We start from the raw sequence: 57671 nt of genomic DNA, 5'->3' as shown, positions 1-57671 counted from the left end.
GCCCATCCGCTGCAGGGTCGCCGCGGTGACCGTGCGGTGCTCGCCCTGCTCGTCGCGGTAGGCGAACCAGCCGTCCTGGACCCACCCGGACCCGACCACCGCGCGGGCGGTGGCGACGAGCGCCCGGATCCGGTGGAGCTCGGCCAGGTGCGCGGCCCGGCGGTCCTCGCCTGCCAGGCGGCGCCGCTCCCGCCGTCGATCCCACCAGCGCAGCCGGCCCGCCGCGGGGCGCGCCTGCGTGGGTCGAGGGACGGTCAGTTCGGGTGTCGGCATCACGACGACTCCTCCCGGGCTGGTTCAGGCCGGGCGTACGACGGTCCCACCCAGGCTACGTCCCGGGCGGGACCGGAGGCACCCGGAACGGGCCGCCCGATACGGACATCGGACGCGGACGTGCGGGCGCGGCGGGTGATCCGTCCGGTTCCTCCGGACGGCCCCGCAGCCCACGCCGGACGGCGCGCCGGACGGGCTAGTCTGGCCTGGTTCTGAACCGGACACCGTTCCGTTGCGAAGAAGCTGACGTGAGGATCCCGCTGGTGGCCGATGCCCCCGACACACGTGAGGGGTCGAGTCTGCCGAAACGCCGGGGAGGCGGGTCGTCGACCGCAGGCGAGCCCGACGTCCCCGACGGCGATCTCGTCCTGTCCGTCACCAACGGGGTCGAGTCTGGGCTGGCCGGCCTGTACGACAGGTACGGGCGGCGGGCCTACTCGCTCGCCCGCCGCATCTGCGCCGACGACGGCCTGGCCGAGGACGTGGTGCAGGAGGTCTTCCTGACGTTCTGGCGCGAACCGCACCGCTTCGACCCCGCCCGCGGCAGCTTCGGAACCTGGATCCTGACCCTCGTGCACCACAAGTCCGTCGACACGGTCCGCCGCGAGAGCGCGATCCGCAGGCGCACCGTGCCCGCGGCCGAGGAGGGGCAGGAGTGGTCGGCCCCACCGGGGCCGGGTGCCGACCACGCCGCGCTGCGCTCGGTGGAGGCCGGGCAGGTCCGCACCGCGCTCGGAGGGCTCCCCACCGACCAGCGGCAGGCGCTCGCTCTGGCGTACTTCGGCGGCTACACCCAGCGGGAGGTTGCTGCGATGACCGGGGTCCCGTTGGGCACGGTGAAGTCGCGGATGTTCAGCGGGATGCAACGGCTGCGGGGTCTCCTCGCCCCGGTGCTCGACCGTGGCTCCGACAACACCCGCACCGACAACACCCGCACCACGGGCGACGGACGATGAGCCCCGACGAGCAGCAGGCCTGCCCGATGAACGAGCACGCCGTCGGCTGGGCGCTGCACGCGCTCGAACCCGACGACGAACTGGCGATGGAAGCCCACCTGCCGGACTGTGGGTCCTGCCGCGAGATGGTGCGCGACACCGAGCTGATCATGGGTGGCCTGGCCGACACCGCGGAGCAGGCCGACCCACCGCCACGGCTGCGCGACAACATCCTCGCTCAGGCCGCCGAGACACCGCAGGTGCGCCCGCCTGCCGCCCCGGAACGCGAACCCGATGACCCGCCCCGGCCCCAGCCCCTCCGACCGGATGTCGTCGTACCGGCCCCGTCCGACCCGGGCCTCCGGCGTCGCCTGCCGTGGGCGGCCATCGGGCGGCGACGTCTCGTCGCCGCCGCCGTGGTGCTGGTGGCCGTGCTGGGCGTGGGTGGCCTGGCCGTCTACACAGCGCAGCTGCAGCAACAGCGCGACGCCGAGATCGCGCAGTCGCAGTCGCTGGCCGACATCGTCACGCAGCTGGACCAGCCCGGCACCACGCATGCCACGCTGACCACCACCGGGGGCGATCCGGTCGCCGCCGTGCTCACCACCGCATCGGACCGCACGGTCGTGACCACCGGCGTCGCCCCGAACAACCGCTCCGACACGATCTACGTCCTGTGGGGGATCGACGGCGGGCCCCCACAGCCCGTGGGCATGTTCGACGTCACCGCACCCGGGCCGGGCGTCCACAGCATCGGGCCCGCCACCGGCGCCCCGGCCTTCACCGCGTACGCGATCTCGCTCGAGCCCGGGCGGGCGATGCCCACCATGCCCACCACCGTGGTCGCCACCGGACCCGTGCAGACCTGACCGCTCGTTCTCGCTCGACACCATGGGCCCGCAGCCGGTGGCCAGCGCCGCTGCCACGAACCCGCTGCTCAGCACCCTGGTCTCCGCCGTGACGGCGGTTCCCGGGCTGGACATTTCCGCGCCACCGCGCACATCTCGCGGCCACCGCACACACGTCATGCCGTGTGTGCGGTGGCCAACCGGTGTGCGCGGTGACTCCCACCTCCGACGTAGCGTCGGGGCATGACGAACACTGCAACCCGTACCCGCGCCGTGGCCTACCTGCGCAGCGGGCCGATCGACGCCTCGGACGCGCTGGTCGACATCGAGCTCGACGTCCCGGCGCCCGGCCCGCACGACCTGCTCGTCGAGGTGCGCGCGGTGTCGGTCAACCCCGTCGACGTCAAGGTGCGTGCCGGCGTCGACCCGGCAGGCGAGCCCAAGGTTCTCGGGTTCGACGCCGCGGGCGTCGTGGTGGGCACCGGTGACGCGGTCACGGCCTTCTCGGTCGGCGACGAGGTCTACTACGCGGGCTCCATCGCGCGCCCCGGCAGCAACGCCGGCCTGCAGCTCGTCGACGAGCGGATCACCGGGCACAAGCCGAGGATCCTGGACTTCGCCGAGGCGGCCGCGCTCCCGCTCACCGCGATCACGGCGTGGGAGGCACTCTTCGACCACCTCCGGCTCGGCCCCGACAGCCAGGGCACCCTCCTCGTCATGGCGGCAGCGGGTGGCGTCGGCTCGATCGCCGTGCAGCTGGCCCGCAAGCTCACCGGGGTGACCGTGATCGGTACCGCGTCGCGGCCGGAGTCGAGAAGGTGGGTGGAGGACATGGGCGCCCACCACGTCGTCAACCACCACCACCTGCGCGACGAGATCCGGGAGGTCGCCCCCGGCGGCGTCGACGCGATCCTCTCCCCCTTCTCGGCGGGCAACGTCGAGACCTACGCCGAGATCCTCCGCCCGCGTGGCGTGGTCGTCGCGATCGACGAGCCCGAGGGCCTCGACCTGCTGCCGCTGAAGTCGAAGAGCCAGTCGTGGCACTGGGAGTTCATGTTCGCCCGGCCTCTGCACGAGCCGGAGAGCACCTACCAGCGTGAGCTGCTCGACACGGTCGCCCGGCTCGTCGACGACAGGGTGCTGCGCACCACCATCTCCGAACGGCTCGGCCCGCTGAACGCCGAGACGCTCCGCGCCGCGCACCGCAGGCTGGAGAGCTCGGCGAGTGTCGGCAAGGTCGTCCTCACGGTGGACTGACATCCGTGCCGCCAGCCGACCGCGCTGCCGGAGACGACCGCGCTGCCAGAATGGGCCTCATGCCCGCCCCGCACCAGGCCGCTCAGCCCATGCGCGGACGCGACGCCGAGCTGGGCACGGTGCTGGCGGCGCTGCGCCACGCACAGGGCGGCCGGTCGGCGCTGGTGGTGGTGCGCGGCGAGCCCGGGATCGGCAAGAGCGCGCTGGTCGATGCGTCGGTCGACCAGGCCACGGCACTCGGGTTCACCACCGCGGTGACGGCCGCGCACGAGACGGACGAGCTGAGCCCCCTGGCGTCGCTCGGTCCGGCTCTGCGCTGCGGCCCGGACCCGGTGCTCGACTCGCAGCAGTTCCTCGACCTGGCACCGCTCGCGGCGCAGCCGCTCTGGCTCGCCGAGCACCTGGCCGTGCTGCTGCAGCGCCGGGCCGGGTCGGCGCCCCTGCTCATCGCGCTCGACGACGCGCAGTGGGCCGACCCGTTGACCACGTTCGTCCTCCGCATCCTCGTCAGGAGGCTGCAGTCCTCGCCGATCGCGTTTCTGGTCGGCACCCGTCCGGCTGCCGGGGGGCCGGCCGACCAGGTCGCAGGCATGGAGCGGAGCCGGTGGGTGCGGTGGATCGACCTGGCACCGCTGCGTGACGACGCCGTCCTCGCCGTGGCCGTCGACCACCTGGGACACGCGGCAGGCCCGGAGCTGGCCCAGCGCCTCCTCGGCACGCGCGGCAACCCGTTCCTGGCGGTTGCCCTGCTCCGTGGCCTGATCGGGCCGGACGGCCGTCGTGACCAGGACGACAACCTGCCCGCCGGGCTGCTCGACGGGGTCCGCAGGCGCACGGCCGGCACGTCCGAGCGATGCCGGGCCCTGCTCCGCGCGGCCGGCGTCCTGGGTGTGCAGTCCCGGCTCGACGACCTCGCGCAGCTGCTGGGCGAGCCGGCCACGCAGCTGACCGGGCCCCTCGAGGAGGCCATCGGGCTCGGGCTGCTGACCGACGACGGCGTCACCATCACCTTCCGGCACGAGCTGTTGCGCCAGGCCGTGTACCAGGACATGCCGCCGTCCGCGCGGGTCGCGATGCACCGGTCCGTGGTGGCGCACCTCATCGGCTCCGGACGCGGACACGCTGCCGCCGCCCCGCACGTCCTCGCGTCGGCGGTTCCCGGCGACGCCACTGCGGTACGGGTCCTGCAACGCGCGGCGAAGGAGCTGCTCGGGACGATGGCCGTCACGGCGGTGACGATCATCCAGCGGGCGTTCGAGCTCGTGGCCGACGACGATCCCGAGCGGGAGCAGGTGGCCCGGGACGTGGTCACGATCCTGGTCACCGCCCGCCACCACGACGAGGCGGCGGCGTTCGTGGACCGGCTGCTGCAGGGTGCGGTGTCGCCCGGGACGGCCGCGGTCGCCCAGCTGAGCCTCGCTCCGCACCTGTGGGCCACCGGGCGGCTCAGCGAGCTCGCCGGGCGCACCCGCGACCCCCGGTTCGCCGAGGCCGCTCCCGCGCTCCGCGCACGACTTGCCGCCTACGCCGCTCTCGCCACCGTCTCGGATGCCGGCGATCTCGCCCCCGATCCGGTCGCCCGGTCGCTGCAGTTGGTCGCCCGCGCCGAGCAGGCCGAACGCGCCGGCGGGTACGGGGCGGCACGCGGGTACTACGAGCAGGCGAGGGCCGCGGCCGAGGAGGGCGCAGGCCAGGCGGGGAGCCTGCACGCCAGTCGGCTGGAACTGCGCGAGCTGCTGGTCCGCGGTCGTCTCGACGACATCGACGGTGCGCTGGCGCGGCTGGCCGATCTCGACGCCCACGGCGCCGACTCCGACTCGTGGCAGGCTCCCGAGGTCGCGGCGGTCCGCGCCGTCCTGGAGCTCGGCGCCGGCCGCCTCGACGCCGCGCAGGCTGCCGCGACCGCCGCCCTGCAGTGGTCGGGCGACCTCGGCGCCGCCGCCGTCGATTGTTGGCTGTGGCACATCCTCACCGTGGTCGCGCTCCACCGCGGCGAGCTGTCCGAGGCGCGGTCCCGGATCGCCGCCGCCGAGCGGCGAGGGGTCCCGGTGCCGGTCGGGCGGGCGCTGCTCGCGCTCGGCGAGGACGAGCCCCACGCCGCTGCCGAGCTCGTGCGGGAAGTCGTCGCGGGGGCGGTGCCGTGGCCGGAGGAGTTCCTCGTCGAGGCGGCGTGCACGGCCCACCACAGCGGTGACGGCGACACCCTGCACGCCGCTGACGACGTGCTGGGCGCGCTCGCGGCCCGCAACCCCGGCGTCGCGAGCACGGCAGGCGCAGCGGCCCTGACGCACGGGCTGGTCGTCGGGAAGCAGGCGGCCGCCGTCGACCTGCTGCGGCAGGCTCCGCGTCCGTTGCTGCTGGCCCGCGCCGAGGAGGAGCACGGGCGGGCGGCGCTGGAGGGCGGCGACCCGTCCGGCGTCGAGTCGCTGCAGCGCGCCCGGGACGGTTTCGCCGCGTGCGGTGCCACGGCCGCAGTGCAGCGGGTCCAGCAACTGCTGCAGCCGGTGGGGGTGCGCCGACCCCGCGGTTCCACCGAGTCGCGGCCGCGGGCCGCGACCGGGTGGGAGTCGTTGACGACGATGGAGCGCCGCGTCGCGGCGCTGATCTCCGACGGTCACACGAACCGGTCCGCCGCGGCCGAGCTCCACCTGTCCCCCAGCACGATCAACACGCACCTGCGCGCGGTGTTCACCAAGCTGGGCGTGCACTCACGGGTGCAGCTGGCGAAGCTCGTCCTGTCCCGGCCGGACGAGTCCGGAACCGGACCGGCCCGTCACCCCTCGTGACGGGCCGGCTGGCGCGACGCGGTCCTACGACCGTGCGGCCTTCTCGATCTCATCGGCGACGACCGCCGGGTGCGAGGCGGTCACGGCGTGCGAACCGGCCACCTCGGTGATCTTGGCGCCCACCCGCTTGGCCATGAAGACCTTCGCGGCGGTGGGGATGGCCTTGTCCTCGGTGGAAATCAGCGCGTACTTGGGGATCGGGCCGGGGAGGGCGGCGGTGACCTTGTCGGCGAATGCGGTGGCCAGGATCGGCCGCTGCTCTGCCGCGGCCACGGCCGCGGTGGCGGCGGGGACGTCGCCCGCGAAGACCTCGCGGAAGCTGTCGGCGTTGACGTACAGCTCCGGGCCCGCCGGGCTGTCCACCGCGTGCCACGTGGTCGGGCCGAGCAGGCTGCCCGGGAACTGCGAGCTCAGCTGCCCCGCGGTCTCCCCCGGCTGCGGGATGAAGGCGTTGACGTACACGAGCGCCTTCACGTCGGGGGTGGTGGCGAGCCCGTTGACGAGCATCCCGCCGTAGGAGTGCGAGACGAGCACCTTCGGGCCCTTGATGGAGTCGATGACGCCCTTGAGCTGGTCGGTGTCCGCCGCGACGCCCCTCAGACCGACGGCGGGGGCGATCACGGGGTAGCCGTCGTGCTGCAGCCGCTGGGTGACCCCGCTCCAGGCCGAAGCGTCCTCGAAGGCGCCGTGCAGCAGGACGACGGTCGGCTTCGGCGTGTCGCGGGCCGGCGCAGCCGCAGCCGCGGTCGACGCCGTGAACAGACCGACGGCGGCGGTCGCCGCCAGCGCCACGGCAATGTTCCTGATCTTCATTACTGCTCCTGGGTCCAGTGGTGATGCAGGAACAGGAAACCCGGACCGACATACGCGGGATATCGCGCGAAGACAGGAGATCAGGAACTCTCGGGACGGGCGCCGGGTAGCACCCGGTCGGGCTACCTAGCCTGTTCGTAGGAGATGTGGCCGCACGACCATGACGCGGGGCACGTCGGCTTGACGCCTCCACCCGCGAGTCGCCCGAATTCGGCTCCCGAGTCGCCCCGGGTTCAGAGGCTCGGCAGGGCGAGACCGGCGGCGGGGATCGCCGACATCACCGCGTCGGGCATCGTGCGGTGGAGGCGTTCGAGCCCGATCTGCGCGCGCCGGACCCGTTCGCGCCCCAGCGCGGTGGTGACCTGGTCCAGGTGCGTGCCGCTCGGGTAGATCACCGGGGTGTTGGCCAGCCCGAACTTCAGGTATACCGGCGCGGCGACCCGCACGATGTCGGCGATCTCGGCGTGCCGGACGAACCCGCCGAGGTCGTTGGGCGACTCGATGTACACGTCCAGCGGGATGTCGACGGCCGCGCGGACCGCGGCGAGCTCACCGAGCGTCATGTCGGTGGGCACGTTGTACGTGTCGGCGCCCAGCCGCTCCGCGAGCCGGATCGCGGCCGGGTTCGACAGCCCCATCTGCACGCTGATCTTGAACTGGAGGTCGGCGGGGAACTCCCCCGCGGCGCGCAGCGACGCCGCGGTCTCCAGCACCCCGAGGTCGGTGACGAGCACGCTGCGCACGCCCGCGTCGACCGCACGCGCGATGTCCTCCAGGACGTGCACCAACTGCTCGGTGCCGCGGGCCTGCGCACCCAGCGCGGCCCCGCCCGACGAGTGGGACGCGGCCGACGCCGCACCCCACCCGGTGAGCGGCCGGGCGAACAGGCTCAGCTCGACCGGACGCCGGGCGGCCGTGGCCGCCATCCGCTCCAGCTCGGCGTCGGTGAGGAGCAGCGACCCGCTGCCTTGTGACACCCGGTGCACGGGCACGCCACGGGCGTCGGCCTCGGCCAGCACCGCGTCGAGGACGTCCGGGCCCTCGGTGCTCGGGATCTCCACCCGGCACTGCGCCCCGTCCGGGAAACGCTTGGTGCTCTCGGGCACGCCGTGGTCGGACCGGGCGAACCCCCGTGCCACCAGTGCATCGCGGAAACGCTGCTCCACTGTTCCTCCGATCGCGTTCAGGACCTGGCTAAGCCGCCGGGCCGAGGCGCAGCACACTCCAGGACACCGGCGGCAGCTCCACCCGCAACCGGCCGTCCACCAGCTCGGCCGTGGTGTTCGGCCGCGGCACCACCCGGTCGGGCTGCTCCGCGGTGTTGCAGGCCGCCCGGTCGTCGTCGGCCAGGGTGAGCGCCTCGAGCACCGCCGACACCGGAAGTGCCCGCACGTCCACCTCCAACGCGAGCGGCTCGCTCTGGTCGCGGTTGACCGCGAGCACGGTCGCCTTCCCCGCATCCTCGTCCCACGTCGCGACGGCGTCGAGCACCGGGACGTCCCCGAAGCGGGCCGTCTCGTACCGCGGCGACGACGGCTCCATCCGCAGCACGTCCCCCCGCGCGAAGCGCGACGTCAGCGCGAACGGGTGGAAGATCGTCTGCCGCCACGCCGGGCCACCGGGTTCGGTCATGATCGGCGCGATGACGTTCACCAGCTGCGCCTGCGCCGCGGACGTGACGCGGTCGCTGTGGCGCAGCAGCGAGATCAGGAGGCTGCCGACGACCACGGCGTCGGTCACGTCGTACCGGTCCTCCAGCTGCCGTGGCGCGACCGGCCAGTCCTCGGGCACCGGCGTGTTCTTGAAGCGGCTCTGGTACCAGACGTTCCACTCGTCGAACGACAGCATGATCTTCTTCGGCGACCGCAGCTTCGCGCCGATGTGGTCGGCGGTGACCACCACCGACTCGATCATCCGGTCCATGTCCACGTTGGACGCGAGGAAGCTGCCGATGTCGCCGTCGATCGGCTCGTAGTAGGCGTGCAGGGAGACGAAGTCGACCTGGTCGTAGGTCTCGGCCAGCACCTCGGCCTCCCACGCGGCGAACGTCGGCATCCGCGAGTTCGAGCTGCCGCAGGCCACCAGCTCCAGGTCGCGGTCCATCATCCGCATCGCGCGGGCGGTCTCGGCGGCGAGCCTGCCGTACTCGGCGGCCGTCTTGTGGCCCACCTGCCACGGGCCGTCCATCTCGTTGCCCAGGCACCACATGCGGATCCCGTGCGGTTCCTTCGAGCCGTTCTCCACCCGCTGGTCGGCCAGCGCCGAGCCGGCGGGGAGGTTCGCGTACTCGAGGATGTCGAGCGCCTCGGCGACGCCCCGGGTGCCGAGGTTGATCGCCAGCATCGGCTCGACGTCGGCCTTGCGCGTCCACCGGACGAACTCGTCGAGGCCCACGGTGTTGGGCTCGGTGGTGTGCCAGGCCAGATCCCGGCGGCGCGGGCGCTGTTCGACCGGCCCGACGCCGTCCTCCCAGCGGTAGCCGGAGACGAAGTTGCCTCCCGGGTACCGGACGGTCGAGACGCCGAGCTCACGCGTCAATGCCAGTACGTCGCCGCGGAAGCCGTCGGCGTCGGCGGTGGGGTGGCCGGGCTCGTGGATACCGGTGTAGACGCACCGTCCCAGGTGCTCGACGAACGAGCCGAAGGTGCGCCGGCTGACCGGCGCGACACGGAAGGCGGGGTCGAGGGTCGCCGAGGCGCGCTGCACGAGGTTCTCTCCCAGTGGTCGACGGATGGCTGGTCGGGCGGAGGAGGTCATTCCTTGAGGCCCGCGCTGCCCACGCCGCGGATCACCTGGCGCTGGAACAGCACGTAGATGATGAGCAGCGGCAGGCCGCCCAGCAGGGCGAGGGCCATGACCTGCGCGTACTGGAGCTGGAACGTGGTCTGCCCGGCGAGCAGGCCGAGCGGCAGCGTCATCAGGTCCGGGTCGGTGGTCACCACGAACGGCAGGAGGAAGTTGTTCCACGTGGTGATGAAGGTGAAGATCCCGACGGCGCTGAGCACCGGCAGCGACATCGGGACGACGATCGTGAGGAACACCCGCAGCCGGCTCGCGCCGTCGATCTCGGCGGCCTCCTCGTACTCGCGCGGGATGGCGTCGAAGAACTTCTTGAGGATGAACACCATTGCGGGCGCCACGAGCTGGGGCAGGATGATCGCCCAGTACGTGTCGACCAGTCCGAGCGCGTCGAGCTCGTCGAACAGCGGGATGATCAGCACCTGCGACGGCACGATGATCGCCGCCACCACCGGCGCGAAGAGCCAGCGACGGCCGCGGAACTCGGTGCGCGAGAAGCCGTAGGCGGCCAGCGAGCACAGCACCAGCACGCCGAGCGTCACCGACACGGACACCAGCGTGCTGTTCAGGAACCAGCGGATGAGCCCGCTGTTGCCGAACGCCTCCCCGTACGCCTCGCCGGTGACCCGGCTGGCGAACCACTCGGGCGGGATCGCCCTCGTCTCCTCCTCCGGCTTGACCGATGTGGACAACGCCCACAGCAGCGGCACGAGCCACGCCGCCGCCATCAGCAGCGCGAGCGCGGTGAGCACCACGCCACCGGCGGTGGGACGCGGGCCGCGCCTGCGGGGGGTGGATGCTTCGGCGGGCCGCTCGCGAACGGGGCCCGCAGTGGCCGTTGCGGTCATGCTTCGCTCCTGTTCCTGACGGTGAGCCGCAGCTGGAACACGGCCAGCAGCAGGATGATGACGAACAGCAGGTAGGAGATCGCGGAGGCGTAGCCGAGCCGGAACGACGTGAAGCCGGTCTCGTAGATGTACTGCAGCACCGGGCGGGTCGTGCTGTTCGGGCCGCCCTCGGTCATGAGGTAGATCTGGTCGAACACCCGCAGCGACGCCAGCACCTGCAGCACGACGATCAGCCCGGTGGTGCGCCGCAGCTGCGGCAGCGTGATGTGGAACAGCTGCTGCCGTGGGCTCGCGCCGTCGAGGGCGCTGGCCTCGTAGAGGTCGCCGGGGATCTGCTGGAGCGCGGCGAGGTAGAGCAGGAAGTTGAACCCGACGGTCCACCAGGTCGTGGCCACCACTACCGATGCCATCGCGACGCCCTCGGTGGTGAGCCACGGCACCGCGGTGCCCCCGAGCGCTTCGATCCAGCTGTTGAACAGGCCGAACTCGGGTTGGTAGAGCCACACCCAGATCAGCGAGACGACGGTGGCCGGGAGCACGAACGGGGCGAAGTACGAAAAGCGCAGCAGCCAGCCCAGCCGGCGCGAGCGGTGCGCCAGCAACGCCATCACCAGCCCCACGATCACCAGCAGCGGCGTGCTGAGCACCGTGAACAGCGCGGTGTTGCCGAGCGACTTCCACACGGCGGGGTCGCCGAAGAGCTCGCGCCAGTTGGCCAGGCCGAGGAACTCCGACGGCGTGCCGGCGAGGCTCTTGTTGAAGAAGCTGTTGACGAGGCCGGCGAGTACCGGCCAGACCATGAAGACCGCGAACACGATCATGAACGGCAGGACGAAGAGCAGCCCCGAGGTCTCCCCGGGACGGCGGCGGCGCGTGCTGCGCTCCGCCGCTACTGGTCGGACGGTCGGTGCGGGTGGTGCGGAGCTGGTGGTGGCCATGTCGACTCCGATGTCGTGGCGGGTCGGGGTGCGGGCGGCTTCAGACCGGTGAGGGGATCGAGACGAGTCGCTGCAGCCCGGCGTTCAGCTGCGCGGCGGCCTCCGGCGGGCGCTGTGCCCCGGTCATGACGCTGCCGAGCGCGTCGTTGGCCACGGTCTGCAGGGTCGACCCGGAGCCGCTGAACCAGCCGGGTGGGTCGAAGGCCACGGCGTCCGCCGCTGCGGCGTACTCCGACTGCGGCTCCAGCGCCGCGTACTCGGCGCTCGTCACCACGGGCTGGAAGGCCGGGACGTGTCCGCCCTCGGCCCAGTCCAGACTGGACGCGAGCATGAAGCTCACGTACTCCACGGTGGCCCGGGTGGTCTCCGGGTCCCGGCCCGGCCGCTTGGGCAGCACGTAGGTGTGGCAGTCGCCCAGAGCGAGCCTGCTGCCGTAGACGTTCGGCATCTGGGCCATCCCGAACGGGAGACCCGCGTCCAGGTAGGTGGACACCTCCCACTCGCCGTTGAACGACATCCCCGCAGCGCCGCTGCCGAACAGCGCCACCGTGGCCGGGTAGTCGGAGCTGCCGGGCATGAGCTTCTCGTCGATCGAGAGCCTGCGCAGGAACTCCAGCACCTCGGTGGCCCGGTCGAGGTCGAGCACCACGCGGGAGCCGCTCGGGTCGAGCATCTCGCCGCCGGACTGCGCGTAGAGGCTCGCGAAGAACCGCCACGGCTGTTCGGCCTCGATGGACGCGCCGTAGTTGCTGGTGACGCCCTTGATCGCGCGGAGCTGTTCGACGAGCTCGTCGGGGCCCTCCGGGGAGAGGAGCTTGCCGTCGGGACCGATCAGGCCGGCCTGCGCGCAGATGTCGGTGTTGTAGTAGTGCACCACCATGTGCGTGTCGAGCGGCACCGCGTAGACCTGGCCGTCGATCACGCAGCGGTCCCACACCTCCGGCAGGAACTTGTCCGGTGTGATGCCGTACTCGGCTAGCAGGTCGGCCGGGAACGGGTCGAGCAGCGTGGTCGGGCTGAACCCGGGCAGCCTGCTCAGGTGCATGGTCGCGATGTCGGGGCCGCGCCCGCCCGCCGCCGCCATGGCCAGCTTCGTGTAGAAGGGCGGGCCCCACGGCAGGACGGTGGCGTTCAGGGCCGTGCCCGGGGTGCGCTCGCGGAACGTGCCCTGGAGGGCGACGTAGCGCTCCCCGTCGCCGCCGGAGAACAGGTTCCACTCGCGCACGAGCGTGGCACCCGGCGGAGCGGCGGTGCCGCAGCCCGAGAGCAGGGCCGTGCCCGCCACCGCGGCGCCCGCCGCGGCGAGGAAGTGGCGGCGCGACAGGCGCGCCGGTGGTCGGAAGTGCTGGTCCATGCGGTGATTTCCTCGGCGGTGAGGTCGGTCACGGGGCGGTGGGCCTGACTGGCTTACTAGAGCGCTCCGGCCAGGCGGTAGTACGCCTGGTTCCACCGCAGCTCGCGGGCGAAGCGGCGCGGCGTGGTGTCCGCGTCGATCACCACGAGCTCGGTGCGGGCCAGCTCGGAGAGGTCGTCGAGCTCCTCGACGCCGAGCGCGGTGGACAGGACGGTGTGGTGCGGACCACCGGCCATGATCCAGGTCTCCGCCGACGTGCGGAGGTCCGGCGCGGGCTCCCAGACCGCCCGCGCGACGGGCAGGTTGGGCAGCGGCTCGTCGGCGGGGACGACCTCGATCTCGTTGGCCACCAGCCGGAACCGGTCGCCCATGTCCGACATGCCGACGACGACCCCGGGGCCGGGGGCGGCGTCGAAGACCATCCGCACCGGGTCTTCTCGGCCCCCGATGCCGAGCGGGTGGACCTCCACCCGCGGCGTGGCGGCGGCGACGGTCGGGCAGACCTCCAGCATGTGCGCGCCGAGCACCCGAGGGCGCCCCGGGCCCAGGTGGTAGGTGTAGTCCTCCATGAACGAGGTGCCGCCGGGCAGCCCGGACGCGGCCACCTTCAGCGTGCGCAGCAGCATCGCGGTCTTCCAGTCGCCCTCCCCCGCGAAGCCGTAGCCGTCGGCCATCAGCCGCTGCACGGCGAGCCCGGGGAGCTGACGCAGGGCGCCGAGATCCTCGAAGTTGGTGGTGAACGCCATCGAGCCGGACGCCGCGAGCAGCTCGCGCAGCCCCAGCTCGATCCGGGCCGCGTAGCGCAGCGAGTCGTGCCGGTCGCCGCCCGCGCGCAGCTCCGGGGCGACGTCGTAGCGGTCCTCGTACTCCGCCACGAGCTTGTCGACGTCGGCGTCGAGGCTCGCGTGCACGGCCTCGGCGAGGTCGGTGACGGCGTAGCCGTTGACCGTGACGCCCCAGCGCCACTGTGCCTCGGTGCGGTCCCCTTCGGTGACGGCGACGTCCCGCATCGTGTCGCCGAAGCGGGCCAGCCGCAGCGACCGGACCTCGGCCCAGCCCAGCGCCGCCCGCGCCCACGCCCCGACCCGCCGCTGCACCTCGGGGTCGTCCACGTGACCCGCGACGATCTTGCGGACGACCCCGAGCCGCGCCTGGATGTAGCCGAACTCCCGGTCGCCGTGCGCGGCCTGGTTGAGGTTCATGAAGTCCATGTCGATCGTCGCCCACGGCAGCGACCGGTTGGCCTGGGTGTGCAGGTGCAGCAGCGGCTTGCGCAGCGCGTCCAGCCCGGCGATCCACATCCGGGCCGGGGAGAACGTGTGCATCCAGGCGGTGACCCCGACGCAGCGCGGGTCGGCGTTGGCGTCCAGGGCCATCCGGTGGATGCCGTCGGAGCTGGTCAGCACCGGCTTCCAGACGATCCGCACCGGCGCGGCGCCCGAAGCGTCGAGCGCACGGGCGATCTCCTGCGACTGGGCGGCGACCTGCGCCAGCGTCTCCTCGCCGTAGAGCCCCTGGCTCCCGGTGAGGAACCAGATCTCGCGGTCCCCGCTCGCCGACGCCGTCACAGCTTCGCTCCCGTCTGGCCGTACACGTTCTGGTAGCGGTCGAACAACGCGTCCACGTCGTCGGGTGGGATCGGGACGAGCGGCCCGAGCTGACGCGCGATGTGCGTGGAACGGGCCACGTCCTCGCACATCACCGCCGCCTTCACCGCGGCCTTCGCGTCGGGGCCGATCGAGAACACGCCGTGGTTCTGCATGAGCACGGCGCGGGAGCGGTGGCCCGACAGCGTCTCGACGATGCCGCGGCCGATCGAGTCGTCGCCGATGCGGGCGAACGGGCCGAGCGGGATCGGGCCGCCGAACTCGTCGGCCATCGCCGTCAACGCGCACGGGATCGGCTCGGCGCGCGCCGACCACGCGCTCGCGTACGTCGAGTGGGTGTGCACCACTCCCCCGACCGCGGGCATGTGCCGGTACACGTACGCGTGCGCCGCGGTGTCGCTGGACGGGGAGAGCTCACCGTCCACGAGCGCACCGTCGAGGTCGCACACGACGATGGCGTCGGCGGTGAGGTCGTCGTAGGACACCCCGCTGGGCTTGATCACGAACAGGTCGTGCCCGGGCACCCGGGCCGAGACGTTGCCCGCCGTCCACACGACGAGTTGGTAGCGCACCAGCTCGGCGTGCAGTGCCGCGACCTGCTCGCGCAGCTCGTCGACGACATCCTTTGCGGACTCGGGGATCACCGTGCGTTCTCCTGTTCCTGGTCCTGACGGAGGGCCCGCGCGCGCAGGGCACGCAGGCGGTGCATCACGTCGTTGCCGCCGCCTGTGCCGCGGCGGCCGAAGTGCTCGTGGAGGCGGACGTACTCCGCGTAGAGGTCGTCGTAGGCGCGCGCCCGCGCGGGGTCGGGGCGGTAGACGGCCTTGTTGACCTTGCCCATCGCCGCCGACGCGGCGTGGACGTCCGGGTGCGCACCTGCGGCGACGGCGGCGTGGATGGCCGAGCCGAGCGCGGGGCCCTGGTCGGAGCCGATCGTGGAGAGCGGGCGGTCGCAGACATCGGCGTAGATCTGCATGAGCAGCGCGTTCTTCAGCAGCCCGCCCGCCACCACGAGCTCCGCGACCGGCACGCCCGAGCGTTCGAACGCCTCGATGATCGTGCGGGTGCCGAAGGCGGTGGCCTCGAGCAGCGCGCGGTAGGTGTCCTCCGGCCGGGTGGCCAGCGTCTGCCCCACCACCAGCCCGGACAGCTCGTGGTCGACGAGCACCGAGCGGTTGCCGGAGTGCCAGTCGAGCGCGATCAGGCCGTGCTCGCCCACGGCCTGCCCGGCCGCCAGCTCGGAGAGCAGGCCGTGCACGTCGAGGCCGCGCTCGGCCGCGCGCTCGTGGTAGCTCGGCGGCACGCTCGTGTCGACGAACCAGCCGAAGATGTCACCGACCCCGCTCTGCCCGGCCTCGTAGCCCCAGAGCCCCGGCAGGATGCCGCCGTCGACCACGCCGCACATCCCCGGCACCTCGCCGAGCCGGTCGGACACCATCACGTGGCACGTCGAGGTACCCATGATCGCCACCATCTGGCCGGGCTCGACGGCCTGCGCCGCAGGCACCGTCACGTGTGCGTCCACGTTGCCGACGGCGACCGCGATGCCCTCGGGCAGCCCGGTCCACGCGGCCGCCTGCGCCGTGAGCCCGCCCGCGCGGTCACCGAGCCGGCCGATCGGGTGCTCCAGCTTCGCCTCGACGAAGTCGGCGAATGCGGGGTTCAGCGCGGCGAGGTAGTCCCGGCCCGGGTAGCGCCCGTCCTGGTGGATGCCCTTGTAGCCCGCGGTGCAGGCGTTGCGCAGGTACGTCCCGCACAGCTGCCACACGATCCAGTCGGCCGCCTCCACCCAGCGCTGCGTGCTGGCGTAGACCTCCGGGTCCTCCTCCAGCAGCTGCAGCGCCTTGGCGAACTCCCACTCCGAGGAGATCCGGCCGCCGTACCGGGCGAGCCACGGTTCACCGCGTTCCTCGGCGAGGGCGGTGATCCGGTCGGCCTGGGCCTGCGCGGCGTGGTGCTTCCACAGCTTCGGGTAGGCGTGCGGACGGCCGGCCAACTCCGGCAGCTCGCACAGCGGCGTGCCGTCGGCGAGGGTCGGCAGCACCGTGCACGCCGTGAAGTCGGTGCCGATGCCGACGACGTCACGCGGGTCCACCCCGGACGCCGCCACGGCCTTCGGCACGGCGGTCCGGAGCACCTCCACCCAGTCGGCTGGCACCTGCAGCGCCCAGTCGGGCGGGAGGACGGCGCCGGTGGCGGGCAGGGTCCGCTCCACCGACCCGTGCGGGTACGGATGGACGGCGTCGGCGAGCTCCTCCCCGTCCGCCACACGGACCACCACGGCCCGGCCGGACAAGGTGCCGAAGTCGATGCCCACGACCACGGCACGGCGCGGGTCAACGGCGCGCTCCCCGGGACTGCTCACGAAGCCCACTCCTTCTCACGACGGTGTGAACGCTCACATTGTTAGCGCTAACACGGTTTGTCAAGAGTTGCCTGCTCCGCTGATCAGGTCTCGCCCACCTGCGTCACCCGGCCGGGGGCACCGTGATCGACGCCGCTCACTCGACGGCCCGGTTTGGGGCAGCATGCACGCATGCACGACTCGGCGCCCGCCCCCGTCATGACGGACGTGGCGCGGCTGGCGGGGGTCTCCCACCAGACCGTGTCACGCGTCGTCAACGGGTCCCCGCACGTCAGCACGCCCACCCGGACCAAGGTGCTGGCGGCGATGGAGCAACTCGGCTACCGGCGCAACGCGGTGGCGCGGGCACTGGCTACGCGCCGGTCCGGCACACTCGGCGTGATCACCTTCGACACGGTGCTGCACGGCCCGGTCACCACGCTGTACGGCGTCGAGCAGGCCGCGGGCGCCCTCGGGCTGGGGGTGAGCATCGCGGTCGTCGACCGGGTGAGCTCCGACGCGGTCATGCGCGCGCTGACCCGCCTGGAGGACCAGTCCGTCGAGGGCGTGATCGCGCTGGCCACCCAGGAGGACGCCGTCCGGGCCCTCACCGCGGGCCTGCGGGCACTGCCCGCGATCTTCGTCGGCGGCCTGGCCGGCGCGGCGGGGGCCGGTGCGACCGCCGTGGGCACCGACCAGCTGGACGGCGCGCAGGCGGCCACCCGGCACCTGCTCGAGTTCGGCCACCGCACCGTGCACCACCTGGCAGGCCCGCAGGACTGGCTCGACAGCCGCTGGCGCGTCGAGGGCTGGCGGGCCGCACTGGAGGCGGCGGAGGCCCCGGAGGCCCCGCTCGTCGAAGGGGACTGGAGCGCCCGGTCCGGTTACGCAGGCATGCGGGCGATGCTCGCCGCCGACCCCGGTCTCACGGCCGTCTTCGCCGCCAACGACCAGATGGCCCTCGGCGCGCTGCGCGCGCTCGACGAGGCCGGCCGCCGCGTTCCCGAGGACGTCAGCGTCGTCGGGTTCGACGACGTGCCGGAGGCCGAGTTCTTCCGGCCGCCCCTCACCACGGTGCGCCAGCACTTCGCCGAGGCCGGGCAGCGGGCGGTACACCTCCTGCTCGACCTGATCCGGCCGGAGGAGTCGCTCGCCGACACGACCCCGCCACCCCTCGTCCCCACGGAACTGGTGGTGCGCCGAAGCTCGGGCCCCGCAGCCCGATAACCGCTGCGAGATCTCCCTTTCCGCCCCCGAGAGGGCGAACACGCAGATCTCGCGGCGATCAGTCGGGCAACGTCGAGCCCCGGACGACCAGCCGGGTGGGCAGCTCCAGCGCGCCGGAGTGCGGGTGGCCCCCCACGGCGTCGAGCAGCATCCGCGCGGCACGCCTGCCCAGCTCCTCCAGCTCCAGGTCCACAGTGGTCAGCGGAGGGCGGCAGGCCAGCGCCATCACGTCCCAGTTGTCGAAGCCGGTGACCGCGACGTCCTCCGGGATGCGGCTGCCCAGCCCGCGGAGCCGGTCGCAGACACCGCGCGCGATCTGGTCGCTCCCGCAGGAGATCGCGTCCAGGTCGGGGTGCGCGCGCAGCAACAGGTCGACCGCCTGGCGGCCCCACCGCTCGCTCCACTCCCCGTAGAGCGGGGGGCCGCGGAACGCCGCACCGGCCGTCTCGGTGGCCGCGGTCGCTCGCTCGACGGCGCTGCGGTGCCGCTCCGGCCCGGTGACGTGCGCGATCGCCGCCCGTCCGGTGCCCGCGAGATGCGCGACGGCGGACGCCGCACCGCCCCTGTCGTCGACGAGGACGGACGCGTCCGCCGGGTCCGTCGACCCGTTGAACGCGTAGACGACGGGGATGGGGACGGCGATCGGCGGCCGCGGCTCGGTGCGGCGGCCGGTGACGATGATGCCGTCGACGCGACGGGCGAGCAGCGTGCGCAGGTAGTGCTGCTCGCGCAGCGGGTCGTCGCGGGTGTCGCACAGCAACAGCGCCATCTCGCCTGCGCTCAGTGCGTCCTCCGCGCCGAGCATGATCGGGATGCTGAATCGCCCGGAGCTGTCGGTGGTGACCAGGCCGACCGTGTAGCTGCGCCCGGACGACAGGGCGCGCGCCCGTCCGTCCGGGGTGAAGCCGAGCTGTTCCGCGGCGCGCCGCACGCGCTCGCGGGTCTCCTGGCGCAGTTGCCCGGTGTCGTTGAGCGCCTTGGACGCCGTGCCCGGCGAGACACCGGCCAGTGCGGCGACGTCGGTGATACGCACGACGTCGGCCTGGCCGGCTGAACTGCTGGTCAGCAGACAGCTCCTTTCCGCTTGTTCCGTGTCGTGCGCAGCCTACCGGCCCGCCGCCGAGAAACCCGAGGCCAAGGGTTGACCCGATCGGGATGAGCGACCTAACGTCTGGCGGAAAAGGAATTCCGGATTTCCGTCCGGCTCGACAGCGCGCACAGGAGCGGCATGACGACGACCTCGCCCCGCACCCTCGGCACCGCACGCGGCCCCGCCCACCCCACCAACACGGCCAGTGTGCGGTTGCAGCCCCTGGGCCTCGGGGAGTCGAGGATCACCGGCGGCTTCTGGGCGCAGCGGCAGCGGGCCAACGGCGCCGCGGCCATCCCGCTGGGCCGCCGGCGGCTCGACGAGGCAGGCAACCTGGAGAACCTGCGGATCGCGGCCGGTGTCTCCTCCGGCGAGGTCGTCGGCCCGATCTTCGCCGACTCCGACGTGTACAAGTGGCTCGAGGCGGCGGCCTGGGAGTACGCCCGTAACCCGTCCGACGAGCTGCTCGCCGTGCAGCGGGAGGTCACCGCGGTCGTCGCGGCCGCCCAGGCAGACGACGGCTATCTCAACTCCGTCGTCCAGGTCCGCCACCGCGACCAGGGCCGCTACGCCGACCTGCCGTGGAGCCACGAGCACTACTGCGCCGGGCACCTCATCCAGGCCGCCGTCGCGCAGGTCCGGTGCACCGGCGACACCGCGCTGCTGGACGTCGCGGTGAAGCTCGCCGACCACCTCGCCGACACGTTCGGCGAGGACCGCCGCCACGACGTCGACGGCCACCCGGTGATCGAGACGGCGCTCGTGGAGCTGTACCGCGAGACGGGCGAGGTCAGCCACCTGGAGCTGGCGCGCTACTTCGTGGAGGCTCGCGGCCACGGCCTGATCGCCGCCTACGGGCAGGAGCCCACCTACTTCTCCGACCGCGTCCCGGTACGCGAGGCCACCACGGTGGAGGGGCATGCGGTGCGCGCGGTCTACCTCGCCGCAGGAGCCGCCGACGTGGCGGCCGAGCTGGGCGACGGCGAGCTGCTGGGTGCGCTGCGCAGGCAGTTCGACCACATGATCGCCACCAAGTCGTACGTCACCGGCGGCCTGGGTTCGCGCTGGGACCGCGAGTCCTTCGGCGACCCGTACGAGCTGCCGACCGACCGCGCCTACGCGGAGACGTGCGCCGCGATCGGCGGCGTGCAGTGGGCGTGGCGCATGCTGCTGGCCACCGGCGACGCGCACTACGCCGACGCCATCGAGCGCATGCTGTTCAACGGGTTCCTCGGCGGGATCTCGCTGACCGGCACCGAGTTCTTCTACGTCAACCCGCTGCAGCTGCGCGGCGACGCCCACGCGGACGAGAACCGCTCCCCCGCCCACGGCCGCCGTGGCTGGTTCGACTGCGCGTGCTGCCCGCCCAACGTGATGCGCACACTCGCCGGCCTCGACAGCTACGTCGCCACGCGCGACGCCAGGGGCGTGCAGCTGCACCAGTACACGCCGGGCACGCTGACCAGCGGCGACATCGAGCTGGCGGTGGAGACCGAGTACCCGTGGGACGGCCTGGTGCGGGTGCGCGTTGTCGCCACGCCGGGCCCCTTCGCACTCTCCCTGCGCGTGCCGCGGTGGGCGGAGGGCGCCACCGTCACCGCAGGCGGTGCGACGCAGGAGGCCCGGCCCGGCTACGCGCGACTGGAGCGCGACTGGAGCGCCGGGGACGTCGTGGAGCTGCGGTTGCCGATGGACGTCCGCACCACCGTCGCGCACCCCCGGGTCGACGCCGTGCGCGGCTGCGTCGCCGTCGAACGAGGGCCGCTGGTCTACGCGGCCGAGCAGGCCGACCACACCGCACCCGTCGACGACCTGCGCATCGACCCCGCCGCAACGGCCACGATCGAGCACCGGCCCGACCTGCTGGGCGGCGTCACCGTCGTCACCGCGCGGGAGCGCACCGACGCCGGCGGCGAGCTCGACCTGACCCTCGTCCCGTACTTCGCGTGGGCCAACCGCGGTGCTGGTCCGATGCGGGTCTGGATTCCCACGATCTGACCCATCCCCCGCGTCGCCGGGCTCACCCCGGGGCGATGACGGGCTGAGCAGCACCGGCGCGTTTCTATCGAGTGGACAGTCCTTCGAGACTTGGATCATGGAGACACCGTCACACGCACCCGACGCCGCACCGGTCCGTTCCAGTGAGCTGCTCGGCTTCCCGTCCGACGCGCGGGTGCTCATCGTCAACTGCGACGACCTCGGGATGTACCACGCGATCAACGTGGCGATCGTCAGTTCCATCCAGGAAGGGATCGCCTCGTCGTGCAGCTTGATGGTGCCGTGTCCGTGGGCATTGCACGCCATGCACCTGCTCCGCCGGCAGCCGGAGATTTCCTTCGGGATCCACCTCACCCTGGTCTGCGACACCACCCACTACCGCTGGGGGCCGGTGAGCGCCCGGGAGAAAGTGCCCTCCCTGCTCGACGAGAGAGCCCGCTTCTTCCCTCCTGGCCGGATCCCCGAACTGCTCGCGCAGGCGCGTATCGGCGAGGTGGAACTCGAGTTCCGTGCGCAGATCGACGCGGTGGTCGACGCCGGGCTGACACCGACCCATCTCGACTGGCACTGCCTCGCCGACGGCGGTCGCGACGACATCCTCGAACTGACCGTGGCGCTGGCCGAGGAGTACCGCCTCGCGGCGCGGGTCTGGCTCGAGCCGGGGCGCAGCACGCTGCGACGGCGCGGGCTGCCCGTCGTCGACCACGGGTTTCTCGACAGCTTCAGCCTCGACCTCCGCGGCAAGCACGCCCGGTACGCCCAGTTGCTCCACGACGTGCCGGTGGGCCTCAGCGAGTGGGCGGTGCATCCCGGACTCGGCAACGAGGAGTCCCAGGCGATCGATCCCGACGGCTGGCGGGTGCGCCGCACCGACCACGAGTTCCTCACCTCGCCGGAAGCGCGTCGAATCGTCGAGCAGGAAGGGATCGTCGTCATCGACTACGGCACCGTCCAACAGGCGTGGGCGGGCCGGCCGTAGCCGGTAGCTCACCGTTGATGACACTCCTGTACCGGATGATGATCGGTCGGCACGATTCGGGCGCGCGACACTTCACACCGGGCAGGTAACGCGCCTACCGTCGCGCCCACGCGGTTCCGATATCCCGGCGAGGTCGTCCTTCAGTTCCGCATGTGATCACTAGTCGGCTGCGGCATCAGAACCGTGGAGGAAACGTACGGATCAGCTGATATCACCATTTCCGGTAACGAGGAGCCCACGATGGATCCGACCTTCTACAGGACCGCAGCCGACGCCGCAGCTGCCCCCGGCGAGGAGCTCGCGTACGTGGCCGCCTTCGACCGCGGCGCCACGACGAGCGATGCGATGACCGTGGTCGGCCTCGACCCGGAGTCGGATGACTACGGCACGGTCATCGGCTGGACCGACATGCCCGCCGTGGGCGACGAGTTGCACCACTTCGGCTGGAACGCCTGCAGCAGCGCGCTCAAGCACGAGGGCCACGACATGGACGGCCTCGCACGCCGTTACCTGCTCGTACCCGGCCTGCGGTCGTCCAACATCTACGTCCTCGACACCGGCCCGGACCCCCGCGAACCGACCCTGGTCAAGACCATCGACGGCAAGGAGCTCGCGGCCAAGGCCGGCTACTCACGTCCGCACACCCTGCACTGCGGCCCCGACGGTGTCTTCCTCACCTGCCTCGGTGGGCCGCCGGGAGACGAGGACGGCCCGGGCGGCATCGCGCTGCTCGACCACGAGACCTTCGACGTCCTGCGCGCCTGGGAGACCGACCGCGGGCCCCAGCATTTCCACTACGACGCGTGGTGGCACCTCAACCAGAACGTGCTGATCTCCAGCGAGTGGGGCAGCCCCTCGATGATCGAGAACGGGCTCGTGCCCGAACTGCTGCTGGGCCAGAAGTACGGCCACCACCTGCACTTCTGGGACCTGGCCACCGGCCGCCACCAGCAGAGCGTCGACCTGGGCGCCCAGCACCAGATGGTGCTGGAGGTCCGCCCCTCCCACGACCCGGAGGCCACCTGGGGATTCGTCGGGGTGGTGGTCTCCACCGAGGACCTGTCGGCCTCGGTGTGGCGCTGGCACCGCGACGGGGAGCACTGGAAGATCGAGAAGGTCATCACCATCCCGGCCGAACCCGCCGACCCCGACCTGTTGCCGCCTGCGCTGAAGCCCTTCGGCGCGGTGCCGCCGCTGGTCACCGACATCGATCTCTCCGTCGACGACCGCTTCCTCTACGTCTCCTGTTGGGGCACCGGCGAGATGAAGCAGTTCGACGTCAGCGACCCCGCCCGGCCGCGGCAGACCGGGTCGGTGCGGCTCGGTGGCATCGTCGGGCGCACCCCCCACCCGGCTCGGCCGGACATGCCGCTCGCGGGCGCCCCGCAGATGGTCGAGGTCAGCCGCGACGGGCGCCGCGTCTACTTCACCAACTCCCTCTACGGCGCATGGGACGACCAGTTCTACCCCGACGGCGTCGGGGCCTGGATGGCCAAACTCGACGCCGACCCGAACGGCGGGCTCAGCATCGACGAGAGCTTCTTCCCCCACGGCGACGACTTCCGTGGCCTGCGCGTGCACCAGATCCGGCTGCAGGGCGGCGACGCGTCGTCGGACTCCTACTGCTACCGCTGACAACCCGGAGCACCTACCGGGTCGACACCCAGATCCGCAGGGGTCCGAGCGGGGCGCAGCCGTGCCGGAGCGCCGCGTCCAGCGCAGGGCCGTGTTCGTAGCCGACCACCGGGAGACCCGGGACGTACCGATCGAGGGCGTCCAAGGTGCCCGTCCAGGCCCGGTCGAGGTCCTCGTCCACGTCGAAGACGTTGGACAGCCCGACCACCTCGGCGCTGCGGTGCGCGACCGCGCCGGAGACGATCCGGGTGCCGAGGTGGCCGGCGAGGACAAGCACGGCGGGGTCGTCGAGCAGCCCGGCGCGGAACACTCCGCTCGGGCCGGAGCCGCCCGCCCATGCGGCCTCCCACGCCTTCAGCATCTCGGTGGTACGCACCAGGACCCACCGGACGGTCTGCGGCACCCCGGCCACCGGGCCGTCCGCGGCGCGGCGCACCCACTGGGCGTCGATGAGCACCTCGAAGCCTGCGGGGGCGAGATCCAGGCACGCGAAGCTGTCCTTGACCGACGCGCCGGGTGACGAGGTGTCGATCCGGGCCAGCGCCTCGGCGGCGGACGCGGTGGCGGTGAGGGTCACCGCGTCCGGGTACAGGGGCGGTGTCCGGCGCGGGTTCGTCCACGCGTCGGCGTGGAACTCACCCGGGACCCCATGTGAGCGGCACACCGCGTCGCACCACTCGGCGTTCTCGCGGGCGGCCTCGCGGACATGGTCGGCGGCCCGTGCCGTCGAGGTCATCTGGGCACGGACCACGAGCCGGCGGGTTCGACCTGCAGGACCTGGGAGAGCCCGGCGTCGTCGAACGCCTCGACGACGCGGTCGAGCCCTTCGCTGAAGTGCGCCCAGCCCTCGTAGTGGGCGGGCACGACAACGGGAGCACCGAGCACGGCGGCCGCCGCCGCGGCCCGCTCGGCGGTCAGCGTGAGCGGGCGCCCGCGTTCCCGCCGCGGGACCCGGGCCGCGCCGGTGAACAGCACCGCCACGTCGACGGACCCCACACGCCGGGCGACCTCCGCGACCACGGCGACCGACGCGTTGTCGCCGCTGACGTACACCGTCGGCAGCCCGTCGCCCGCCAGGACGAAGCCGGTGACCTCGCAGTTGACGTTCCCGTCCTCGTCGCGGTCGCCGTCGGCCGGACCGTGCACGGCAGGCACCACCTGGACGGTCAGGTCCCCCGCGCCGCCGGGGCGGGCGAGGGTGACCGACGCCCAGGGCTCCAGTCCGGTGGCAGGCGCCCCGAGCCGGCGGGCGGCCTGCGGCCCGCACACGACGAGCGGGGCCGCGAGCGCGAAGGCCCGGCCCCGCTCGTCGAGGTTGTCGGGGTGCACGTCGTGGCTGACCAGCACCGCGTCGACGCTGCCCAGGTCGGTTTCCTCGACCGCAGGCCCGCGCAGCTTGGTGAGATATCCCTTGTCGCCCGGCGGGTCGAAGGTCGGGTCGGCCACGAACCGCAGGCCGCCGATGTCGATGACGGTGGTCGGTCCGCCGACCACTCCGATACCGAGATTCCGCCGCTCAGCGGTGATGGCTTCGCTCACGGGGATCCATCATGCTCGGCCGACACGCGTAGGGGGAGGTTCGTGGCCAGCAGGCGCGCCACCGCGAGCGCACGGCCGTCGGTCCGCCCGTCGCCGGCGTCCCACACCTCCGACAGCATCGCGGCGACGAAGCCCCAGCGCGTGATCCGCTCGACGGGCAGGCCGAGCCCGTCGGCCAACTGCTCGACGCGGCGCGGCACCAGCGCCAGCAGGGTGGCGTCGTGGCGGTCGGGATCGGGGTTGTAGAGCAGCGGGCCGGCCTCGAAGCCGGGGTCGCCCACGTAGCCGTGCGGGTCGATGGCGAGCCAGCCCTTCTCGCCGGACCGCAGGATGTTGTCGTGGTGGAGGTCGCCGTGCAGCACGACCCGGCGCGGCGCCGAGGCGCACAGCTCGTCGAACAGGGCCAGTGCGGCGACCACGAACCCCCGCGGCAACGGGTCGTCGCCGGGGTACCGGGCCAGGTAATCGACGAAGGCGCGGCGCAGCGTGTGCAGGTCGGGGAGGCCCGCCTCGGGCACCGGCGCGGCGTGCAGGCGGCGGAGCACCCCGAGCGCCGCGGCCGTCGCGTCCTCGTCGCGGCCGGGGACGAGGTCCCGGGCCATGGTGCCCGGCTCGGCCCGCTCCAGGAGCAGCGCGCCGCGCGCCCGGTCGTGAGCGAGCAGGCGGACCGCACCGTCACCCCCGTACGCCGCAAGGGCCGCCGCCTCCTGGGCCAGGTGCCCCGGCCCGGGCGGTCCGAGCTTGAGCACGGCGGGTGTCCCGTCGGCACGACGGGCGCGCGCGACCCAGTTGAAGCTCAGCCCGTAGATCTCCCCGGCCTCGACGCCCCATTCGCGGGAGACCGCGTCCAGCACAGCGGGCAGTTCGGCGAGCCAGCGGCGGCCCTCGTCGCCCCAGACCTGCACCGCGTTGTCGGCGAGCGCCCGCGGCACGTCGATCATCGGCCCACCCTCCCAGACGTGCACACGACCGTGCCGCGTGTTTTCCGAAGTCGTCGCTCATGCGGCGAGGTGCAGAAGCGGTTTCCGGCGGGGTCTTCGCTGCGGGTCGATCCAGGCCGGTGGGATCAGCTCGGGGAGCCCATCGCGGATACGGACTTCCCACTCGGAGTGGTGCTGCAGGCGGTGACACGCCCGGCAGAGCATCACGCAGTTGTGCAGGGCCGTGTCGCCACCGTCCTGCCAGGCCTTGATGTGGTGGACCTCGCACCACAACGGTGGCCGCCCGCAGCCGGCGCAGCCGCGGTCGCGGGCGGCGATCGCGCGGCGCAGCCCGTCGGGAATGGTGCGGGTGACCCGCCCGACGTCGAGGGGCTGGCCCGTCCCGTTGAGCACGACCGGGACGACCGCGGCATCACAGGCCAGCATCCGCAGCGACTCCGGCGACAGCGTGCCACCGAAGTCCAGGCAGGCGGCGCGGGCCCGGTTCTCCAGGTCCTCCAGCCGGATCAACACGCTCAGGTGCGGGCGGCGCCCGCCGCACTCGGGGACGTCACCGTGGTCGAGCACGTACCCGCACACATCAGCCAGCGCCTCGGCCTGCCGCTGCGCGGCGCTGCGCTGCTCGTCGCCGCGGACCGGCCGGGCGTGGGCGTCGATCACGGTGGCGATGGCGTCGAACATGGCCGCGTCATCGAACCGGCCCTTCAGGGTGCCGCCCGCTTTGCCGCGGTGACGGACCAGGTGCACCTCGTTGACCGCGGCGGGTGGGCGGTCATCGGGTTCGGCGCCGTCGGCGTCGAGGGCTTCGACGAGCGCGATGCCCCAGGTCTGCAGCTCCGAGGGGGTGTAGACGGCGGCTTTCTCCGCAAGTTGGGCTTCGGCGCCGGCCCACACCTGCGGGCTGAGCCGCGCCGCGGCCGGGCTCGCGAGCACCCGCGCGATCACCGCGACGTGCCGCAACCCGGTGTGCCCGGAGGCGAACACCCCGGCGGTGGCAGGCAGCTTCGCGGGCAGTGCGGTGCCGTCGAGGCTCACCCGCGGGCACACCTGCTCGGCGGCGACCACCCGGTGACGGGCCTCGAACCGTTCCCAGCCGAGCAGATCGCCCAGCGCGGCCGGAGTGGACTTGTAGCCCCGCTCCGCGAACGTCCCGCGCCGCTCCAGCGCGGACACGGTGGCGACGGTAAGCCGGTCCAGCCTCCTGCTCGTGCCCTCGCACAGGGTGAGCACCGACAGCAGCTCGTCATCGGTGGCACCGGACTCAGCGGCCGCGGACAGCGCGTCGATCGCCTCGACCAGGAGGCGATGCGCGGTGGTGAGCGGGCTGTCCGACACCCCATCATCATACGCGAACAGATGTTCGAATATATGCGCCTCGTCGCAGGTCAAGGGCCGTTCATCGATCGTGGCCGGCCAGCACGGTAAGCGGGGTGGCCAGCACTTCCTGGATCATCGCCAGCCATGCACAGGACTGCGCGACCGACGATCGACGAGACGCTCATGGATATCGCCCGTGTCTGGTCCCGACGTTCGACCTGTCCGCGGCTGTCGGTGGGCGCAGTGCTGGCTCGCGATGGCCGAGACCTGAGCGGTGGGTACAACGGCTCCCCTCGAGGCCTCCCCCACTGCGTGCACGTGGATGACGAGCCGTGCACCGACAGCCTGCACGCGGAGGAGAATGCGCTGCTCAACGCGGCGTATCACGGGGTGTCGTCGCGTGGGACGACGTTGTACTGCACGCATTCCCCGTGCAAGGCCTGCGCCGGCCTGATCATCAACGCCGGTGTCGTGGCCGTGGTCTACGCGCTGCCGTACCGCTCGGACGCAGGGCTCGCACGTCTGGCTGTCGCCGGGGTGCTGGTCGAGCAGCTGTAAGAAACGCACCCGCCTTTCGGACCGACCATGATCACTCTGCGCAGCGAGGCCTCTACAGGCTGTTTGTAACAGCGGTCCGGATTGTCCCGATGGTCCTCCCGCGCGACCCCGAATCGTGCAGGTTCGTCCCCCGACCGAGTGAGGCCTCAACTCCATGCGCATCCGCAACATCACCGTTGCCGCCGTCCTCGCAGCCGGCGCCACGCTCCCCTTCGCCGGTATCGCGAACGCCCAGCAGCCCGACCGCGACTGCTCCGACTTCGCCACTCAGGCCGAGGCGCAGGCCGCGTTCGACTCCCGCCCCGGCGACCCCGAACGCCTCGACGCCGACAACAACGGCATCGCCTGCGAGAGCGAGTTCGGCGAGTCCACCACCAGCGCCGAACCCGTCCCCTCCACCACCCCCGCGCCGCCCACCACCGCCCCCAGCGACGACAGCGGCCAGGTGCACGGGGTGCCCGAGGGTGCCGTCGACACCGGCGACGGCTCGACCGTCGGCGACCCGATGACCGGCCCCGCCCTCGTCGCCCTCGCGGGTCTGGCCGCGGTCAGCGCCGCGGCCGCGGCCACCACCTGGTCCGGACGCCGGTCCAGCTGAGCCATGGCCGACCGCACGCACCACCACCCCCGCCGGATCGCACACGCCCTGGCGGGGGTGGTGGCGGTGAGCCTGGCGCTGCTGGCCGGGTGCGCCGGCCCTGTCGACACGGGCAGCGCACCGGCCCCCGCACCTGCGCCGGCCGCGCCCGCTCCGGCTCCCGCTCCCGGCTCCGGGGCGGCCGTGCTCCCCGCGTCCCATCCCACGCGGCTGCAGATCCCGGCGATCGACGTCGATGCCCGCGGCGTGATCGACCTCGGGCTCCAGGCCGACCGGACGATGGAGGTTCCCGCCGACGGCACCACGGTCGGCTGGTACACCGGGTCACCGACCCCGGGCGAGCTCGGGCCCGCCGTGCTCGCCGCGCACGTCGACTGGAACCACGAGAAGGGCGTCTTCTACGACATCCACCGCCTCGAGCCCGGTGACCCGATCACCATCGACCGGGCCGACGGGTCCTCCGCGGTCTTCGAGGTGCAGCGGGTGGAGCAGTACCCGAAGGACAAGTTCCCCACCCAGACGGTGTACGGCGACGTCCAGGGCGCCGAGCTGCGCCTGATCACCTGCGGCGGCGAACTGGACCGCGCGGCGCGCAGCTACCGCGACAACATCGTCGTGTACGCGGCGCTCGTCCGATCGACCTGATCCAGAGGTCTCAGCCCAGGCCCGTGGCGGCGGCGTGGAGCAGGTCCAGCTCGTCGACGTCGAGACTCGTCGGTTCCAGGATGAGCGTGACCTCGCGCCCGTCGGCCGCGGCGAACTCGGCGAGGCGGTCGGCGCACTGCTCGGGCGTGCCGTGGATGACCGAGCGTTCGACGTCGACCGCCGGGCCGTAGTAGCGCTGCCAGTGGCGGCGGGCACGCTCCAGGGCCACCCGGCTGTCGCGGTGGACGCTCACGCCCTGCACCTTGGTGATGCCGAGGCGGTCCGGGTCGCGGCCGCTCGCCTCCGCCCGCTTCCGGATCGTCCGGATGCCGGCGAGGAACTCGGCGGTGCCGAAGTGGCCGCTGGCGACCCAGCCGTCGGCCACCAGGGCGAGGCGGTTCAGCATCGCCTCGCTGCGGGCGCCGAAGTACACCGGCAACGAGTCCTGGAGCGGCTTCGGCCGGACGCTCGCACCCGTCAGACGGTGGTAGCGCCCGTCGTGGTCGACGCCGTCCTCGCGCCAGAGCCTGCGGGCGAGCGTGACGTTCTCCAGCAGCCGTCCCAACCGCTGCTGCACGGGCACGCCGAGGCTGGCGAACTCGTCGGGCGTGCCGCCGAGCGACACCCCCAGCACCAGCCGTCCGTCGGAGAGACGGTCGACAGTGGCAGCGCTCTTCGCGAGGTGCACCGGATGGAGGTAGGCGGCCAGCACCACCGCCGTTCCCAGCCGCACCCGGTGCGTCTGGCCTGCGACCCAGCTCAGCAGGTCCAGCGGTTGCAGGACGTCGGTGTGGTGGAAGACGTGGTCGCCGACCCAGATCGACTCGAAGCCGAGCGCTTCGGCGCGCTGCACGAAACCACGCAGCTCCGCCGGATCGGGCGCGTCGGCCGAGGGGATCCGGACGCCGATGTTCACCGTGGCGGTCACCCCCGCACCCGTCGCCGGGCGGACCTCGTCGTTCGCCCCACACGCCCTCCTCGCCGCGGTGAACAGGATGATCATCATGGCGCAGCGGGTGGCGGCAGGGCCACCACAGGAACGCCCTACCGATCCGGGGATCGGCGGGACATCGTTGTCTGCTGATCCGCAGACATCGTGACAACATCCCGGCTTCGACACTGCCCCTCGGAACAGTCCGCCCGACCGAGGGATGCACACATGGAAACGGCATTCGCGCCGCCCGCGTCGACGATTCGCCCGCTGCTCGGTGTCGCGAGCGCCGGACTGCTCTCGGGCGTACTCGGCGCCTTCGCTCGTGACAACGAGACGCTACGGCCGCTGGCCCATCTGATCGGTCCCTGGATCCTGCTGGCCGTGGTGGTCAGCGCGGGGCAGCGCCCGGAACGGGCTGCGGTGCGGAGCGCGCTCGGCCTGGTGGCGGCCGTCGTCGCGTTCTACGTCGGCACCGGCCAGGCGTCCTCGCTGCGCGTAGGTCAGTTGGCACTGTGGAGCGTGCTGGCGATGCTCGGCGGGCCCGTCCTCGGCCTCCTCTTCCACCGGATCGGGGAACGCGGGCCGCTGGCCGCAGTCGGAGCCGCCTGCGCGCTCGGTCTGCTGATCGGCGACGTCCTCAACGAGTTCGACAGGTTCGGGTCGGTCGTGACGCTGTACCTCTTCGCGCTCCTGTCCACCGGCACGGTTCTCGCGATCAGCAGGCCGACCTGGCGCCGGTTCCTGTGCATCCTCGTGCTCTCCGTGCCCGCGTCCGCGATCGGACTGGCGCTGGTCGCCGCGCCCGACGACCTCGAGAAGCTGCTCCTGCCCTTCTGAGCGTCCGGCGAGCCGCGGATCAGGGGCCTTCCGTCGGCTTCTGCCGGGTCGGGGTGTCGGCGGGAGGAACCGACGCCGGTTCACCGATCGGCCGGAAGGGCCCGAAGGGCAGCCGTGGGGCCGTCGTCATGACGTCGCGCCACACCCTGCCCGGCAGCGTGACGCCGGTGATCGAGGTGGCCGACGCCGTGCGCAGGGGCGAGTTGCGGTCCGTCCCGATCCACACCGCCGTGGCCATGGCCGGGGTGAACCCGCCGAACCAGGCGTCGTTGGTCTCACCCGCGATGCGGGACGGCACGGTGCCCGGCGCCGCCGCGACCCGGGTACCGATGCCCAGACCTCGGTACGCCGCCACGTCGAGCATCGTCTCGGCGACGTTGCGCGCCACCTGCTCGCCGAACCGCCGATCGCCAGCCGAGCCGCCGTACGCCGCCGCGTCGTAGAGCAACCGCCCGTCGCCGTCGACCACCCGCGCCACGACGTGCGGCGCGTGCCAGACCCCGCCGTCGGCGATGGTCGCGTAGGCCGACGCCAGCTCGAGCGGGGTCACCTCCTTGTTCCCCAGCGCGATTCGCTCGTCGGGGTGGTCGAGCGGAGAGGTGATCCCGGCGGCGCGCGCCGCGGCCGCGACCTGCTCGGGTCCCAGTTGCAGGGCCAGCTTCAGGAACACGGCGTTGTTGGAGATCGTCATGGCCTGCGTGACGTCACAGCGCGGGCAGTCGGCGCCGTCCGCGCCGGGGCGACCCGACGGTTCGGTGCCGTTGTAGATCCGTCCGATCGCGGCAGGCGGGTCGTGGAGCAGCCCCGCCAGCACCGCGAACGGCTTGAACGTCGACCCCGCCTGCTTGCGGACCTGCGCGTAGTCCAGCCCGACCCCGTCGTCCCCGCCGTAGTAGGCCCGGATCCCGCCGGTCGCCGCGTCGACGGCGACCACCGCGGCGCGTAGCTCGTTCGGCTGGCCGGCGAAAGCCCGCCGCACCGCGGCCACCGCCGCGCCCTGCTGACCCCGGTCGATCGTCGTGGTGATCCGCAGGCCATCCTGGGCGACCTCCCGGTCCGTGATGCCCAACGACTCGAGTTCGGACCTCACGGAGTCGATGATGTGCCCGCGCTCGTCACCGAAGGATCCGCTGGACGGCAGCCGCCGCGGCAGGGTGACTGGGAACCGGCTGCTGCTCCGCTCGGCCGCGGAGAGCCAACCCTGCGCGGCCATCCCGTCCATGACGAACTCCCACCGCTGCGTCGCCTTCTCCAGGTTGAGCGCCGGGTCCCAGCGCGACGGCCCCTGGATCACCCCGGCGAGAAGAGCACCCTCCGCCGCCCCCAGGTCGGTGACGTGCTTGCCGAAGTAGGCCTGGGCGGCGGCCTCGATGCCGTACGCGCCGCGACCGAAGTAGATCGTGTTGAGGTAGTCGGTGAGGATGTCGTCCTTCGACCGCTGCTGCCCGAGCTTCACCGAGACGATCAGCTCCCGGTACTTCCGCCACAGCGAGATGTCGTTGCCCACCAGCGCGTTCTTCACGTACTGCTGGGTGATCGTCGAACCGCCGCCCTCACCACCCCGGAGCTGGTTCCACACCGCACGCAGGATGCCGGTGAGGTCGAAGCCCGGGTTCGAGTAGAACGAACGGTCCTCCGCCGCGAGCACGGCGTTGCGCACCGGCACCGGGATCTGCGCGACCTGGACCTTGGTGCGGTTGCCCGCCTCCGGCACCAGCCGGGTGAGCTCACTGCCGTCGGAGTAGGAGATCAGGGCGACCTGGTTGTTCACCGCCTCGTCCACGTCGGGCACCGGAAACACCAGCCAGCCGACGACGAACGCGAGCAGCGGGGCGAGCAGCACCGCAGCGATCCCGCCCAGCAGCACCCGCCGGATGCAACGCCTGATTCGTTCCGAATGTCCCATGAACCCTCCCCGTGCTGGGCGCGCGCAGCCGGCGTCGACCCGATGACCAGGGAGAGCGCAACAGGGCCGCTGTTGCAGCGATGTCGTCTCGTTTCCACACGTTTTCGCAAATGGGTGCCGACGTTCGTTCCTTCGGACCACTGGACGCCGGCACTGCGGAGTCCCTCGAAGCAGCGATCACGGCTCCCACACCGACCGCTAAGGTCGTCAGGTGTCGACAGGAGATACGGCGCCCGATGCGTCGGAGGAGCGGTTGCGCCGCATAGAGGCGGTCACCGCGGCCGATCTCGCACATCTCGACGTCGAGGATCTCCTCAACGCCCTTCTCCAGCGCGTACGAGCACTCCTCGACGTCGACACCGCCGCTGTACTCCTGCTCGACTCCTCCGGCAGCCAGCTCGTCGCCACGGCCGCTCAGGGCATTGAGGAAGAGGTCCAGCAAGGGGTGCGCATCCCCCTCGGAAAGGGCTTCGCCGGTCGCATCGCGGCCGAGAAACAACCGGTAGTCCTCGACGAGGTCAGCCCCACCAACGTGCACAACCCGCTCCTGCTGAAGCGGGGCATCCGCTCGATGCTCGGAGTGCCGCTGCTCAGCGGGGGCAACGTCCTGGGCGTCCTCCACGTCGGGACCCTGACCCCACGGCAGTTCACCGACGACGACCGCAGCCTGCTGCAGCTCGTCGCCGACCGCGTCGCGCTGGCCACCCGGGCGCGCATCTCGCACGCCGATCGCACCGCTGCCAACGCGCTGCAGCGCAGCCTCCTGCCCGCCGAGCTGCCCAAGGTGCCCGGTCTGGAGTTCGCCGCCCGCTACGTGCCGGGCGACGGCGAGGTCGGCGGCGACTGGTACGACGTCTTCCTGCTCCCGTCCGGCCGCTTGTGCATCGTCATGGGGGACGTCGCAGGCCGGGGACTCCCGGCGGCCGTCACGATGGGCCGGCTGCGCACCGTCGTCCGAACCTGCGCGCTGGATCTCGAGGATCCGGCCGAGCTGCTGTCCAAGGTCGACGAGCACGTCCGGCATTTCGAGCCGACCACGATGACCACGGTTCTCTGCGCGATGCTCGATCCCGACCACCGAACCCTGGTGATCTCCACCGCCGGCCATCCCCCGCCGGTACTGGCGAGGCCCGACGGGGACACCGAGCTCGTCGAGCTCTACCACGACCTCCCGCTCGGCGTCGCCACCGCGCGACCGCGGCACACCACCGAGGTCGACCTGGCCCCGGGGAGCAGCATCTGCTTCTACACCGACGGGCTCGTCGAACGCCGGGACGCGTCGCTCGACGCCGGGTTCGACCGGCTCCGGGAGGCCATGGGTCCCGATCGGGCCGAGACGGCCTGCGCCGCGATCATGCTCCAGATGGTCGGCCGCGAGCAGGTCCACGACGACATCGCCATCCTCACCGTCTCCCGGGAGCACGCTCCGCCGACCTGAACGTCGGACCGAGGGCCAGGGGCGACTCGCCGGACGAAACCGGGCGACTCGCGCAGCACAACCGGGCGACTCGCGCAGCACAACCGGGCGACTCGCGGGGCCCCCGCGAGTCGCCCGTTCCGTGCCCGCGAGTCGCCCGTTCCGTACCCGCGAGTCGCCCGGTTCGCACCCGCGAGTCGCCCGAGGCGGGTGGGCGCTGCTCGTCTCCTATTCGCCTACTACCCACCAGAAGTCGTCGCATTGATGCGGGAATTACCTGTTACGCCGGTATTGCCGGAATGGACTAACCTTTCGCGCGCTTTTCTTGACACCGTCATCCAATGATCGGACTATTTCTCCACAGCACGGTTTCGATGGACACAGGAGTCTGCGATGAGCACCGACACGCCAACGACGCTGTTCAGGTCGCAGCGCCGACGGGCCGTGGTCGCCAGTACGGTCGGCACGTCGATCGAGTGGTACGACTTCTTCCTCTACGGAACCGCCGCGGCACTGGTGTTCCCGCATGTCTTCTTTCCGGGGCAGAGTCCCTATATCGGCATCCTCGCCTCGTTCGGCACCCAGTTCGTCGGTTTTGCGGCCCGGCCGATCGGAGCGGCGATCTTCGGGCACTACGGCGACCGGATCGGCCGCAAGGCCACCCTCGTCACGACATTGATGATCATGGGGGTGTGCACGGCGCTGATCGGGGTGCTGCCCGCGGAGGCGACCATCGGGATCGCCGCGCCGATCCTGCTGACCGTGCTGCGCCTGCTGCAGGGCATCGCGGTCGGCGGCGAGTGGGGCGGGTCCGTGCTGCTGGCCATGGAGTGGGGATCCGAGAAGCGCCGCGGGTTCATGGCGAGCTGGCCGCAGCTCGGCGTCCCGATCGGGCTGCTGCTCTCCACCGCGATGGTGCAGCTGATGTCGGCGACCACGGGCCCGGACTTCCTGACGTGGGGCTGGCGGGTGCCGTTCCTGGTCAGCCTGGTGCTCGTGGCCATCGGGCTCTACGTCCGGCTGCAGGTGCTGGAGAGCCCGGCCTTCACCCGGGTGAAGGAGACCCGCTCGGTGGTGCGGGTACCCGTCGTGGAGGCGTTCCGGCACCAGTGGCGGGAGATCCTGACGTCCGCCTTCGTCCGGATGTCGGAGCAGGCGCCCTTCTACCTCTTCGTGACGTTCGTGCTCACCTACGGCACCCAGCAGCTCCAGCTGTCGCGCGCGGGCCTGCTCACCGACACGCTCATAGCGGCCGCCATCGGGTTCATCAGCGTTCCGCTGTTCGGTTACCTGTCCGACCTCATCGGACGCCGGGTGATGTACGGGATCGGGATCGTGTGCACGGGGGTCTTCGCCTTCCCCTACTTCGGCCTGCTGAACACGCGGGTGGCGGGTCTCGTGCTGCTCGCGATCGTGCTGTCGTTGATCTTCCACGACATGCAGTACGGCCCACAGGGCGCTCTGATCGCCGAGAGCTTCGGCGCCAACATCCGCTACAGCGGCGCCGGCATCGGCTACCAGCTGGCGTCGGTGGTGGCGGGCGGCCCGGCCCCGCTGATCGCGGCGGCCATCCTCCAGAACACCGGATCGAGCACCGGGATCGCCCTCTACATCGTGGGCTGTTGCGTCGTCTCCTTCGTCGCTCTGCTGTTCATGCCCCGCACCGGAGCCACCTCCCAGGCATCCGGAGAGTCGGGCCGGCCGGCGCACGCGCCCGGGGGGTCGGCAGTCGCCTGACCGACGACGGGGTCCCGGCCGGCGCACTTACTCGCAGTAAGGCAGCCGATCAGTGGCTGGACCAAATGGCCGCCGGGACACAGACTCTGAGGTCGGGGGGTCCACTCGCATGGGGAGGATCCGTGGCTCAGTTCGGGATTGATCTCGGAACTGCGAACACCGTGGTGTGCAACGAGTCGCACGGCGTCGTGTTCGACGAGCCGTCAGTGCTCCTGCGGCGCAACGGCGTGAAACGTCGAGGGCGTCCGATCGCGATCGGGCAGGAGGCCTCCGAGCTGCTCGGGCGGGTCCCGGCGGGGATGACCGCACTGCGCCCGCTACAGGACGGCGTCATCACCGACCTGGACACCGCGCGGACGTTTCTGCACGCGGTTGTAAGGCGGGCCGCCCGGCATCCATGGCAGCGCCCCTACGCGCGGGTGGCCATCGGCGTGCCGTCGGGAGCGACGGAACTGGAACGCCTCGCGCTGCTCGAGGCCGCCGACGAGGCCGGGATCAGGGGCGCGATCACCGTCGACGAGCCGATCGCCGGTGCCGTCGGCTGCGGGGTCGACCCCATGGAGCGACGCGTGCACCTGGTGGTGGACGTCGGTGGCGGCACGGCCGAGGTCACGGCGTTCTGCTTCGGCGGCGTGCTCACCTCCCGGTCCTGCCGGGTGGCGGGCGACGAGATGACCGTGGCGGTCTACCGGTACCTGCGCGAGCACCATCACCTCGTCGTGGGCGAGCACACCGCGGAGGACCTCAAGATCCGGATCGGGTACGAGACGGAGCCCAGCGTGGTCGTGCCGGGGCGCGACGCCGCGACGGGGCACGCCAGGCTGGCGACGGTGCCACTCGCCGAGATCGTGAAGGTGATCGAACCCATCACGGACTCGATCGTCGAGACGCTCGCGGCGTGCCTGGACGACCTGCCGCCGGAGGCGTCGCGGGACGTGCTGGCCGACGGCATGCTCCTGATCGGTGGGGCCTCGCTCACGCGCGGGTTCGCCCAGCGGCTCGAACGGGCCTTCGGGTTCCCCGTGAAGCTGGCCGAGAACCCGCTGACCTGCGTGGCCGAGGGTGCGGCGCGGTGCCTGCGCAGCCCGAGCGTGACCGCGGCCTTCGGCTGGAACTGACGCCCGCGGCCCACCCGACTTGCAGCAAAGCCACTTTCACGCAACGTGGTTGCATGAAAGTGGCTTTGCTGCGGCCAGCCGGGGTGCTCGCCGCCGGCTCGGCCGGGATCACCCCCCGGCGGCGGGGTCCTGCACGGGGTCGGTGGCGAGCACCTCGGCCTCGTGGTCGTGGAAGTAGCGCAGTCCCTCGGTGATGAGGCCCTTCACGTTGTTGCCGCCGGTGCCCGGCCCCTGGACGACCGCCGTCATGACCACCCTCGGGTCGGGCATCGGCGCCGCCGCCGACAGCCAGTTGTCGTAGCTGTCATCGGACAGGCTCCCGTCCTGCGCCGTTCCGGTCTTGGCTCCCACCGCGAAGGGCAGGCCGGAGAGGCCGGTGGCGGTACCGCCGGTCACCACGGCGCGCATCCCGTCACGGACGGGGCCGAGCTTGTCGGCGAACGGCACCGCGGTCGGCGCCGGGACGGGCAGCGCCGCGAAGACGCCGCCGCTGGTGCCCGTGGCCATGCCCAGCCGCGGCGTGACCAGTTGGCCGGTGGCCACCCCTGCGGTCCACAGGGCGTTCTGCAGGGGTGTGACCTGCAGGTAGCCCTGTCCGATACCGAGGATCACCGTCGAACCCCCGTACCAGGTGCCGCCGTCGGCGGCCACGCTCTCCGGGGTGCCGATGTAGCCCGGTGACTCGCCGGGCAGGTCGATGCCGGTCCGTTTGCCCACTCCGAGTGCGTGCGCCGCCTCGATGATCGGGCCCGGCCCGAGTGCGTGGGCGAGCTTGTAGAAGTAGACGTCGTTGGACCAGGCGATGGAGTCGACCAGGTTCATGGGGCCCATCGGCTTCCAGTTGCCGAAGGTGTGGTCCCCCAGCGTGAAGCTGCCTCCGGTCGGGATCACGCGCTCGGGCGGGATCACGGGGTTGACCATCGAAGCCGCCGCCACCACCAGCTTGAACGTCGAACCCGGCGGGAGCGCCGCCTGGCTCGAGTGCTCGAGCATGGGGTGGCCGGGGGCGTTCGCCAGCGCCCGCAGCCCGCCCGCGTCGACCGGCGGGCCGTACACGTTGTTGTCGTAGGACGGGACGCTCGCGAGCGCGAGGACCTGCCCGTTGCGCGGGTCCATGGCCAGTGCCGCCCCCACCGCGCGCGGGCTGCGCTGGGCCCGGAGCGCGGCTTCGAGGCCGGTGGTGAGCCGCTGCTGCAGCCCGAGGTCGAGGGAGAGCCGCAGGTCGGCCCCGGGCACGGGCTCCACCCGCTCACCCATCACGACGGGGACGCCGGTCGGCGTCACGTACACGCACTGCCGCCCGTTCACGCCCCGCAGCACCGAGTCGTACTGCTGCTCCAGACCGGCCCGGCCGACGATCTCGCCGGGTGGCAGGTTCGGCCACCGCTGGGTGTCGGTCGGGGTCGCGATGCCGGCGAACCCGATCACGGGGCCGAGGACGGCGCCGGTGGGGTACGTGCGCCTCGCCTCCGGGATCACGAGCACGCCGGTGATCCCGGCCGCCGTGACCGTGTCTCCCACCGGCCGGGGGACCTCCGCCACCGGGAGGGAGAGGGTGGTGTCGGGCGCGGCGTCGAGGGCGGCGCGCACCGCGTCGGTGGGCTGCCCGACGAGGGAGGCGAGGCGGGCGACGTCGTCCGGACGGGACCGCACCAGCGCCGGCACGGCGACGACCTCGACGACGGCGTTCTCCGCGTTCGATGAGCTCACCGCGAGCGGTGCGCCGTGGCGGTCGGTGATGGTCCCCCGCTCTGCGGGGAGCCGGATGCAGCGCGTCATCTGGTCCTGCCCTGCCGCCGCCAACTCGTGGCCGCGCTCGGTCTGCAGGTTCCATCCGTAGAGCCCGAACGACACGAGCAGCGCGGTGGACGCGAGGGCGATCACCCGCATGAGCCGCGGGCGGCGGCGACGCCAGCCCGGCACCGTCCACAGCCGCCGACGTGCTCCTTCGCGACGGATCCCGAGGGCGACGCCGAGCGCGGCGAGGTGCACCAGCAGGGCCGTGCCACCGTAGCTGAGCAGCGGGAACGGCACGCCGGCCAGCGGGAGGAGGCCCAGGTTGCCGCCGACCGACACGATGATCTCGACGCCGAGCAGCACCGCGAGGCCGCCCGCGACGAGGGCGCCGTGCGGCTGGCGCGGCACCCGGCTGGCGAGCGCGAGCCGCCACACCAGCACGATCGCCGCGACGATCACCACCGCGCCCGCGACCAGGCCGAACTGCTCGACGGTGCTGGCCAGCGCGAGGTCGGTCTCCTTCTCGGGCAGGTACTGGGCGAGCAGGCCCGAGAGCGGGTCGCCCGAGCGGCCGAAGAGCGATCCCGAGCCGACGGCGATGTGGGCCTGGCGCACCGCCCACCCGGCGCCCGTCGGTGACTCGTGGGAGCCGACGAGGAAGCTGCCGAGCCGCTCCAGCTGGTAGGGGTGGAGGAACCCGACAGCCAGCGGCGCCACGACGAGGGCAGCCGCGAACAGGGGCAGGATGATCCGGGCGGGGATCCGGCCGATGATCAGCATCGCGACGGTGAGGACGATCAGCAGCATGGTGGTGCTGAGGTCCGGCTGCATCGCCGTGAAGCCGATCGGGACCAGCGCGAGCCCGATCGCGAGGACGAAGCGCTGCCACGCCGACCGCTGCGAACCGAGCACGGCCGCGAGCACGAGCAGCAACCCGAGTTTTGCCAGCTCGGAGGGCTGGAAGGTGAAGCTGCCGATCCCGATCCACCGCGTCGCGCCGTTGAACGTGGAGCCGGCCACCTGCACGGCGGCCAGGAGGGCGACGGCGGCGACGTAGGTCACCCACCCCAGCGCCGTCAGCAGCGTCGAGCGGAACCGCCAGAAGGCCGCCAGCAGGACGACCCCGCCCGCAGCGATGGCTGCCTGCCGCGCGGCCATCTCGAAACCGTCGACGGCGTCGAGGTTGGCCAGCCCGATGCCCACCAGCACGAGCGCCGCGATGATGGCCAGCACGTCCAGCGCGACACCGCCGGTGTCCTTGCGTTTCGCCGGCTCATGACCGTTGGGCTCGCCCGACGCCGGGTGGTCACCATGCTCCACGATCAGCACGACATCGCCTCCTCATCGGTGGTCAGCGCGACGGTTCGGCCGCGGGTGACCCGCAGTCCGCGTCGGCCGGGACGAGCAGGGGAGCGCTGGCCGCGATGGCAGGCAGTTCCGTCACGGCCAGCACGGCGAGGGCGTCGCCGTGGGGCAGCGCGACGGTGACGACCGCATCGGCCCGGTCGCCGTCGGCCGGAACCGTGACGGTGCCACCGGGGACGGTCGACCTCACGTCGGTGCACCGGTCGACCACCTGGAAGGCCCACGTGACCGTCTGGGGTTCGGCCCGCGGCGCCACCACGACCTGCAGCCGGACCCCGCACGTCGCGTCCGGTGCGCATCGGTTGACCGCACGGAGGTCGACTCCCGTGATCGTGCCCGCGGCAGGCGGCTCCGGGGGAACCACGGGTGGAAGGCCCGGCGCGCTGGTCGAGGCCGGCGACCCCGACCGGCCGGCCTCGAGCACGGTCTCGATGTTGCGGGTGATGCCGTCGCGCAGAAAGCTGATCTCGATCATGATCGCCGCGACCAGCACCACGAGGGAGAGCACCCACTTCCAGGTGCGGGCCACCACCGTGCGTACGAGCGACCGGGGCCGGTCCTGCGGCCACGGACGTGGGGTGGCCGGGAGCGGGGGGACGCGCGCCGGCGGCGACGGGGAGAACTCACCGCCACTCACCGCTGAGACCAGCCGGGCCAGCTCGGCCCGCGCGTCGGCGCCGCCCGGCGCATCGGCCTCGCCCAGGATCGCCACGACGGCCCCCATGCCGGCCCCCGGCGCCCGCGCCTCCGCGGCAGCCCGGCCGAGCGCCGCGAGCGGGCCGCCGGCGGGATCGCCCGATGCCGCACCCGGGCGCGACGACGCGGCCGCCAGGTCGCCGAGCAGGCGCGCGGCGGCGTCGAGATCGGCCCTGCTCTCGTCGGGAACCGGGTCGCGTCCTGGCCCGTCGTCGACGAGGAAGCCGCAGCCGTCCCCACCGATGCGCACCGTGTCCAGGCCGAGCCGGACCCGCGACGGGCCGATGCCGGCGCCCCGCTGCTCCTCCAGCCAGGCGAGCACGTCGGCGCCCAGCGCGACGGCCTGGGCGGGGGTCAGGCGCGCGCTGGAGAGCAGCCGGAAGAGGGCGAGCCCGCCCTCTGGGGCGATGCTCCTCCCCGTGGCACGGGCCTCCCCGGGGGCGTGGCGCGACCGCCCCAGGTACCGCCGCAGCAGGGGGTGGAAGCCCCTGTCCGATGCTCGACTCCGACCCGAACCAACTCGCACCATCGATCTGCCACCCTCGGACTCGGGACGTCACAACCGGGGCCTGCCGTGCATGCACGTACCGGCCACTTCGAGGTGAATCGAATACTTCCCGCTGTTCCGGATCAGACCGGCGAGAGGGAGGGTCTTCGTGCCCGGAAATGATGTCCCCGCCCGGCTCGACGGGTCTCGTCTCGTTCGGGTTTTCGGTTCATTCGGCCCCCTGCGCCTCGCACCCCCGTACGTCATCACACCACGTCAGGGCAGTTGCGGGCAGTCCGCGGACGGAAAACCCGCTTACCGGAGGAGCCGCTCCCCGACCGCGCCACAAATCCGTTCGCCGATTCGGACGACGGGGTGGGAAGGAGCACCAATGGCTACACCCGAAAGGGCCCGGCTCACGCTCTGCGATCGGTGCGCATCGACGGATAAGACGCGCGCTCATGGCCGGGACGACGGCGCGACCCGGCCCGGGTTGACGCCATCGGCGGCACCGGCGAGCCTGCTCGGGTGAGCGATCGGTTCCACCTCAGCCGCTTCGTCGACGCGCAGGACGCCGGGGGCACCTACGACCGGGCGCTGCGAGAACTGCGGGCCGGCCGCAAGCGCGGCCACTGGATGTGGTTCGTCTTTCCGCAGATCACCGGGCTCGGCTACAGCGAGACCTCCCGGCACTTCGCCGTCTCCGGCCTCGAGGAGGCACAGGCCTACCTCGCCCACCCGGTGCTCGGGCCACGCCTCGTCGAATCCGCTACGACGCTCGACGGCACCGACGCGGTGGCGGTGTTCGGGCCGGTCGACGCCCAGAAACTGCACTCGTCGATGACGTTGTTCACGCGCGCCGCGCCTGCCGAACAGGTCTTCCGCGATGTGCTCGACCGGTACTTCGGGGGTGGGCCGGACGAGGGCACGACGAGCCGGTTGTAGGCAGCAGCGGGGATCCGGAGCCGAAAGATCCCTGGGCGACCGCCTTTCCCGATCACCGGCGACCATGTTTCGAGCAGCTGATGTTCATCTGTTCGAGCGCATGTCACAACGAGTGATGGCGACACCAATGACATTCCGTTATCGCGATTCTGCGGCATGATGGCGACGTGGAGCCGCACGAAGGATCAATCATCGATCACCCTTCTTCGACGATTGATCCGCCGCGCCCGCCGGGCCGGTCCGGATTCCCGCGCCGGAGCGCAGCAGCGGGGCTGGCCGTGGCGGTCGCACTGGTCGCGGCGGCCTGCGGGGGCGGCAGCAGCGGCGGCCCCGCGAGCACCGGTGGGCCGAGCCCCACTGCGGCGGCCTCCGATCTCGCAACGCGGCTGCGGCCCGTGGTCACCGCGGCGATGGCGGACCTGTCCGTCCCGGGTGCGGTGGTCCTGATCCGTACCCCGACCGGGGAGTACCGGGAGGCGTTCGGCACCCGCCGGGTCCGGGCCGACGACCCGGTCCAGGTCGGCGACTACTTCCGGGTCGGCTCCAACACCAAGACGATGACCGGCACCGTGGTGCTGCAGTTGGTGCAGGAGGGCCGAATCGCCCTGTCGGACCCGGTGTCGAAGTACCGGCCGGAGGTGCCGGGGGGTGCCGGCATCACCATCGAGCAGATGCTCGACATGCGCAGCGGGCTGTTCAACTACACCGAACTCGAGTCGGTCAACCGGACCCTCGACGAGGACCCCACCAAGGCCTGGCGCCCCGAGGAGCTCGTGGCTCTCGGCCTGTCCCGGCCGCCCTACTTCCCACCAGGGCAGGGCTTCCACTACTCGAACACCAACACGGTGCTGCTCGGCCTGATCGTCGAGCAGCTCACCGGGCAGCAGCTCGGGACGGTGTTCCAGCAACGGATCTTCACCCCCCTCGGCCTGAGGAACACGCTGCTGCCCGCCACCACGTCCAACGCCATTCCCGACACCCACCCGCAGGGCTACCTGTTCGGCACGAACGTCTCGACGATGACCGATCCCGCACTCCCGCCCGACCAGCAGGCCGCCGCTCGCAACAGGACCCTGCAGCCCAACGACGTCACCGAGCTCAACCCGTCGTGGGCCTGGGCGGCCGGCGCCGCGATCTCCACCGCCGAGGACCTCGCGACCTACGTCAAGCCGCTCGTGGCCGGAGGGCTGCTCGACCCGGCGGTGCAGAAGCAACGGCTCGACAGCCTGGCCCCCACCAACCCGGCCGACCCGAACAGCGCCTCCTACGGACTGGCACTGGCCCGGTTCGGGCCGATGATCGGCCACGACGGCGCACTGCCCGGCTACCAGTCGTTCATGGGCTACGACCCGGCCGCGGGCAACACCCTCATCGTGCTCACCAACCTGCAGAACGCACCTGACGGCACCCAGGCGGCGAACGACATCGCCAGGCGCCTCATCCCCCTGCTCTGAGCCGCCGCCCGGGTGCCGGTGCCGGAGACCGAAGGATCAGCCCGCGCCGGGTGTGCTCCGGTGACCGGGACCCGCCGGTCCCGCGCCCCCCTCCGTCGACGGCGGCGACGACGGGGCACCGGTGGCTTGCGCGGCAGCCTGCTGGCCCGTGGTGGCGGCGGCGAGCATCTGCTTGGCGAAGATGCGCTGCTGGGCGATGAGGTGCTCGGCGAAGTCGAAGACCGCGTCGAGGACCTCCTCCGGGTTGGCGCCTGCCGGCGCCCCCGCGTGGGTCCGGCCCGTCATCCCCTTCATCAGCTCGGTGCTCTTCTCGGCCCACTGCTGCCACAGGTTCCTGAAGCTCTCCTGGGTACGGCGGGTCAGCTCGGTCAGCTGATCCTGCGAACTGGTCATCGCTCCTCCTCCTGGAAGCTGTCGTGCCCGGCCGGGACGCGGTCGCCGGTGGCCGGCTACCGCCGCCTGTCGGGGCGGGGGGCCGGGCGGGTCCGCCGGGCCGCGGGTTCGGCGGGAGCAGGCCGCTCGCGCTGCTGCGGGCGAGGGCCGGGGCGTCGCCTGCGCTCCCCCGGCTCCCGGTCGCCGTCCCCGGCGGCCCGCTCGTTCCCGTGATCGGCTGCCGGGGCCGGTGGCGGCTCCGCCGGCGCCGTGCGGGGCCTGCGCGTGAGGCGCTGCAGTGTCGCGAGCACCTGTTGGGCCAGGCGCTGCAGGAACCGCAACACCGCGAGGGCGCGCGCGATGACGAGGTTGAACGCGGCGCCCGTACGTACGCGCACCGCCGTCCCGCTCCTGGCGAGGACCCCGGGACCCGTCCGGTCGGACGGCGGCCGGGCGGCCTTGCCGGTCAACGCCTCCCGCAGGCCGGTGCCGCCGCTCTGCACCACCCCGTCGAGCCGGTCGGCGACCCGGTCGACGCGCCCGATGGCCATGTCGACCACGGCCCCCAGCATCACGTTGCCCGCCTCGCTCATCGCCTTGCGGGCGGCTCCGCTCACAGCGCGATCAGGCAACTCCCGGCCGGCACGCAGGGCGCTACCGGTGGCGCGGGTCGCCGTACCCGTCAGGTCGGCCATCTCTCACGTCCCCTCTCGATCCACCCGCCGGGGCTGCCGCTCCGCGGGCATCGGCTGCGGTCGTCAGCGGGCGCGAGGCCGCGATCGTGCGCTGACGTGTGTCGCGCCATGGCGGCGATCGCCGCATGGTCACCGACTCCGCCGACCCGCCGGGAACGACCTCGGCGGCGGCGAAGGACGAGGCGATCGACGCGCGGCAACGACCGTCATCGAACTGCCACCCTGCTCCGGAGGTCCGAAGCTCCGCTCGGGCATCGATGCCCTGCGGGTGGACTCATGGTCCTCGCCGCGCCCCCCTCTCGCAAGACGCGGCGGGCGGGGGGCAGCCGGTCAGCCGCGGGGCGTGGCGTGGGCGACCAGCGTGGCGCCGCCCGCGGCCGTGTTCTCCCAGGATCGGGCGAGGTCCAGCACGGCGATCGCCGACGTCCGCATCTGCGGCGACTCACCGGTCAGCAGGGCGACGAGTTCGGTCACGCCGGGGTTGTGCCCGACCAGTACCGCCTGCCCGGCGCTGTCGGGAAGCTGCGAGACGACGGCGAGCAGCGCGTCGGCCGTCGCCTCGTAGATGCGTTCGTCGAAGACCGGGGCGGGCAGGCCACTGATCACGGCGGCGGCCAGGTTCCAGGTCTGACGGGTGCGGACGGCGGGCGAGCACACGACGACATCGACGTGCTCGCCCCGTTCCCGCAGCCACCGGCCCGCCGCGGGCGCGTCCCGGCGCCCCCGTGCGTTCAGCGGCCGCTCCGCGTCGGGTACGCCGTCCGGCCACGCCGACTTCGCGTGCCGGAGGATCACCAGCCGGCGGGAGCCGTCAGCCATTGCCGTCCCCCTTGCTGATCATGTGCACTCCACCGGCGCATTCTCCCCGAACCGGGCTCATCCGTGGGACTTCCGGCGTTGGGTGCGTTCGAACTCCCACAGGGCCGCGGCGAGCGCCCGGGCCGCGTGGCGTTCCTCCCGGACCCGCGCCGCGGTGCCGTGGTCGTAACCGGCCTTCCACGCGCGGTTCTCGGTGGCCTCGTAGAGGAACCCGAAGGAGTAGGACAGCCCGACCAGCGACCCGCCCACCACGGCCATCAGCCGCACCCACAGCGGTCCCGGGATGAGCACCACCAGCGCGATCCCGACCGGTACCACCTGAACGAGCAACCGCACCAGGTGGCGCAGCGGCCACGTGCGGCAGGTGACGTCGTAGAGCACCCACTGGCGGTACGCCGCGGGCAGCCGACCGCCGACGGCGTACCACAGCCAGCGGACGGGGCCTGGGTGTCGCCGCGCTGTGGAGGCGGCGGAAGAACCCGGTCGCCGGGTGCGGGGTGTCCACCTCATGTCGGGTCCTCCAATCTCCCGGACGAGGAGACGTCCGGCATGGATTCCCTGGGGAGCGACGCGAGCCCGCTCGGCCTGCCCCGGCGCTCTGCGGCGCAAATGCTACGCGTCCTACGCGGCGATTGTCCTGAATCCAGGGGTGAATTCCGGTGGGCCTGCCGGACTCGTTGACGGACGTCGATCACGATGCTGAGAATGACGGGGTGATCGTGCTGACGCGACCTCCGCCCTGACGGCCGATCACCCGGAAGACTCCCCGCGCCCACCCTCAGCGAGGTCGAATTGTCCGGATTCGAAGCGTCCATTCCTCGGTCGGCGTGGCTGCCCCGCGCGCATCCGCTGTCGTGGGTGACGCTCGCGATCACCACCTGCGCGATTCTCATGACGGCGGTCGACGGCGGGATCCTCCCGGCGGTTCTGCCCGCGATCCAGGAGGAGTTCGGGCTCAACTCGACGCAGGCCGGGCTGATCAACTCGGTGTTCTTCGCCGGGCTGATCGTGGGTGCCCTGCTGTTCGGGTGGCTCTCGGACCGGATTGGCACGGGATACCGCCGCACCTGGGCCTGGAACATCGCGATGCTGATCGGCATTCTCGGGGGCGCCCTCACATTCGGCTTCGCGGGCAGCTTCGTGGCGTTCCTCCTGCTGCGCATCCCGATGGGAATCAGCCGGGGTGGCTCCGAGCCGGTGAACGTGGCGCTCGTCAGCGAGTGGTGGCCGAGGGAGCACCGCGGGTTCGCGGTGGGCACGCACCACACCGGCTTCCCGCTCGGGCAGTTCCTCACCGGCGCGCTGATCGCACTCGTCCTCGGGGTGGCGGGCTGGCGGGAGGCCTTCCTGCTCATCCCGCTGCTCGGTATTCCGATCATCGTGGCGCAGACCATCGTCGGCACGCGGCGCAACCAGCAGCGGGTCTACGACTGGATCGACCGCCACGGTCTCACCCGGCCGCTGCCGGAGCTCTCCGTGCGGCACACCGGGTCCGCCCTCGCGCCCGTCAAAGAGGCGTTGAGCAGCGCCAACGTCCGCTGGTCGATCGCCCTGATCTTCCTCTTCCTCTGGGCGGAGGCCGGGGCCGTGACGTTCCTGACCGGGCAGTTGGTGGGCCAGGGCATGAGCCTCCCCACGGCGGCCCTGCTCTCGGGCGCGTCCGGGCTGACGGGCTGGATCGGTCAGGTGGTGTGGGGCGCGTGGTCCGACCACGCCGGGCGCAAGTTCGCCATCCGCTTCCTCGTCATCGGCTGGGCCGTCACCCTGCTCGCCATGATCCTCATCTCGGGCCCGGCGAGTGCCTGGATCGTGCTGTTGGCGTGGGGCCTGTTCCGCAACGCGCCCTTCCCCGTGGTCTACGCGCTGCTCATCGACTCGGTGCCACGGGCGGCGGGCACGGCGATGGGCATCATGATCGGCCTGGCCCTCGGGGTGTCCGGGGTGCTCGCCGCCGCCGTGTCCGGGTGGATCATCGACAGCTTCGGGTTCACCGTGCACTACGTGGTGCTCGCCGCAATCTGCCTGCTGGGCCTGGTCCCGCTGGCCAGGATCACCGAGACGGTCAGCGCCGGGCGAGCCGCCCGGCAGGAGGGATGACGATGACCCGCGCCGACGCCGTCGAGCAGTCCACGTCCTACATCGACTCCGGCGCCTTTCTCGACGACCTGAGCAGGCGGGTGGCGCTGCGCACCGAGAGCCAGGACCCCGGCTCCCTCCCGGTGCTGCACCGCTACCTCGCCGGCGAGATGACCTCCGCTCTCCACCGGCTCGGAGCCGACTGCACCATCGTCGAGAACCCGGTGGCAGGCGGTGGTCCGTTCCTGATCGGGCACCGCCACGAGGGTGCCTCCCTGCCGACCGTGCTGGTCTACGGCCACGGAGACGTCGTGCTCGGCCAGCCCGAGCGGTGGCGCGGCGGGCTCTCCCCCTGGGAGATCCACATCGAGGGAGACCGCTGGTACGGACGGGGAACCGCCGACAACAAGGGCCAGCACACCCTCAACATCGCCGCGCTCGAGCACGTGATGGCGGCCCGGGGTGGCCGGCTCGGGTTCAACCTCACGGTGCTGATCGAGACCGGCGAGGAGGCAGGCTCACCCGGCCTGCGCGAGATGTGCGAGCAACGGGCCGACGACCTCGCCGCCGACCTGCTGCTGGCCTCCGACGGGCCCCGGCTGGCCGCCGACCGGCCCACGGTGTTCCTCGGTTCCCGCGGTTCGGTCGCGTTCACGCTCAGCCTGAACCTGCGCGAGGGCACCCACCACTCCGGCAACTGGGGCGGCCTGCTGCGCAACCCCGCCACCGTGCTCGCCAACGCACTCGCCGGCATGGTCGACGGGCGCGGCGTCATCCTGGTCGACGGCCTACGCGCACCGGAGATCCCGGACGCGGTGCGCCGGGCACTCGCGGACGTCTCCCCCGGTGGCGGGCCGACCGACCCGGACATCGACGACGGCTGGGGCGAGCCGGGGCTGACCCCCGCCGAACGCGTGATGGGCGGCAACGCACTCGAGGTGCTGGCGTTCGTCGCCGGCACGCCGGACGCGCCGGTCAACGCGATCCCGGCGACGGCACGGGCCCACTGCCAGCTGCGGTTCGTGGTGGGCACCCCGTGGCAGGACCTGGGCCGGCTCGTGCGCGAGCACCTCGACGCGCAGGGCTACCCCATGGTCGACGTCCAGGTGGACAGCACCATGGCGGCCACCCGGCTGAGCCCCGACGACCCGTGGGTGCGGTGGGCCGTCGCGTCGATCGAGCGGAGCACGCAGAAGGCCCCCGTCGTGCTGCCCAACCTGGGCGGGTCGCTGCCCAACGACGTCTTCGCCGAGGTCATCGGCATGCCGACGGTCTGGGTGCCGCACTCGTACCCGGCGTGCGCCCAGCACGGGCCCGACGAGCACCTCCTCGGTTCGGTGGCCCGCGAAGGGATCCGGATGATGTCCGGGCTCTTCTGGGATCTGGGCGAGCTGGGCAGCACCCGGCCCGGCTCCGCAGCAGCGACAGCGGAGTAGCCGCCTGAGCTCAGGCCGGCAGCGTCTTCGGCGAGACGAGGATCTTCACGTTCTCCTCCTTGTTGTCGATCAGCTGCCGGAAGCCGCCGCTGACCAGGTCGTCGAGCCCGATCCGGCCGGTGATGAACTGCTCGGCGTCGACCTTCCCGTCGCGGAGCAGGGCGATGACGTCGGGATGGTCGCCGCAGTAGGCGAGCGAGCCGATGAGCGTCACCTCGCTCATCACCAGATCGTTCACCGCGACCCGCGGCACGTGGCCCCAGATCGCGACGTTCACGACGGTTCCGCCCGGCCGGACGGACCCGATCGCCGACGCGAGCACGGCGTCGATCCCGGCGCACTCGAACGCGACGTCCACTCCCGCTCCGCCGGTGACGTCGCGGATGGCCGTCGCCGCGTCGTCGGTGGTCGGGTCGACGACGACGTCCGCGCCCGCACCCGCACCCGCCGCCTTCGCCTTACGGGCGGCCGCGGGCTCGACCACGATCACCGTGGCCGCCCCTGCTGCCCGCAGCGCTGCGGTCGTGACCAGCCCGATCGGCCCGGCGCCGAACACCGCGGCGGTGCCACCCTCCCGCAGGCCGGAGAGCCGCACGGCGTGGTAGCCGACGGCCAGCGGCTCGACCAGCGCGCCGATGCCCGTCGGCAGGTCACCGAGCGGGTGGACCCAGCGGGAGTCGACGACGCACCGCTCGGCGAAGCCGCCCTGGTCCCCGCTCAGCCCGACGAAGCCCAGGCTGCGGCAGATGTTGTAGCGCCCGGCCGCGCAGGCCGCGCACGTCCCGCACACCCAGTACGGCTCGACGGCCACCCGGTCCCCCTCGGAGACGCCCGTGACGCCGGGTCCCACCGCCGAGACCACGCCGGCGAACTCGTGACCGAGGACGACCGGCATCTCGACGCCGGTGATCGGGTGCGGCGCGCCCTTCCCCGGGATGAAGATCGGGCCTTCGAGGAACTCGTGGAGGTCGGTGCCGCAGATGCCGCACCAGTCGACCGACACCTCCACCTGGCCGTCCCGGACCTGCGGATCCGGCACGTCGTCGATGCGGATGTCGCCGGGACCGTGGAACCGTGCAGCGCGCACGTGACCTCCTGTGGTGGAGCCGCGGAACAGGGCGAGCCGTGCGTCGAGTCAACCCACCACGTCGGCGCGGGGCAACGGTTGCAGCGGGGTTGCAGGTCGATCTTCACGGATGGACGCGCGGGGATTGCCACACCAGGACCGCGCGGGAAGTGTGTTCGGCGACCGGCGGCGCCGCCGGGGCGCCACCCCGATCGGAAGGGGGTGGATCGTGTACGCACGCTCCACCACAGTCCGCGCACATCCCGAGTCGATCGACGCGGGAGTCGCACACATCCGCGACGAGGTCATGCCGATGTGTCTGGAGACCGAAGGGTGCATCGGCCTGTCCATGCTGGTCGACCGCACGTCGGGTCACTGCATCATCACGACCGCCTGGCAGGACGAGGCGGCCATGCGCGCCAGCGAGGACCGGCTGCGCCCCGTCCGCGAACACGCCGCCGAGATGCTCGGCGGCAGGCCGCAGGTCGACGAGTGGGAGATCGCCGTCCTGCACCGGGACCACACCTCGGAGCCGGGCGCGTGCGTCCGCGCCACCTGGGTGCGGACGGACCTGCAGGGCACCAACCACCTCGTCGACGTCTACCGGATGGGGCTGCTGCCGGAGATCCAGGCCTTCGGCGGGTTCTGCAGCGCCAGCCTGATGGTCGACCGCACCTCCGGGTATGCCGTCTCCTCGGTGACCTTCGACAGCCGCGACGCCATGATGCGCAACCGCGAAGCGGGCGCCGCGTTGCGGGAACGGGCCTCCGGTGAGACCGGCTCCGAAATCGTCGAGGTCGGTGAGTTCGAACTGGCGCTCGCGCACCTGCGGGTGCCCGAGATGGCCTGACCGGCACCGCGACGACGGGAGCGCCCGCAAACAGGCGGGCGCTCCCCCGTGGCCGGGGCTCAGCCGGGCGTGCCCCGCGCGGGCAGCGCGGCCACGAGCCGGTCGAGCTCGTCCTCGGTGTTGTAGTAGTGCACCGAGGCGCGCACCAGTTCGGTCAGCCCGCGGCGGGGCATGTCCAGCTGGGCCGACCTGGCCCGGGAGACCGTGGTGCGCACCCCGCGCTCGCGCAGCACCTGCTGCACCTGCTCGCAGGGGACGCCCTCGACGGTGAAGCTGACGATGCCGCTGCGCCGGACGCCCAGGTCGTGGACCCGGACCCCGTCCACCGCCCGCAGCCGGTCGCGCAGCATCTCGGCCAGTGCCGTGACGCGGGCCTCGATCGCCTCCAGCCCCCAGTCCAGGGCGTAGTCGACGGCGACGCCCAACCCGATCCGGGCGGCGACGTCGCTCTCCCAGTTCTCGAAGCGCCGGGCGTCGGGCCGCATCTCGTAGCGGTCCGGAGCCGTCAACGTGGCGGCGTGCAGGTCCAGGAACGGCGGGTCCAGGCGCTCGACCAGCGCGCGGCGGACGTACAGGAAACCCGTCCCGCGCGGCCCGCGCAGGAACTTGCGGCCGGTGGCGGAGAGCAGGTCGCACCCGATCCGCTCGACGTCGACACTCAGCTGCCCCACCGACTGGCAGGCGTCGAGCAGGAACGGCACGCCGGCCGCGCGGGCGACAGCGCCGACCTCCTCGGCGGGGTTGACCAGCCCGCCGTGCGTCGGGACGTGCGTCATCGCGATGAGCCCGACGCGCCCCCCGCCGTCCTGCAGGCGCCTGCACAGGTCGGCCACCGACAGCTGACCGTGCTCGTCGTCGTCGACGACCTCCACCACCGCGCCGGTGCGCGCGGCGACCTGCAGGAAGGCGATGACGTTGCTGGCGTACTCCGCGCGAGCGGTCAGGATCCGGTCGCCGGGCCGGAACGGCAGGGCGTAGAAGGCCATGTCCCACGCGCGCGTGGCGTTCTCGACGAGTGCGACCTCGTCCTGCCCGCAGCCCAGGAGCCGCGCCACGGCCGCGTAGGTGCTGTCGATCTGGTCGGCCGCGACGGCGGCCGCCTCGTAACCACCCACCTCCGCCTCCCGGCGAAGGTGGCCGACCACCGCCTCGGTCACCTGCCGCGGCGGAAGCGCCGCCCCGGCGTTGTCCAGATGCGCCACGCCGTGCGCGCCGGGGGTGTCGCGCCGGGCCCGCCCGATGTCGAAGTCCACGTGATCAGAGGTTAGTGCTCCGATCGGGATGTTCATCGGGTTGCCGCTCTTGTCGGCAGGTGTGGGCGGTTGGACCGGGGCGCGGGGGTAGCTACTACGGAGAGTCTTCGGACACCCCTCGGCCCAGCCGGCGGTTCACGGCATCGGCCAGCCGGACTCCGAACAACGCACCGCCGGTACCAGCCAGCGCGGCGGCTACGAACCCCATCACCTGAATCAACACGTCCAGCGTTTTCCTCTTCGTCGTTCCCACTATTGCGGGAATGTCCTGATTGTCGAACCATCCGTATCCGGCGCGACCGGCCCAGCAGCGGCATCACCCGCGTACCAAAAGCGTGGACGCCGTTCTCGAAATCGTCAAACGTGAGCATCATCGCCTTGACACCAGGAATGTCAGCCACTAGATCGACCTGACCGGCACCAGGTCTCCCATTCGCCTGAGTGAGCTGATCGTTACGGACGCGGTCGACGGGCGCCGGGTGCTATCTGCGACGCCGTGGGTCGTGGCCGGAGACCCGGCCCGCAGCACAGTGGACGATGCCGTTCTCCCAGGCCCAGGCTGCGATCCCGACCCGGTTGCGCACCCCGAGCTTGGCCTGGATCCCCGACAGATGGCTCTTCACCGTGCTCAACGAGATGAACAACTCGGCGGCGATCTCCTGGTTGGTACGACCTCCGGCCACCGCACGAACGACCTCGATCTCCCGGTCCGACAGCACCTGGACCGGCCTGCCGGGCGGGTTCACCCCGGCACCCATCAGGTGGCGGAGCAACCGCACGGTGATCGACGGCGAGACCAGCGCGTCCCCGGCACTCGCCGCCCGGACGGCCTCGACGAGCAGCGCGGGGCCTGCGTCCTTCAGGAGGAAGCCGACCGCCCCGCCCCGCAACGCGCGGTACACGTAGTCGTCGAGGTCGAAGGTGGTGACCACGACCACCCGCATCGGGTTGGCGACGCCGGGGCCCGCCAGCGCGCGGGTGACCTCGATGCCGTCGAGGCGCGGCATGCGGATGTCGACGAGGCAGACGTCCGGACGGAGTCGCCGGGCGAGAGCCACCGCCTCGGCGCCGTCCGCGGCCTCCCCCACGACGGTGATGTCGGGCTGGTCCTCGAGTATGAGCCGCAAGCCGCTGCGTACCAGCGCCTGGTCGTCCGCCAGCAGCACCGTGATGCTCATCGGCGCACCCGCTCGGAGACCGGCAGCGTGGCACGTACGGCCCAGCCGGCGCCGGGGCACGGGCCGGCGCACAACGTGCCACCGAGGGCCTCGACGCGCTCACGCATCCCGATCAGGCCGTAGCCGCCGTGGTGGCGGTGCGTCGCCTGCGGCCCGTCGTCGACGACGGCGACGGTGACGCACTGGTGATCCTGATCGACGTCGACCGTGACCGCACGAGCCTGGGACGCGTGGCGTGCGATGTTGGTGAGCGACTCCTGCACCACCCGGTAGACGGTGCCGGCCACCTCGGGTGGCCACGCGGTCCGGTCGTCGGGCACGCGCAGGCACACCGCCGGGCCCTGCTCTTCGAAGCGTTCGACCAGGTCGCTGAGCTGTTCCGGTCCCGACGTGGCAGGGTCCGCGTCCCCCGTGTCACGCAGGAGCCCGACGACGCGACGCATCGCGTCCAACCCTTCGGAGCCGGCGGCCTCGATGCCGGCCAGCGACGCCTGGACGCCGGCCAGCGGCCCGTCGAGGCACCCGGGCTGCTTGCGAGTGACGAGTTGGGCCGCCTGGGCCTGCAGGATGATGCCGGTGAGGTGATGGGCCGCGACGTCGTGCAGTTCCCTGGCCAGTTTCATCCGCTCGTCGCGGCGCACCGACTCGGCGACGGCCCGACGGCGCACGTCGAGCAGCCGCAGGCCCAGCCCGACCGCCAGGGCGGCGGCCCATCCCGCGCCGTTCAGCACCGTCACTCCCGCGACTCCGGAGGTGGGCGGCAGGTCGGCGAGCCAGGTGCCGGCGACCACCGCGAACCCGCAGGCCGCGATCGCGGCAGCCGACGCGGCCGGAAGTGCTCTGATCGACGATCCGACCAGCACGGACAGACCCAGGGCCACGGCGGGACCGGGCTCGGCCGGTAGCTGGGCGCCCCGGGCGACGAGGATGGCGACGGCGGCGACCGCCAGGCCCGCGACCGTCCCCCAGGTCCGGAGGTGCCTGCGCGCCAGGGCGACCGCGCACACCACGACGCCGGCCAGGCAGCCGAACACCCAGTAGCCCCCGCCCCAACTGGTCACCACGGCGGTCGCCTGGACGACGAGCGCAGCGGCGAAGACCACGCCGAGCCCGACGTCGGCCACGGCCCGAGCCGTCCGCGGCAGCCGGTCCCCCATGCTCACGCCGCTCAGACTAGAGAACGTGACGCGGGCCCCGAACCGGTCGAAAGTACGGTCACCACGGACGCGAACCAGCCTTTGCACGGGTGCCGGCACCGACCGCGATGTCGACGCTGAGCCGATGCCTCATGACGCTCCCCATCGCACCCCGGACTCTCCCGGACGGCACGCCGAACCCGGACCGCCCCTCGTCCCCCCTCGAGCGCGCATCGCCGCGCTCGACGTCATCCGCGGGTTCGCGCTGTGCGGGATCGTGCTGGTCAACATCAGACCGATCGCCGCCATGGGCGGCTTCCTGCCGCCGTCACCGGCGGGCGTGGACGACGGGTTCGCCTGGCTGGGGCTGTTCACCGAGCTGCGCTTCTTCCCGATCTTCGCGCTGCTCTTCGGTATCGGGTTCCAGTTGCTGCTGCACTCGGCGTCGAACCGCGCCGCGCGGCCGCGGCTGCTCCTGCTCCGCCGGCTGCTGGCGCTGCTCGTGGTGGGCCTGGCGCACCACGTGCTGCTGTGGCAGGGCGACATCCTGACCATCTACGCCGTCGTCGGCCTGGTGGTGCTGCTGCCGTCGACCTGGTTGCCGCGGTGGACCGTGGCCGCTCTCGCCGCCCTGCTCATCCCGGCATCGGTGATCGTCGCCGGCGGCCAGGTCTCGCTGGTCCCCGGGCTGTTCCTGCTGGGCTCGGCGCTGGTCCGGTACGGGGTGGTCGACCGGCTGGAGAGCTCCACCCGGGTACCGGCCGTGCTGGGCCTGGTCCTCGTGACGGGGGCGGCGCCCGCCCTGTGGTGGCAGACCCGGCAGCTCGGTGACATGGGCAGCTCGGACTTCAGCCGCTCGATGACCCTGGCCGGGGTGCTGATCGCGGGCGTCTACGTCTGCACCCTCCTGGTCGTGCTCAGGACACCGCTGCGACCGGCGCTGCAGGCGGTGTTCGCGCCGCTGGGCCGGATGGCGCTCACCAACTACCTGGCCGCCACGGTCCTCGTGCTGGCGGCCGCCCACACGCTCGGCGGACCTCCGGAGGCCTGGTCGCGGGCGACGGTGTTCATGATCGCCGGCGCCGTCCTCACCGCCGAGTGGCTGTTCTCCACGCTGTGGCTGCGCCGATACCAGCAGGGCCCGCTCGAATGGCTCTGGCGCTGGGCGACGTGGGCACAGCGCCCACCCCTGCGCCGCGCCCCCTGACCGCCGCTAGCTGTAATGCCCAGCCGGGTTGTTGACTCGGCTGATGAGTGGGTGGCCGCCGAGCGGGGTGTGGCCGTGGTGGGCTTTCTCGTCGGGGTGGATCTCGGCGTAGGCCAGGCGGGCGTGGCCGTCGACGGCGGCGTGGACGGAGTTGAACCCGACTCGTGGGCCGGTGCGGGTCTGGCGGGACCGGTCGCTGTCGCGGAGCCGGCCGAGCTTCTTCACATCCACGTGCACCAGCTCGCCCGGGCGGGCGCGTTCGCAGCGGCAGATCACCGTGCCGGTGGGGCGGTCGAGCCAGGCCGGCCGGGCGAGTCCGTGGCGGGTCGGACGGCGTGGAGCGAGGCGAGTCCGGCAGGCCACCGCCACGAGCGCTGAACGGCCCGATGACCTGCGACGACGAGCATCTGTTCGAACATACGTTCGAGTATGATGGAGGGGTGTCGGACAGCCCGCTCACCACCGCGCATCGCCTCCTGGTCGAGGCGATCGACGCGCTGTCCGCGGCCGCTGACGCCGGCGCCACCGATGACGACCTGCTGTCCGTGCTCACCCTGTGCGAAGGCACCAGCAGGCGGCTGGACCGGGTCGTCCTGGCCGCCGTGTCCACGCTGGAGCGGCGCGGGACGTTCGCCGAGCGGGGCTACAAATCCACTCCGGCGGCGTTGGGGGATCTGCTCGGGTGGGAGCGGTTCGAAGCCCGCACCCGGGTGGTCGCCGCCGAACAGGTGTGTCCGCGGGTGAGCCTCGACGGCACCGCGCTACCCGCCCGACTGCCCGCCACCGCCACAGTGTTCGCCGCCGGCGCCACCGGGCTGCGGCATGTCACGGTGATCGCGCGGGTGCTCGCGAGCCCGGCCGCGGCGCGGCTCACGCCGGAGGTGTGGGCCGGCGCTGAGACGCAACTCGCGGAGAAGGCGGCCGTCTACAGCCCGTCGGAGCTGCAGACCTGGGGTATCGCGCTCGTCGAAGCTCTCGATGCGGACGGGCCGGAGCCCGACGACCGGCCTCCTGCCCCGGTGAACGAGTTGCACCTGGTCCGTCACCGCGGGAAGGCGGGCGGCACCCTCAAAGCCCGGTTCGATGACGCGGCCATGTTCGACGCCATCGCCACCGTGATCGACGCCCACGCCCGACCGGTCAGCGGCGACGAGCAGCGCAGCGCCGCTCAACGCCAGGCCGAAGCGCTCGCGGATGTGTGCGGGTATGTGCTCGACCACGGTGAGGTGCCCGAGTGCGGCGGGCGCCGCCCGCACCTGAGCGTGCTGATCCGCCTCGAAGACCTGGAGAACCGGGCCCGCGCCGCCTGCCTCGACTTCGGCGGCACCCTCTCGCCGGAGTCATTGCGGATGCTGGCCTGCGATGCCGCGGTCGTCCCGGTCGTGCTCAACGGGACGGGCCAGCCCCTCGACGTCGGGCGGGCCACCCGCACCATTCCCGACGGGCTGCGCCGGGCGATCGCCGCCCGCGACCGTGGCTGCGCCGGCTGCGGCCGGCCACCATCCTGGTGCGAGGTCCACCACATCACGGCCTGGCACGACGGTGGCGACACCGCCCTGCACAACTGCGTGATGCTCTGCCGGGCGTGTCACCGCCTGCAGCACCACTCCGAATGGGAAGT

At 72.3% G+C, this 57671-nt stretch carries 49 protein-coding genes and 1 pseudogene (1 of these 50 running past the window's edge); 22 read left to right on the top strand and 28 right to left on the bottom strand.

Annotated features, from left to right (window positions below; genetic code table 11):
- Positions 1-273, bottom strand: the beginning of a protein-coding gene (locus tag AC5L35_RS34790; RefSeq protein ID WP_495064004.1) for a DUF6197 family protein. It extends 300 nt beyond the left edge of the window; 273 of the gene's 573 nt are visible here — the first part of the coding sequence; it begins with the start codon at positions 271-273; its stop codon lies off the left edge, out of view.
- A 248-nt stretch (positions 274-521) separates the two neighbouring features.
- Here AC5L35_RS34790 and AC5L35_RS34785 point away from each other — a divergent pair, with 248 nt between their 5' ends.
- The 4 genes from AC5L35_RS34785 to AC5L35_RS34770 all read left to right on the top strand — a co-directional run bounded on the left by AC5L35_RS34785 (position 522) and on the right by AC5L35_RS34770 (position 6099).
- Entirely contained in the window at positions 522-1229 is a 708-nt protein-coding gene (locus tag AC5L35_RS34785; protein ID WP_495064003.1) for an RNA polymerase sigma factor, read from the top strand.
- A complete protein-coding gene (locus AC5L35_RS34780; RefSeq protein WP_495064002.1) occupies positions 1226-2077 on the top strand; it encodes an anti-sigma factor in 852 nt (283 codons plus the stop codon). The genes AC5L35_RS34785 and AC5L35_RS34780 overlap by 4 nt, the downstream gene beginning before the upstream one ends.
- Before the next feature lie 222 nt (positions 2078-2299).
- The gene (locus AC5L35_RS34775; protein WP_495064001.1) at positions 2300-3313 is read left to right on the top strand and encodes a zinc-binding alcohol dehydrogenase family protein; all 1014 of its coding nucleotides are present in this window, start codon (positions 2300-2302) and stop codon (positions 3311-3313) included.
- Positions 3314-3372: 59 nt separating this feature from the next.
- Complete coding sequence (locus tag AC5L35_RS34770) at positions 3373-6099, top strand: ATP-binding protein (protein WP_495064000.1); 2727 nt, start codon at positions 3373-3375, stop codon at positions 6097-6099.
- 24 nt (positions 6100-6123) lie between these two features.
- Here the strand turns inward: AC5L35_RS34770 and AC5L35_RS34765 are convergent, their stop codons facing one another.
- The 9 genes from AC5L35_RS34765 to araB form a co-directional block, all read right to left on the bottom strand.
- The gene (locus tag AC5L35_RS34765; RefSeq protein WP_495063999.1) at positions 6124-6912 is read right to left on the bottom strand and encodes an alpha/beta hydrolase; all 789 of its coding nucleotides are present in this window, start codon (positions 6910-6912) and stop codon (positions 6124-6126) included.
- 233 nt (positions 6913-7145) lie between these two features.
- Positions 7146-8078: a U32 family peptidase gene (locus AC5L35_RS34760; RefSeq protein WP_495063998.1), complete on the bottom strand. Its 933-nt coding sequence runs from the start codon at positions 8076-8078 to the stop codon at positions 7146-7148.
- Between the two features lie 28 nt (positions 8079-8106).
- A complete protein-coding gene (arfA, locus tag AC5L35_RS34755; protein WP_495063997.1) occupies positions 8107-9618 on the bottom strand; it encodes an arabinosylfuranosidase ArfA in 1512 nt (503 codons plus the stop codon).
- Positions 9619-9665: 47 nt separating this feature from the next.
- A complete protein-coding gene (locus AC5L35_RS34750) occupies positions 9666-10559 on the bottom strand; it encodes a carbohydrate ABC transporter permease (protein WP_495063996.1) in 894 nt (297 codons plus the stop codon).
- Positions 10556-11497 carry a carbohydrate ABC transporter permease gene (locus AC5L35_RS34745; protein WP_495063995.1) on the bottom strand — a complete coding sequence of 314 codons (942 nt, stop codon included), beginning with the start codon at positions 11495-11497 and terminating at the stop codon, positions 10556-10558. The genes AC5L35_RS34750 and AC5L35_RS34745 overlap by 4 nt, the downstream gene beginning before the upstream one ends.
- A gap of 40 nt (positions 11498-11537) precedes the next feature.
- Positions 11538-12851: an extracellular solute-binding protein gene (locus AC5L35_RS34740; RefSeq protein WP_495063994.1), complete on the bottom strand. Its 1314-nt coding sequence runs from the start codon at positions 12849-12851 to the stop codon at positions 11538-11540.
- A 56-nt stretch (positions 12852-12907) separates the two neighbouring features.
- Positions 12908-14419 (bottom strand): L-arabinose isomerase, encoded by a 1512-nt coding sequence (araA, locus tag AC5L35_RS34735; RefSeq protein ID WP_495063993.1) that lies wholly within the window; start codon positions 14417-14419, stop codon positions 12908-12910.
- Complete coding sequence (locus tag AC5L35_RS34730) at positions 14416-15102, bottom strand: L-ribulose-5-phosphate 4-epimerase (protein ID WP_495063992.1); 687 nt, start codon at positions 15100-15102, stop codon at positions 14416-14418. The genes araA and AC5L35_RS34730 overlap by 4 nt, the downstream gene beginning before the upstream one ends.
- Entirely contained in the window at positions 15099-16823 is a 1725-nt protein-coding gene (gene araB / locus AC5L35_RS34725; RefSeq protein ID WP_495063991.1) for a ribulokinase, read from the bottom strand. Before araB ends, AC5L35_RS34730 begins: the two co-directional genes overlap by 4 nt.
- A gap of 171 nt (positions 16824-16994) precedes the next feature.
- On the opposite strand from araB, the gene AC5L35_RS34720 reads away from it, so the two are divergent.
- A complete protein-coding gene (locus tag AC5L35_RS34720; RefSeq protein ID WP_495063990.1) occupies positions 16995-18029 on the top strand; it encodes a LacI family DNA-binding transcriptional regulator in 1035 nt (344 codons plus the stop codon).
- A 58-nt stretch (positions 18030-18087) separates the two neighbouring features.
- Here the strand turns inward: AC5L35_RS34720 and AC5L35_RS34715 are convergent, their stop codons facing one another.
- Positions 18088-19062, bottom strand: coding sequence for a LacI family DNA-binding transcriptional regulator (locus tag AC5L35_RS34715; protein ID WP_495063989.1), 975 nt, complete (start codon positions 19060-19062; stop codon positions 18088-18090).
- 195 nt (positions 19063-19257) lie between these two features.
- Here AC5L35_RS34715 and AC5L35_RS34710 point away from each other — a divergent pair, with 195 nt between their 5' ends.
- The 3 genes from AC5L35_RS34710 to AC5L35_RS34700 all read left to right on the top strand — a co-directional run bounded on the left by AC5L35_RS34710 (position 19258) and on the right by AC5L35_RS34700 (position 23731).
- Positions 19258-21117, top strand: a complete 1860-nt coding sequence (locus tag AC5L35_RS34710) for a glycoside hydrolase family 127 protein (protein WP_495063988.1) — start codon at positions 19258-19260, stop codon at positions 21115-21117.
- Positions 21118-21214: 97 nt separating this feature from the next.
- Entirely contained in the window at positions 21215-22096 is an 882-nt protein-coding gene (locus AC5L35_RS34705) for a polysaccharide deacetylase family protein (protein ID WP_495063987.1), read from the top strand.
- A gap of 240 nt (positions 22097-22336) precedes the next feature.
- Positions 22337-23731, top strand: coding sequence for a selenium-binding protein SBP56-related protein (locus AC5L35_RS34700; RefSeq protein WP_495063986.1), 1395 nt, complete (start codon positions 22337-22339; stop codon positions 23729-23731).
- A gap of 13 nt (positions 23732-23744) precedes the next feature.
- Here the strand turns inward: AC5L35_RS34700 and AC5L35_RS34695 are convergent, their stop codons facing one another.
- The 4 genes from AC5L35_RS34695 to AC5L35_RS34680 are packed head-to-tail and all read right to left on the bottom strand — an operon-like array spanning position 23745 to position 27546.
- Entirely contained in the window at positions 23745-24467 is a 723-nt protein-coding gene (locus tag AC5L35_RS34695) for a hypothetical protein (RefSeq protein ID WP_495063985.1), read from the bottom strand.
- Positions 24464-25270, bottom strand: coding sequence for an MBL fold metallo-hydrolase (locus AC5L35_RS34690; protein ID WP_495063984.1), 807 nt, complete (start codon positions 25268-25270; stop codon positions 24464-24466). The genes AC5L35_RS34695 and AC5L35_RS34690 overlap by 4 nt, the downstream gene beginning before the upstream one ends.
- Positions 25267-26211 carry an aminoglycoside phosphotransferase family protein gene (locus AC5L35_RS34685; protein ID WP_495063983.1) on the bottom strand — a complete coding sequence of 315 codons (945 nt, stop codon included), beginning with the start codon at positions 26209-26211 and terminating at the stop codon, positions 25267-25269. Before AC5L35_RS34685 ends, AC5L35_RS34690 begins: the two co-directional genes overlap by 4 nt.
- Before the next feature lie 57 nt (positions 26212-26268).
- Entirely contained in the window at positions 26269-27546 is a 1278-nt protein-coding gene (locus AC5L35_RS34680) for an HNH endonuclease signature motif containing protein (RefSeq protein ID WP_495063982.1), read from the bottom strand.
- 126 nt (positions 27547-27672) lie between these two features.
- Between AC5L35_RS34680 and AC5L35_RS34675 the strand changes: the two genes are divergently transcribed.
- The 3 genes from AC5L35_RS34675 to AC5L35_RS34665 all read left to right on the top strand — a co-directional run bounded on the left by AC5L35_RS34675 (position 27673) and on the right by AC5L35_RS34665 (position 29329).
- Positions 27673-28086 (top strand): deoxycytidylate deaminase, encoded by a 414-nt coding sequence (locus AC5L35_RS34675; protein ID WP_495063981.1) that lies wholly within the window; start codon positions 27673-27675, stop codon positions 28084-28086.
- 154 nt (positions 28087-28240) lie between these two features.
- A complete protein-coding gene (locus AC5L35_RS34670; RefSeq protein WP_495063980.1) occupies positions 28241-28684 on the top strand; it encodes an excalibur calcium-binding domain-containing protein in 444 nt (147 codons plus the stop codon).
- 3 nt (positions 28685-28687) lie between these two features.
- Positions 28688-29329, top strand: a complete 642-nt coding sequence (locus AC5L35_RS34665; RefSeq protein WP_495063979.1) for a class F sortase — start codon at positions 28688-28690, stop codon at positions 29327-29329.
- 10 nt (positions 29330-29339) lie between these two features.
- Here the strand turns inward: AC5L35_RS34665 and AC5L35_RS34660 are convergent, their stop codons facing one another.
- Positions 29340-30335: an LLM class flavin-dependent oxidoreductase gene (locus AC5L35_RS34660; RefSeq protein ID WP_495063978.1), complete on the bottom strand. Its 996-nt coding sequence runs from the start codon at positions 30333-30335 to the stop codon at positions 29340-29342.
- A 153-nt stretch (positions 30336-30488) separates the two neighbouring features.
- Here AC5L35_RS34660 and AC5L35_RS34655 point away from each other — a divergent pair, with 153 nt between their 5' ends.
- Complete coding sequence (locus AC5L35_RS34655) at positions 30489-31100, top strand: DUF6518 family protein (RefSeq protein ID WP_495063977.1); 612 nt, start codon at positions 30489-30491, stop codon at positions 31098-31100.
- A gap of 19 nt (positions 31101-31119) precedes the next feature.
- Here AC5L35_RS34655 and AC5L35_RS34650 read toward each other — a convergent pair whose 3' ends face one another.
- Positions 31120-32967 (bottom strand): transglycosylase domain-containing protein, encoded by a 1848-nt coding sequence (locus tag AC5L35_RS34650; RefSeq protein WP_495063976.1) that lies wholly within the window; start codon positions 32965-32967, stop codon positions 31120-31122.
- A 250-nt stretch (positions 32968-33217) separates the two neighbouring features.
- Between AC5L35_RS34650 and AC5L35_RS34645 the strand changes: the two genes are divergently transcribed.
- The 3 genes from AC5L35_RS34645 to AC5L35_RS34635 all read left to right on the top strand — a co-directional run bounded on the left by AC5L35_RS34645 (position 33218) and on the right by AC5L35_RS34635 (position 37278).
- Positions 33218-34444, top strand: a complete 1227-nt coding sequence (locus tag AC5L35_RS34645; RefSeq protein WP_495063975.1) for a PP2C family protein-serine/threonine phosphatase — start codon at positions 33218-33220, stop codon at positions 34442-34444.
- Positions 34445-34816: 372 nt separating this feature from the next.
- Positions 34817-36160, top strand: coding sequence for an MFS transporter (locus tag AC5L35_RS34640; RefSeq protein ID WP_495063974.1), 1344 nt, complete (start codon positions 34817-34819; stop codon positions 36158-36160).
- A gap of 122 nt (positions 36161-36282) precedes the next feature.
- Entirely contained in the window at positions 36283-37278 is a 996-nt protein-coding gene (locus AC5L35_RS34635) for a rod shape-determining protein (protein WP_495063973.1), read from the top strand.
- Between the two features lie 108 nt (positions 37279-37386).
- Here AC5L35_RS34635 and AC5L35_RS34630 read toward each other — a convergent pair whose 3' ends face one another.
- The gene (locus AC5L35_RS34630) at positions 37387-40344 is read right to left on the bottom strand and encodes an FtsW/RodA/SpoVE family cell cycle protein (RefSeq protein WP_495063972.1); all 2958 of its coding nucleotides are present in this window, start codon (positions 40342-40344) and stop codon (positions 37387-37389) included.
- Positions 40345-40366: 22 nt separating this feature from the next.
- Positions 40367-41605 (bottom strand): hypothetical protein, encoded by a 1239-nt coding sequence (locus AC5L35_RS34625; protein WP_495063971.1) that lies wholly within the window; start codon positions 41603-41605, stop codon positions 40367-40369.
- Between the two features lie 486 nt (positions 41606-42091).
- Here AC5L35_RS34625 and AC5L35_RS34620 point away from each other — a divergent pair, with 486 nt between their 5' ends.
- Positions 42092-42508 (top strand): DUF1810 domain-containing protein, encoded by a 417-nt coding sequence (locus AC5L35_RS34620; protein ID WP_495063970.1) that lies wholly within the window; start codon positions 42092-42094, stop codon positions 42506-42508.
- Between the two features lie 278 nt (positions 42509-42786).
- Positions 42787-43962 (top strand): serine hydrolase domain-containing protein, encoded by a 1176-nt coding sequence (locus tag AC5L35_RS34615; protein ID WP_495063969.1) that lies wholly within the window; start codon positions 42787-42789, stop codon positions 43960-43962.
- Between the two features lie 36 nt (positions 43963-43998).
- Here the strand turns inward: AC5L35_RS34615 and AC5L35_RS34610 are convergent, their stop codons facing one another.
- From AC5L35_RS34610 to AC5L35_RS34595, 4 genes are all read right to left on the bottom strand, one after another.
- A complete protein-coding gene (locus AC5L35_RS34610; RefSeq protein ID WP_495063968.1) occupies positions 43999-44355 on the bottom strand; it encodes a hypothetical protein in 357 nt (118 codons plus the stop codon).
- A 56-nt stretch (positions 44356-44411) separates the two neighbouring features.
- Positions 44412-45029, bottom strand: a complete 618-nt coding sequence (locus tag AC5L35_RS34605; RefSeq protein WP_495063967.1) for a hypothetical protein — start codon at positions 45027-45029, stop codon at positions 44412-44414.
- 330 nt (positions 45030-45359) lie between these two features.
- The gene (locus AC5L35_RS34600) at positions 45360-45848 is read right to left on the bottom strand and encodes a SixA phosphatase family protein (protein WP_495063966.1); all 489 of its coding nucleotides are present in this window, start codon (positions 45846-45848) and stop codon (positions 45360-45362) included.
- Between the two features lie 57 nt (positions 45849-45905).
- Positions 45906-46358 carry a DUF5313 family protein gene (locus tag AC5L35_RS34595; protein WP_495063965.1) on the bottom strand — a complete coding sequence of 151 codons (453 nt, stop codon included), beginning with the start codon at positions 46356-46358 and terminating at the stop codon, positions 45906-45908.
- Positions 46359-46706: 348 nt separating this feature from the next.
- Between AC5L35_RS34595 and AC5L35_RS34590 the strand changes: the two genes are divergently transcribed.
- Positions 46707-47945 (top strand): MFS transporter, encoded by a 1239-nt coding sequence (locus tag AC5L35_RS34590; protein ID WP_495063964.1) that lies wholly within the window; start codon positions 46707-46709, stop codon positions 47943-47945.
- Between the two features lie 2 nt (positions 47946-47947).
- Entirely contained in the window at positions 47948-49360 is a 1413-nt protein-coding gene (locus AC5L35_RS34585; protein ID WP_495063963.1) for a M20 family metallopeptidase, read from the top strand.
- A gap of 10 nt (positions 49361-49370) precedes the next feature.
- Here AC5L35_RS34585 and AC5L35_RS34580 read toward each other — a convergent pair whose 3' ends face one another.
- Complete coding sequence (locus AC5L35_RS34580; RefSeq protein WP_495063962.1) at positions 49371-50447, bottom strand: 2,3-butanediol dehydrogenase; 1077 nt, start codon at positions 50445-50447, stop codon at positions 49371-49373.
- A gap of 208 nt (positions 50448-50655) precedes the next feature.
- Between AC5L35_RS34580 and AC5L35_RS34575 the strand changes: the two genes are divergently transcribed.
- A complete protein-coding gene (locus AC5L35_RS34575) occupies positions 50656-51276 on the top strand; it encodes an antibiotic biosynthesis monooxygenase (protein WP_495063961.1) in 621 nt (206 codons plus the stop codon).
- A 59-nt stretch (positions 51277-51335) separates the two neighbouring features.
- On the opposite strand, the gene AC5L35_RS34570 is transcribed toward AC5L35_RS34575, so the two are convergent.
- The 3 genes from AC5L35_RS34570 to AC5L35_RS34560 form a co-directional block, all read right to left on the bottom strand.
- Positions 51336-52529, bottom strand: a complete 1194-nt coding sequence (locus tag AC5L35_RS34570) for an aminotransferase class V-fold PLP-dependent enzyme (RefSeq protein ID WP_495063960.1) — start codon at positions 52527-52529, stop codon at positions 51336-51338.
- Positions 52530-53011: 482 nt separating this feature from the next.
- Positions 53012-53707: a response regulator gene (locus AC5L35_RS34565; protein ID WP_495063959.1), complete on the bottom strand. Its 696-nt coding sequence runs from the start codon at positions 53705-53707 to the stop codon at positions 53012-53014.
- Entirely contained in the window at positions 53704-54864 is a 1161-nt protein-coding gene (locus AC5L35_RS34560; protein ID WP_495064026.1) for a sensor histidine kinase, read from the bottom strand. Before AC5L35_RS34560 ends, AC5L35_RS34565 begins: the two co-directional genes overlap by 4 nt.
- Positions 54865-54988: 124 nt before the next feature.
- Here AC5L35_RS34560 and AC5L35_RS34555 point away from each other — a divergent pair, with 124 nt between their 5' ends.
- The gene (locus tag AC5L35_RS34555; protein WP_495063958.1) at positions 54989-56050 is read left to right on the top strand and encodes a DUF418 domain-containing protein; all 1062 of its coding nucleotides are present in this window, start codon (positions 54989-54991) and stop codon (positions 56048-56050) included.
- 204 nt (positions 56051-56254) lie between these two features.
- On the opposite strand, the pseudogene AC5L35_RS34550 reads toward AC5L35_RS34555, so the two are convergent.
- Positions 56255-56374 (bottom strand): annotated as a pseudogene (locus AC5L35_RS34550) (IS481 family transposase); the annotation flags it as partial.
- A 116-nt stretch (positions 56375-56490) separates the two neighbouring features.
- Between AC5L35_RS34550 and AC5L35_RS34545 the strand changes: the two are divergent.
- A partial coding sequence (locus tag AC5L35_RS34545; protein WP_495063957.1) for an HNH endonuclease signature motif containing protein occupies positions 56491-57671 on the top strand: 1181 nt, incomplete at its 3' end.

The organism is Pseudonocardia sp. OZ21 (assembly GCF_059359135.1).
The sequence above is the reverse complement of the archived record's forward strand: the minus strand, read 5'-3'. Positions and strand labels throughout refer to the sequence as shown.

What these genes read in the sequence shown, in the direction of transcription:
- AC5L35_RS34780 (WP_495064002.1), top strand. Translation starts at nt 1,226, where the DNA reads ATGAGCCCCGACGAGCAGCAGGCCTGCCCGATGAACGAGCACGCCGTC.
- AC5L35_RS34775 (WP_495064001.1), top strand. Translation starts at nt 2,300, where the DNA reads ATGACGAACACTGCAACCCGTACCCGCGCCGTGGCCTACCTGCGCAGC.
- AC5L35_RS34770 (WP_495064000.1), top strand. Translation starts at nt 3,373, where the DNA reads ATGCCCGCCCCGCACCAGGCCGCTCAGCCCATGCGCGGACGCGACGCC.
- AC5L35_RS34765 (WP_495063999.1), bottom strand. Translation starts at nt 6,912, where the DNA reads ATGAAGATCAGGAACATTGCCGTGGCGCTGGCGGCGACCGCCGCCGTC.
- AC5L35_RS34750 (WP_495063996.1), bottom strand. Translation starts at nt 10,559, where the DNA reads ATGACCGCAACGGCCACTGCGGGCCCCGTTCGCGAGCGGCCCGCCGAA.
- AC5L35_RS34745 (WP_495063995.1), bottom strand. Translation starts at nt 11,497, where the DNA reads ATGGCCACCACCAGCTCCGCACCACCCGCACCGACCGTCCGACCAGTA.
- AC5L35_RS34740 (WP_495063994.1), bottom strand. Translation starts at nt 12,851, where the DNA reads ATGGACCAGCACTTCCGACCACCGGCGCGCCTGTCGCGCCGCCACTTC.
- AC5L35_RS34720 (WP_495063990.1), top strand. Translation starts at nt 16,995, where the DNA reads ATGCACGACTCGGCGCCCGCCCCCGTCATGACGGACGTGGCGCGGCTG.
- AC5L35_RS34710 (WP_495063988.1), top strand. Translation starts at nt 19,258, where the DNA reads ATGACGACGACCTCGCCCCGCACCCTCGGCACCGCACGCGGCCCCGCC.
- AC5L35_RS34705 (WP_495063987.1), top strand. Translation starts at nt 21,215, where the DNA reads ATGGAGACACCGTCACACGCACCCGACGCCGCACCGGTCCGTTCCAGT.
- AC5L35_RS34700 (WP_495063986.1), top strand. Translation starts at nt 22,337, where the DNA reads ATGGATCCGACCTTCTACAGGACCGCAGCCGACGCCGCAGCTGCCCCC.
- AC5L35_RS34695 (WP_495063985.1), bottom strand. Translation starts at nt 24,467, where the DNA reads ATGACCTCGACGGCACGGGCCGCCGACCATGTCCGCGAGGCCGCCCGC.
- AC5L35_RS34685 (WP_495063983.1), bottom strand. Translation starts at nt 26,211, where the DNA reads ATGATCGACGTGCCGCGGGCGCTCGCCGACAACGCGGTGCAGGTCTGG.
- AC5L35_RS34675 (WP_495063981.1), top strand. Translation starts at nt 27,673, where the DNA reads ATGCACAGGACTGCGCGACCGACGATCGACGAGACGCTCATGGATATC.
- AC5L35_RS34670 (WP_495063980.1), top strand. Translation starts at nt 28,241, where the DNA reads ATGCGCATCCGCAACATCACCGTTGCCGCCGTCCTCGCAGCCGGCGCC.
- AC5L35_RS34665 (WP_495063979.1), top strand. Translation starts at nt 28,688, where the DNA reads ATGGCCGACCGCACGCACCACCACCCCCGCCGGATCGCACACGCCCTG.
- AC5L35_RS34660 (WP_495063978.1), bottom strand. Translation starts at nt 30,335, where the DNA reads ATGATGATCATCCTGTTCACCGCGGCGAGGAGGGCGTGTGGGGCGAAC.
- AC5L35_RS34655 (WP_495063977.1), top strand. Translation starts at nt 30,489, where the DNA reads ATGGAAACGGCATTCGCGCCGCCCGCGTCGACGATTCGCCCGCTGCTC.
- AC5L35_RS34640 (WP_495063974.1), top strand. Translation starts at nt 34,817, where the DNA reads ATGAGCACCGACACGCCAACGACGCTGTTCAGGTCGCAGCGCCGACGG.
- AC5L35_RS34625 (WP_495063971.1), bottom strand. Translation starts at nt 41,605, where the DNA reads ATGGTGCGAGTTGGTTCGGGTCGGAGTCGAGCATCGGACAGGGGCTTC.
- AC5L35_RS34610 (WP_495063968.1), bottom strand. Translation starts at nt 44,355, where the DNA reads ATGACCAGTTCGCAGGATCAGCTGACCGAGCTGACCCGCCGTACCCAG.
- AC5L35_RS34605 (WP_495063967.1), bottom strand. Translation starts at nt 45,029, where the DNA reads ATGGCCGACCTGACGGGTACGGCGACCCGCGCCACCGGTAGCGCCCTG.
- AC5L35_RS34600 (WP_495063966.1), bottom strand. Translation starts at nt 45,848, where the DNA reads ATGGCTGACGGCTCCCGCCGGCTGGTGATCCTCCGGCACGCGAAGTCG.
- AC5L35_RS34595 (WP_495063965.1), bottom strand. Translation starts at nt 46,358, where the DNA reads ATGAGGTGGACACCCCGCACCCGGCGACCGGGTTCTTCCGCCGCCTCC.
- AC5L35_RS34585 (WP_495063963.1), top strand. Translation starts at nt 47,948, where the DNA reads ATGACCCGCGCCGACGCCGTCGAGCAGTCCACGTCCTACATCGACTCC.
- AC5L35_RS34565 (WP_495063959.1), bottom strand. Translation starts at nt 53,707, where the DNA reads ATGAGCATCACGGTGCTGCTGGCGGACGACCAGGCGCTGGTACGCAGC.
- AC5L35_RS34560 (WP_495064026.1), bottom strand. Translation starts at nt 54,864, where the DNA reads ATGGGGGACCGGCTGCCGCGGACGGCTCGGGCCGTGGCCGACGTCGGG.
- AC5L35_RS34555 (WP_495063958.1), top strand. Translation starts at nt 54,989, where the DNA reads ATGCCTCATGACGCTCCCCATCGCACCCCGGACTCTCCCGGACGGCAC.